The organism is Alteromonas sp. McT4-15, from assembly GCF_020515205.1.
In the GTDB taxonomy this organism is placed as follows: Bacteria; Pseudomonadota; Gammaproteobacteria; order Enterobacterales; family Alteromonadaceae; genus Alteromonas.
In genome coordinates, this window is record NZ_JAJALG010000031.1 from 1 (window position 1) to 48,025 (window position 48,025).

Genomic DNA, 48,025 nt, shown 5'->3' on the forward strand with positions numbered 1-48,025 from the left:
CTCCACGGCGAGAACGCAGCTTCCCCCGAACAGTTAAGAAGAGACCACAGCGATACAGCAGAAAGAAAAATGCCGCTCACCTTAAGTGAACGGCATTACGCTTAAAGCGGGCTTTTTACAACTTGCTTGCTAACGCTTATTACCAACCGGTAGTTTCGCGTAGTGCTTTACCGATGTCAGCTAATGAACGTACAGTCTTAACGCCTGCGTCTTCTAGTGCTTTAAATTTCTCATCAGCAGTACCTTTACCGCCTGCGATGATTGCACCAGCGTGACCCATACGCTTACCTGGAGGAGCCGTTACACCCGCGATGTAAGAAACAACAGGCTTAGTTACATTCGCTTTGATGAATGCAGCCGCTTCTTCTTCTGCAGTACCGCCGATCTCACCGATCATTACGATAGCTTCTGTTTGTGGGTCGTCTTGGAACATCTGAAGGATGTCGATGAAGTTTGAACCTGGAATTGGGTCGCCACCGATACCAACACAGGTAGACTGGCCGAAACCTTCGTCAGTAGTTTGCTTAACCGCTTCGTACGTAAGCGTACCAGAGCGAGAAACAATACCTACTTTACCAGGCTTGTGAATGTGACCAGGCATGATACCAATTTTACACTCTCCAGGAGTGATAACACCTGGGCAGTTTGGACCAATCATGCGAACGCCTTTTGCATCTACGTATTCTTTAACGTAAAGCATATCAAGCGTTGGGATACCTTCAGTGATACATACGATTAGCTCGATACCCGCATCTGCAGCTTCAACAATTGAATCTTTACAGAAAGGTGCTGGTACGTAGATAACTGTTGCAGTTGCGCCAGTTGCTTCTACCGCTTCACGTACAGTATTGAATACTGGAAGACCTAAGTGCTCAGTACCGCCTTTGCCTGGTGTAACACCACCAACCATTTGCGTACCGTAAGCAATTGCTTGTTCAGAGTGGAATGTACCCTGACCGCCAGTGAAACCCTGACAAATTACTTTAGTATCTTTATTAATTAATACAGACATTATTTGCCCTCCGCTGCAGCAACAACTTTCTGTGCTGCATCAGTTAGCGATTCAGCAGCGATGATATCAAGACCAGAGTTCGCTAGAACGTCACGGCCAAGCTCTGCATTGGTACCTTCTAGACGAACAACTACTGGTACTTCTACGCCTACTTCTTTAACCGCGCCGATAATACCTTCTGCAATCATGTCACAGCGTACGATACCACCGAAGATGTTAACCAATACCGCTTTAACATTGTCATCAGAAAGGATGATCTTGAATGCTTCAGCTACACGCTCTTTAGTCGCGCCGCCACCAACATCTAGGAAGTTAGCTGGCTTACCGCCGTGTAGGTTTACGATGTCCATTGTACCCATTGCTAGGCCTGCACCGTTAACCATACAACCAACGTTACCGTCTAGAGCAACATAGTTAAGCTCCCACTGAGCCGCGTGTGCTTCACGCGCGTCTTCTTGTGAAGGATCTTGCATATCTTTCAGCTTAGGCTGACGATATAGTGCATTACCGTCGATACCTACTTTTGCGTCAAGGCAGTGTAGGTTACCGTCAGTTTTGATTACTAGCGGGTTAATTTCGATAAGCGCAACGTCAAGCTCTTCAAACATCTTAGCTAGGCCAAGGAAGATTTGAGTAAATTGCTTAATTTGAACGCCAGAAAGACCAAGAGCAAACGCCATTTCGCGTGCTTGGTAAGGCTGAGGACCTACAATTGGGTCGATTTCAGCTTTAAGAATTTTCTCTGGAGTCTCTTCTGCAACAGTTTCAATCTCAACGCCACCTTCAGTAGATGCCATAAATACAACGCGACGGGTTGTACGGTCAACTACTGCACCAAGGTAAAGCTCGTTAGCGATATCTGTGCAAGATTCAACAAGGATTTTGCTCACAGGCTGACCATTTTCGTCAGTCTGGAAAGTCACCAAATTTTTGCCAAGCCAGTTTTCAGCGAAAGCGCGAATGTCGTCTTTGTTTTTAACTAGCTTTACACCGCCAGCTTTACCGCGACCGCCCGCGTGTACCTGACACTTAACTACCCACTCTTCTCCGCCAATTCGGTCAGCGGCTTCTACAGCACCTTGAGCAGTGTCTGCTGCGTATCCTTCAGAAACAGGCAAACCGTATTCTTTGAATAGCTGCTTACCTTGGTATTCATGCAAATTCATGGTGTTTCTATCCGATTTTTAGTAAGACAAAAGCCGCATATGCGACTTGATTATTTAGACTGATATTATAGGGTAAATATCAGCGTTGCGTTAGGCGCTTAGCAAGATAACACAAGCCAAGCGCCCAACCACAATTAAGTGAGACGAAAGTCTTATACGTCTAGTAGTAGACGTGTTGGATCTTCAAGCATCTCTTTAACTGTCACCAAGAACCCAACTGACTCTTTACCATCGATAATGCGGTGGTCATAAGAAAGTGCTAGGTACATCATTGGTAGAATTTCTACTTTGCCATTAACAGCCATTGGGCGATCTTGGATTTTGTGCATGCCCAAGATAGCGCTTTGTGGCGGGTTAATGATTGGTGTAGACATTAGTGAACCAAACACACCACCGTTGGTGATTGTGAAGTTACCACCTTGTAGTTCAGCCAATGACAGTTTTCCGTCACGACCTTTAAGTGCTAGTTCCTTAATTCCTTTTTCAACACCTGCCATGCCTAGTGTGTCAGTATCTTTAAGTACTGGCGTTACAAGGCCACGTGGTGTAGAAACGGCAATCGATACATCGAAGTAGTTGTGATAAACAATGTCATCACCGTCGATTGACGCGTTAACTTCTGGGAAGCGCTTAAGTGCTTCTGTAACCGCTTTAACGTAGAACGACATAAAGCCTAAACGAATGCCGTGACGTTTTTCGAAGCTCTCTTGATACTGTTTACGAAGGTCCATGATAGGCTTCATGTTTACTTCGTTAAACGTAGTTAGCATTGCCGTAGAGTTTTTCGCTTCAAGAAGTCGGTTTGCAATGGTCTTACGAAGACGTGTCATAGGAACACGCTTCTCAGTACGGTTACCCGTTGGCAAGTCTGCCACTGGTGCTTCAGTTGCTGCAGGCGCTGCCTTAGCTGAGCTGTCGCCACCTTTAAGATACTTTTCTACGTCTTCTTTAGTGATACGGCCATTTTTACCTGTACCTTTCACTTTCGCCGCATCAACACCTTTTTCAGCAAGTAGACGGCGAACTGAAGGACTTAGTGCATCACTGCTGTCGTCGCTGTCGTCAGACTCGGCAGATGCCGCAGGTGCAGATGCACCGCTTGCTGCGCCTTCAACGAACTTTGCAATCACTTCTTCAGCAGTAACCGTTGCACCTTCTTCTGCAATGATTTCGCTTAGTGAACCATCAGCAGGCGCTACAACTTCAAGAACAACTTTGTCTGTCTCGATATCTACTAAGTTTTGGTCGCGCGATACTGCTTCGCCTACCGCAACGTGCCATGTAGCGATGGTGGCATCAGCAACCGACTCTGGAAGTACAGGCACTTTTACGTCAGACGCTTTGCCTGATGCAGCCGGTGCAGAAGCTTTTGATTCTTCTTTTGACTCGTCAGATTTAGACGCAGCAGGAGCAGCAGCGCTACCCTCTTCTAACTTAGCAATGACTTGCTCGCCTAAAACAGTCGCACCCTCTTCGTTTAGGATTTCACCCATTGTACCGTCCGCTGGCGCCACAACTTCTAAAACCACTTTATCAGTTTCAATATCAACCAGGTTCTGGTCTCGTTTAACTGCGTCACCGGCTTTAACGTGCCAGGTTGCAATGGTGGCATCGGCAACTGACTCAGGTAGAACCGGAACTTTTATCTCAATTGTCATTACTGTTCCTTATTTAATTGTGAGTGCGTCTTCAACCAGGGCTTTCTGTTGCTGGTTGTGAACGGAAACATAACCTACTGCAGGCGACGAGGATGCATCACGGCCCGCATATGTTAATTTTGCACCATCTGGAATTGCTTGCCAGAAGTGATGTTGGCTACAGTACCAAGCACCTTGGTTTTGAGGCTCTTCTTGGCACCAAACCCAATCTTTAACATGGCTGTATTGTGCCACAACTTTAGCGCATTCTTCCTGTGGGAATGGATAAAGTTGCTCTAAACGTATGATTGCAACGTCTGTTTGCTCATTTTTACGGCGCTGATCTAACAAATCGTAGTAAACCTTACCTGAGCACATCACCACGCGCTTAACGTTCTTCGGTTCGATATCGTCAATTTCACCGATAACATTGTGGAATTTACCTTCCGCCAATTCTTCCATTGACGATACGGCAAGCGGGTGACGTAACAATGACTTAGGCGACATCACAATAAGAGGTTTACGCATTGGACGCACAACCTGGCGACGAAGCATGTTGTAAACCTGTGCAGGTGTTGATGGTACACACACTTGCCAGTTGTGGTCAGCACACATTTGAAGGAAACGCTCAAGACGTGCAGAACTATGCTCTGGACCTTGACCTTCGTAACCGTGTGGAAGTAAAACAGTAAGACCACACAAACGGCCCCACTTTGCTTCACCTGAGCTTAGGAATTGGTCGAATACTACTTGCGCACCGTTAGCGAAGTCACCAAATTGTGCTTCCCAAATAGTTAAGCACGTTGGTTCTGCTGTCGCAAAACCGTATTCAAATGCCATAACCGCTTCTTCTGAAAGTACAGAGTCATATATTTCAATTTCACCCTGCCCTTCACGAATGTGTTGAAGTGGCATATAAGTAGAGGCATCTTTTTGGTTATGCAGTACAGCGTGACGGTGGAAGAAAGTACCACGGCCAGAGTCTTGTCCGGTAATACGAATGTCTGCGCCAGCATCAACAATAGTGGCATAGGCTAAGTTTTCGGCCATACCCCAATCGAGTAGCTTCTCGCCAGCAACCATCGCTTTACGGTCTTGGTAAAGCTTGTTAACGCGCGATTGAAGCTTGTGCTCTTCTGGAATGGTCGTAATAGACTCGCCTAGCGCTTTAAGTTTTTCAACGCTAACAGCACCATCATATGGTGTATCCCAATCGTGACCAAGGTACGGAGACCAGTCTACACTGTGCTCAGTCATTGGACGCCATTCTTCTACCACACATGCACCGTGATCAAGCGCTGCGCGATATTCTTCAATATAGCGGTCAGCATCACGCTGCTCTATTACGCCTTCCGCAATAAGCTGGTCAGCATAGATAGCGCGAGGTACTGGGTGTTTTTTAATTTTTTGGTACATCAACGGCTGAGTTGCATTTGGCTCATCAGCTTCGTTGTGACCGTGTCGGCGGTAACACACTAAATCGATTACCACATCTTTTTTGAACTTGTTGCGATATTCAAGCGCCAGCTGAGTAACGAATGCAACTGCTTCTGGGTCGTCAGAGTTAACGTGGAAAATAGGTGCCTGCACCATTTTCGCAATGTCAGTACAGTATTGCGTTGAGCGCGTATCTTCTGTCTTCGACGTAGTAAAACCAACTTGGTTGTTTACCACAATACGCACTGTACCGCCCACAGCAAAGCCGCGAGTTTGTGACATATTAAAGGTTTCTTGTACCACGCCTTGACCAGCGATTGCCGAGTCACCGTGAATAGTAATTGGAAGTACTGTATTGGTGTCATTATTACGTCGAGCTAGACGGGCACGTACTGACCCCATCACCACTGGATTTACAATTTCAAGGTGAGACGGGTTAAATGCTAGCGCTAGGTGAACATTACCACCTGGCGTCGCGAAATCTGACGAGAAGCCTGCGTGGTATTTCACGTCACCTGCACCTAGCGAGTCGTCGTGCTTACCAGAGAACTCATCAAATAGCACTGACGGGTTTTTACCCAGAACGTTAACTAACACATTCAAACGACCACGGTGGGCCATACCGATAACCACTTCTTTCGTACCTGCGGTTCCGGCTTTGGTGATCAAACCTTTAAGCATTGGAATTAACGCATCACCACCTTCTAGTGAGAAACGCTTTGCACCTGGGAACTTAGAACCCAAGTATTTTTCCATGCCATCAGCAGCAGTCAAACCTTTCAAAATGCTTAGCTTCTCATCACGTGAGATTTCAGGTTTTGCCTGCACTGATTCAATTTTTTGTTGTAACCAACGCTTTTGGTCAGTATCGGTGATGTGCATATACTCAGCACCGATTGACCCACAATATGTTCTATTAAGCGACTTAAACAACTCACCTAGAGACATAGAGTCTTTGCCGATGGCATAAGAACCTACGTTAAATACTGAATCGAAATCTTGCTCAGAAAGGTTGTGGTGAGATAGTTCAATGTCACGAACACGCTCTTGCTTCCAAAGACCTAATGGATCAAGGTTAGCATTTTGATGACCGCGGAAACGGAAAGCATTGATTAACTGAAGAACTTTAACTTGCCTGTCATCAGAAACATTTGCTGAAGGCACTGATGGACTAGACATACGGGCAGTAGGCCCTAACGCAGCAAGTTGCCTAAACTGATTTTTAATTGCTGTATGATTGGTTTCTAACTCTACGCCATCGACTTTGGGGAGGTTATCGAAGATTTGTCGCCAAGTTTCAGAGACACTTTGAGGGTCTTCTAAATATGCTTCATACAACTCTTCAACATAGGCAGCGTTGGCACCTGCCATGTGCGAGGAATCCCACCACGCTTTCATCACGCTTTCTTGCATTTAATTTGCCTTGCTACGTTTTATAAAATCTAGTTAACAATCAAGATGTATTATAAGGTTATTCTCAGCATAACCAAGTGTTATAACAACGAATATATAAAAAAATAGCCATCCTGTTGGATGGCTATTTAGAGCATCGCTATCTGTAACTAAAAGAAGTTATCAGAATATAGTACTAAACAGCCCGTTGTAAAAGCATTGACTTAATTTGGCCAATCGCTTTCGTTGGGTTCAAGCCCTTAGGACAAACACTTACACAGTTCATGATACCGTGACAGCGGAATACGCTAAACGCATCATCAAGGTCGTTAAGACGCTCTTCTGTTGCAGTGTCACGGCTATCGATAAGGAAACGATAAGCGTGAAGTAGACCTGCAGGACCGATAAACTTGTCCGGATTCCACCAGAACGACGGACATGATGTAGAACAACACGCACACAGAATACATTCGTACAAACCGTCTAATTTCGCACGCTCTTCAGGTGACTGAAGGTGCTCGCGTGCTGGCGGCTGTTTGCTGTCGTTGATTAAGAATGGCTTAATCTTCTCGTACTGTGTGTAGAACTGCGTCATATCAACAACAAGGTCACGTACTACCGGTAGACCTGGAAGTGGACGAACTACTATTTTACCTTTGCCCAGTGCAGAAAGCGGAGTGATACACGCTAGGCCGTTTTTGCCGTTCATGTTCACACCGTCTGAACCACACACACCTTCACGGCACGAGCGACGGAAAGATAGCGTCGGATCTTGCTCTTTAAGTGCAAGTAGCGCGTCTAGCACCATCATGTCCTGACCTTCCTCTACTTCTAGAGTGTAGTCTTGCATGCGAGGCTTCGCGTCTACTTCAGGGTTGTAACGATAAATCGAAAAAGTTAATTGCATGATCGTTGCCTCTCTTAATATGAACGCACTTTAGGTGGGAATGCTTCCCTAAGTTTAGGCGCCATATTCACTTCACGTTTAAGCATTTTATCAGTGTTCGGATCGTAGATGCTGTGGCATAACCAGTTCTCATCATCACGATCTGGGAAGTCGAAGCGGCTGTGCGCGCCACGGCTTTCCGTTCTGAAGTTAGCTGCTACTGCTGTGCTGTACGCGGTTTCCATAAGGTTATCTAGCTCTAGACACTCAATACGCTGGGTATTGAAGTCTGCGCTCTTGTCGTCAAGGCGTGCATGCTTAAGACGCTCGCGAATTTCGCTAAGCTCTTTAAGCCCTTCTGCCATTGCTTCACCTTCACGGAAAACTGAGAAGTTAAGCTGCATGCATTTCTGCAAGTCTTTCTTAATTTGTACTGGGTCTTCGCCCTTACCTTTCTCTGAATTTTCCCAACGATTGAAACGCGTCATTGAAGCTTCAAGATCAGATTCTGATGCGTCACGTGTTGGTGCCATTTCAGACAATGTCTTACCAAGGTGTAAACCAGTCGCACGACCGAATACAACAAGGTCAAGTAGTGAGTTACCGCCAAGACGGTTCGCACCGTGTACCGATACACACGCAATCTCACCACAAGCGAATAGACCGTTAACAACCTTGTCATTGCCGTTCTCATCAACGGTTAGACATTGGCCATCAACATTTGTAGGAATACCACCCATCATATAGTGACAAGTAGGAATTACTGGAATTGGCTCTTTCACTGGGTCAACGTGCGCAAATGTACGTGAAAGCTCAAGGATGCCCGGAAGACGTGATTCAAGTACGTCTTTACCAAGGTGGTCAAGCTTAAGCTTAATGTGAGTACCCCACGGGCCTTCACAACCACGACCTTCACGAATTTCTGTCATCATTGAACGCGCAACAACGTCACGACCTGCTAGGTCTTTCGCGTTAGGTGCATAGCGCTCCATGAAACGTTCACCGTCTTTATTTAGAAGGTAACCACCTTCACCACGGCAACCTTCTGTTACCAAGGTACCTGCGCCAGCAATACCCGTCGGGTGGAACTGCCACATTTCCATATCTTGAACCGCAACGCCGGCACGTAGTGCCATACCAACGCCGTCACCAGTGTTGATGTGAGCATTAGTTGTAGATGCATAGATACGGCCTGCACCACCTGTTGCAAGAACAACAGCGCGTGATTTAAAGTAAACTACTTCGCCAGTTTCGATGTCGATTGCTGTACAACCCACAACGTCACCGTCTTGGTTCTTCACTAAATCTAGTGCGTACCACTCAGAGAAAACTTTTGTTTTGTTCTTTACGTTTTGCTGATAAAGAAGGTGCAAAAGTGCATGACCAGTACGGTCAGCAGCAGCTGCCGTACGAGCGCCCTGCTCGCCACCAAAGTTCTTTGACTGGCCACCGAAAGGACGCTGGTAAATTTTACCGTTTTCGAAACGAGAGAAAGGAAGACCCATGTTTTCCATTTCAATAATCGCTTCTGGGCCTGTCTTACACATATACTCGATAGCGTCTTGGTCACCGATGTAATCAGAACCCTTAACGGTATCGTACATGTGCCATTCCCAGTTATCTTCGTGCGAATTACCAAGCGCTACGGTAATACCACCCTGTGCAGACACAGTATGAGAACGGGTTGGAAAAACTTTTGATAGTAGTGCACATGATTTACCAGATTGTGAAATCTGTAGTGCGGCGCGCATACCTGCACCACCAGCACCAATTACTACTGCATCAAACTCGTGAACGGGTAAACTCATCTTACACTCCCCACAATACGAATAGGCCGACAGCAACGTAGCCAAACGCGATGATATTTAGAACATATTGTAATACTGCACGTAGACCTGCCGCTTTAACGTAGTCTGTTAGTACCTGCCATAGGCCGATACGTACGTGGATCATCACTGCAATAAGTGCTGCCAATGTGAAAACTTTCATAGCCAGGCCAGAGAACAACCCTCGCCATTCGATAAAGGTTAGGTTATCGGTGGTAATGAAAAACCACGCCATGAAAACCGAGTACGCGAAAATAATTGCTGCGGTAGCGCGTAATGAAACGTAATCTTGAACGCCATCGCGCTTAATGCTTGCTTGGTTGGTTACCATAGTGCAACTCCCAATACTACGGTCAGAACAACCCAAAGTGCGATTACTGCTTTTGCACTTGTGTTACCTGACTCTAATTCTTCCCAGTGACCTAAATCCATAACAACGTGTCTTAGGCCGCCTAGAATGTGATATGTCAGCGCTGAAGCTGTGCCAATTGCGACAAATTTTCCAAGGAAACCGTCCATGATTGCTTGCACGTTCGCGAAACCTTCAGGCGAGTGAACAGATACTGCCCAAGCCCAAATTACAAAAAGTAGCGCGAAGAACATAGCAACACCGGTAACACGGTGGAGAATTGACGAAATAGCAGAGGGCGGAAATTTAATAGTATTGAGTTCTAAATTTACTGGTCTTTGCTTTTTCACAATGTATGCCTGTTTAATCCGTAGGGGATAATGAATTTCTTACCTTATTATGTCCTGAGTAAGTCAATTCGATTTTTAACCTGTTAATTGCCTCATCCATTGAGTTGTTAACAATTTGTGAATTATTCTTTAATGCCTCTAACAGAATAATTATTCCGTATTCAAAGCACCGCTGAGTATATCCAGCGTAGTATATAATTACAATTTTTTGTGCCGTAGTAAGACTTTAGTCTCAGTAAACACAATATTGTAATAATATTGACTAAAAAGAGATCAATATTGCCTACATCTCACGTATTCGACAGTGTAAACAGTGGGCGCAGTTTACCAGTACGCAAAACTAATAACTATGCGAATACATCAGAAATTAACGACTTTTAATCTGGATGGGTAATTATTCCACATCAAAAGGTTACTTTTTAAACTGAGGTGCTAATATAATTATCGTTCGGTGGTTTACCTTTGTCGAAAAGCCATTGATAATTGCACCGTATCGGGCAAAGTGAATTCCCAACGCGTTAAAAAATCGTTATTCGATTGCTAATTATTTTTTTCAGCAATTCGGAATATTTATTGTGCAAATATGCAATTAAATTGACTTGTTAGTGCATAATAAAGTACAAATACGCCCACTTTTCCCAACGAAGCGGATATTTTCGTCCGTTTTCGCTGCAAACAGAACCATTCTGAGGAGAGCATTTTATGGCAGATCAGAAAGCCATTCTTAAAGCCGGCGGTAAGGAAATCGAGCTTCCTATCTTGTCTGGCACCGAAGGACAAGATGTAATTGATGTTCGTACGCTTGGTCAACACGGCTATTTCACGTACGACCCAGGTTTTATGGCGACAGGATCTTGCGAGTCAGCAATTACCTATATCGATGGCGCACAAGGTGTACTTCTACACCGCGGGTTCCCAATTGAAGAACTTGCACGCGACGCTGACTACTTAGAAGTATGCCACATGCTACTTCACGGTGACGCACCAACGAAAGAGCAGTACGCAGAATTTAAAGACACTATCACACGTCACACCATGGTACATGAGCAAATTAACATGTTCTTCCATGGTTTCCGCAATGACGCCCACCCTATGGCGATGCTTTGCGGTACTGTGGGCGCAATGTCGTCTTTCTATCATAGCGATCTTGACGTATCAAACGAAGAACAACGCATTCGCAGCGCACATCGCTTAATTGCGAAAATGCCAACGCTTGTTGCTATGTGCTACAAATACAACATCGGCCAGCCGTTTGTATATCCTAGAAACGACCTAAGCTATGCAGCTAACTTCCTGAACATGATGTTCTCTGTTCCTGCAGAAGAATACCAAATCAGTCCTGCTGTTGAACGCGCTATGGACCGTATCTTTACGCTTCACGCTGACCATGAGCAGAACGCATCAACGTCTACAGTACGTCTAGCAGGCTCTTCAGGTGCTAACCCTTATGCGTGTATCGCAGCGGGTGTAGCGTCACTTTGGGGCCCAGCGCACGGTGGTGCAAACGAAGCATGCCTAAATATGCTTGAAGAAATCGGCACAGTTGACCGTATTCCTGAGTTTATTGCACGTGCTAAAGACAAGAGCGACCCATTCCGCCTTATGGGCTTCGGTCACCGCGTTTACAAGAACCACGATCCACGTGCTACAGTAATGCGTGAAAGCTGCCATGAAGTGCTTAGCGAACTAAACGTTAAAGATCCACTTCTTGAAGTTGCAATGGAACTAGAAAAAATCGCGCTAAGCGACCCATACTTCGCAGAGAAGAAACTGTTCCCGAACGTTGACTTCTACTCTGGTATCGTACTTAAAGCGATTGGTATTCCTACCAACATGTTCACGTGTATCTTCGCACTGTCTCGTACAGTAGGCTGGATTTCACATTGGCATGAAATGATGAGCGATCCGAAGCAAAAAATCGGTCGTCCTCGTCAGCTTTACACTGGTCATAACCAGCGTAAATATAGCCCGATTAAGTAATACTGAACTAAGTATTATTATTGGTAGTAAAAATAGCGCCTGACTGGCGCTATTTTTGTTTGAGGAGTATCAATGCCCTATTCAGTCGTTATTTTAGGAGTAGCGGGTCTTATCCCATTTGTTGGGCTGCCTATAGCGTATAAGTTAGACCTAATGTCACTTGCCCAAAGTGTCGCGTATTTCGTCCAATACTCAGCAGTCTTATTATCGTTTTTTGGTGGCATTCATTGGTGGGATGCGATAAGTAACCAACGTTATGACAAGCAAATGTACATAGCGATGTTACCAACAATTATAGGTTGGTTATGTTTAGTCTTCGCTTACGATGCAAAAGTGTTAGGTATCTTATCGTTAAGTTGTGTTGGGATTCTGCTCTACGACAAATTCACGCTCAGCATGTCAAAAGATCAGATTGTCAGCTACATTAGTCTGCGTATGGCACTTACCACTGTTGTTGTAGCTACACATGCTTGGATGATATGGCTGATTTCAAGCTAATAAACCTATGCGAAAGTTACGCATAACCATAGCAAGTGATTGATTTTAATATAACAAACATTAATAGTTGTTAATCGAATAGAAAGGGCGTGTTGTTAATTCGCCCTTCGCTAAACACAACAAAATAAGACATGAAAATCGCACAGAAATATAGTGCAAATACGCGCAAGCAAAGGCGCTAAAGAAGCGAATAAGGCGTTTTGTTCTTTTTACTCTACACATTACTCTGCTCATTACTCTACATAGAATTCATAAAGTACGCTGTTAATAGGAGTATTATTGTGAAGGTACTTTTTTAAGTAGCAAAGCGTAGGTACGAAGTTGTTTTTCAACAGGACTTTGTCTGAAGCTCGATTATTGTCCATGACCTCAGCTTTAATGCTTATGATACCGTTACGCTTAGCTTCACCAATAAGAAATTCAACGCATAAAGACGCCACCCCTTTACCAGTTGCCTCTTCAGACACGCGATAGCCAATTTCAGCACATTTGCTCACTATATTTTTAAGATTTGCGCGTGCGACAATTCGATTATTTTCAATCAAGACAAAACTTAATGCGCGATTGCACTTGGCAAGGTATTGAAGTTCGCTGATATGGTTTCCTACACCATCAAGGGAATAGAATGCGTTATCACGTGGGGCAATGTAAGTTTCGAAAAAATGCCTGTTACGATTTTCAAAATCTAAAAGCGAAAGTACGTGCTTTGGGTCAATGCGTTCAAAGTGCATAGGTGCCATGCCTTTCCTTAGGATGCGTTACTAAATGGTAGCACGACACCATTGCACTGTCTTTCATCAACTATTATCAACACTATTACGCGGTTAACGTTCCATTTTGATAATCATTAAATGCTTGAACAATTTCTGACTGTGTATTCATTACAAATGGCCCGTATTGCACAATAGGCTCGTTTATGGGCTTCCCTGTCACAACAATAAACTTTGCGTTGTCGTTAGCCGTAATATCGAGTAATTCGCCTTCACTACTTAGTACGCCAAGTTCTAAGGCACCTAATGCGTTTTTGTTTTCTCCACCATTCAGCACTATCGCCCCCTCATACACGTAAATAAAACCCACGTGACTTTGTTGTATGGGTATAGTGACACTACCTTTATGTATGGTTACATCAATAAATGTAGGTGCAACTGCTGTGGTTTTAACGGGCCCTACTGTGTCACCTAATACACCGGCTAATACTTTTATCGATGCATCACCCACATTCACTGTCGGAACCGTAAGCGGTGGAATGTCTTGATAATTTGGACTCGACATTTTTTCAGCTGCGGGTAGATTTACCCATAACTGAAAACCTTGTAACAGCCCTTCTTGTTGTTCAGGCATTTCCTCATGAATTATGCCCTTACCTGCATTCATCCATTGAATACCACCCGCTTCAATAACACCCTCGTTACCCACCGAGTCTTTATGACGCATTTTCCCTGCGAGCATATAAGTTACCGTTTGAAAGCCTCGGTGTGGGTGAGCGGGAAAACCAGCAATATATTCACCCGGCTTATCAGAGCCAAAAAAATCGAGCATAAGGAATGGATCTAAGCGCGGTAAAGCGGGTTGTCCGATAATGCGTGTCAGCGACACACCTGCCCCATCACTTGTTGCGATACCTTTTACTTTTTTGCTCAGAGTTTTGTTAACTACCTTTGCGCTCATTATCATTTCCCCTTAGTACTGTTTGTCTCTGCCGTGAGGAGACATCAAGTCCTGTTGCGGCCCAACAGGCACAACCTGCGTAGGGTTTATCATTGTGTGACTGTAATAGTAATGGCGTTTGATGTGATCAAAGTTGACCGTTTGTGCAATACCTGGGTGTTGATACAACTCTTTCATGTAACCGAATAAATTTGGATAGTCTGCAATTTGCTTTATATTGCACTTAAAATGGCCATGGTAAACAGGGTCAAATCTGATAAGTGTAGTGAATAGCCGCCAGTCAGCTTCGGTTAGTGTACTTCCTACAAGGTAACGCTGCTTACCCAATCGTTCTTCTATTGTATCTAACGCGTTAAAAAGCGCTTCTACTGCTTCTTCATACGCGTCCTGCGTGGTAGCAAAACCTGATTTGTACACCCCATTGTTGATGTTGTGGTAAACCATGTCATTAATCGCGTCAATTTCTTCACGTAATGCCTCTGGATAATAGTCATCGTCATTTCGCGTTAGTTCATTGAAGCTTGTGTTGAAAATGCGAATAATTTCAGCTGACTCGTTATTAACAATCGACTGCGTTTTTTTATCCCACAAAATTGGCACAGTAACCCGTGAGGTAATGTCAGGCTTTACTTTGGTGTACAACTGATGCGCGTAATCGAACCCATAAAGTTTATCGCCCGTCGCGCCTGGGTATTCATCAAATTCCCAGCCCTTGTCCAGCATGTCAGGAGACACCACAGACACGTCGATATGTGACTCTAACCCTTTTAATTTTCTAAAAATTAGCGCGCGATGGGCCCATGGACACGCCAATGAAACGTAGAGGTGATATCGCCCAGACTCTACAGGGAACTCAGCACCTTGCTCTGTTGAAATAGTTGAGCGAAATTGTGAAGCTTGCCGTTCAAACTTTCCGCCGTTTTTACTGGTGTCGTACCATTTATCTTGCCATTTTCCGTCTACTAGTAAGCCCATGTCCGCTATTCCTCTCACCTTTCACTAAAATTTACTCGGTTAATTAAAGCATGTAGTAACTAGAACGTATGTTGCTTTTAAACGGATTTACCATTCTATAAAATCTATAAAACTAGCAGCGCCTTAGGCTAAAGTTGTTCAACGATTGCGCGAGCTATCGGCATAGCACTGGTAGCCGCTGGCGAGGGAGCATTGCCCACGTGTAATACACGATCGGTCTGTACGAATTTAAAGTCATGCAATAACTTGCCATCGTCCGTTACTGCTTGCGCACGAATACCCGGCCGATAAAAGCTAAAGTGTTCGTGTGATACATCTGGACAATACTGCTTAACTAGTTTTGCATAACGCTTTTTACTAACAGAGGTTTGAATCTCATCAACGACACTTTTGCGATACTGCCAAAGTAGCTTATGCAAACCGCGATAAGATAGCGTGCGGTACATTTCAGAAAACGAGGGAAAGCTTGTATACGCCTCCCTTCCTAATGCTAATACAGCATTAGGACCAACCGTGGTATATCCCCCTATCATTTTCGTTAAGTGAACGCCAAGAAATGGCATTTCAGGATTTGGTACGGGGTAAATCAGGCGCTCGCTTATATTATTGAACTGTTCACTTAGGCGATAGTAAACACCTTTAAAAGGCATAATCTTGAAATCAGGCGTTAAACCCTGAGCACGAATTAGCGTATCAGCGTACGCACCCGCACAACACACCAGCTGATCACAACTGACATCGTATCGCGTAACGCGCTCAGAATTCTTGTCAGCACACTGGGCAAGGCCGATTTGCACGTTGTTGGGTGTTTCGTTGATATGAGCAACACGTGTAGAATAGTGAACATCCACATTGTTGGTTTCTAATGCTGCGTTTATAAAGCTGCGGCATATTGCCGTGTAATCGGTTATTCCTGTTAGCTTGACCCAAATGGCTTCTTTACCAACGATGTTTGGCTCAAGGCGATGTAGTGTCGCTTGATTCACCCGCTCTGGTGAAAGCCCATTTTGAGTGCAATTGTGAAACAGTGTTTCCAATCGCTCAAGCTCACTCTCTTTGGTTGCCACAATGAGTTTTCCGCATTGTTCAAAGGGTAACTTGGCTTTTTCACACCACGCTATTGTGTCATGCAAGCCTGCTACACAATATTGGGCTTTTAACGAATTCGGGGGATAGTACACTCCAGCGTGGATCACGCCTGAGTTTCTACCAGTCTGATGTTGTGCACTGTGTGCTTCTTTCTCTATCATCAACACCGTTTTTGTTGGATTGACTTGCACAAAATGCTTAAGCGTGGCGGCCCCTACTATTCCCGCGCCCACTATCACCAAATCATAATGTTTTCGCATTAATGCCCCAATTTGTTAACTTTAAACACTATCCCTTACATCTAGCGTTGTAGACTACAACAGTAAAACTTGCATTATTAGCGATTTTTGCGATCATGCGCCGCAAACTCGCAGTTGTATCCTGCATAGAACCGATTTAGCTTAAGAGTATTGAATATCACATGTCAGATGATCCGCGTTTAGGGGGCATTGTACGCTTGTATGGTGCTAAACAAACCAATAACCTCGCCAATAGCCATGTTGTAATTGCTGGTATTGGTGGTGTGGGTAGCTGGACTGCTGAAGCGCTTGCTCGTTCTGGTATTGGCACATTAACGCTTATTGATTTAGATGACGTTTGCGTCACTAACACCAACCGACAAATACACGCGTTGTCAGATACCATCGGCGAAGCCAAAGTTGATGCCATCGCCAAGCGAATTGCACTCATTAACCCCAACTGCACTGTACATTGCGTTGAAGATTTTGTTACACCGGACAACGTAACAGAACTTTTTACTTCGAAACATAGCGCTGTGGTAGACGCAACTGACAGTATTCGCGCCAAAGCTGCAATGATCGCACACTGCAAGCGCAATAAAATTCCAATTGTTACTGTCGGTGGAGCGGGTGGTCAAATTGACCCTACCCAAGTCACAAAAGGCGACCTGGCGAAAACTACACAAGACCCGCTAGCAGCTAAATTGCGCAGTGAGTTAAGACGCAATTATAACTTCAGCAAAAACCCGAAGCGACGTTTCGGTGTTGAATGTATCTATTCTACTGAGCAATTGCGTTACCCTCAGCCAGACGGCTCTGTTTGTTACAATAAATCAGCTATGGAAGGCGGAACAAGGTTAGATTGTGCCGGTGGTTTTGGTGCCGTTGTTACCGTAACTGCCACCTTTGGTATGTTTGCAGCCGCCAGTGTTATCAACCGATTAACCGGACAAAAATAGACATCAGCCAATAAGTTGAGCACAATAAGATAACAAGCTGTATTGGCATACTTTTTTCGCAGTATTTCGATACACCCAACAACGGTGAAAAAGGAGAAGAACAATGTCACCTGAAGAGCTAAACAAACTGATGTCCGATTGCGCTAAAGATGCTGTAGTCGCTTCTTCAACGGAATTTGATATTACCTTAGACAATTCTCCTGACAGTGTGCGCTTAGTCGATGACATTTTACTGAGTTTTATTGATAAATATCACGACCAAGCACTTGAAGACGAAGCTGTATTCACCATTTGTAACATCTTTGGCGCGTATATCGGTGAAGTACTTAAAACACAAATTGGGGGGGAATGGGTGTACGACCAATCTAACCCTAACGCACCAACGGTGTTTCTGAAGGTAGGTGAAAACACTTATGCCTTTGCAGGCATTTGTTACGAACGTCTAGTCAACGATAGTCAAGTAAGCGTCTTTGCCTATTATGAACAAGCGCTCAATAACCATAAATCGTTACAACACTAACGCCAATTAAGACGACACATCGTCATCTTTGGGGTGAGGATTTGCCCAATCCTCTATCATCCATTTAAGGTGACGACTGCGTGTTATTGCATACAGTGAAATGCTGTAAATCAGTAGTTTCACTCCTGTCACATATTCAAATCCCCAATGATGATGCATTGCATAGAACAACTGAACGGCCAGCAGTGAGATGATGCCAAGCTGAGAAAGTGGGATAACCGACTTTCGCCATACAATAAGTTCTCTTTTCCACAAACGTTCACGCTGGCTAACCAGTAACAAACTCGCCAGTACGGGTAGGCTTGCTGCTAAGCCCAATCCCAAACTCTCTTTTTGAGGGTAAAAAAAGTGCAACAAAGCGTCGGTTTGACTTCGTGAGGCTAGTGAAAATATAAACGCAAGCCAGTCAATACAAAGCAAGATGAGCAAGCTGTATAACCAACTTGGGGGAAGTATTCGACCCGATTCATCGTAGTATTTAAGCGGCAGCTTTAACATGGCGTTCTAATGTTTTAATCGTATTAAGGTCTGTTAGTGTGGGGGCAATTACACCGTTTTAAAGGTATTAATTGCGAAGATGCTCCACAATAAAATCTACCGCTTGAGGTGATTTAAAAGAATTGTGGCGAGAATTGACAATAATGGTCTCTAACGCATCAGGAGTAAATGCACTGTCATAGTTAACAACACCATCATTGATAAGTGAACAAAGCGTTGGTGTGTCACATTCTATTTCAGAGCTTGACCCTATAACAGCATAGGCATCTCCTTGAACGCGTTTATTGTAAAGAACATCCATAAGTGGGTGTCCTGGCGCGAGTACATCTAAACTTTTAAAGCGCGTGTTTTCAATGTAGGGGCGCATACTGGGAGTGAAAATGTCGTTGCCAAGTGCGCTGACTATACCATCAAAAAGGTGGGTCAATGAAACAGGCAAGCTAACTAACTTGTTGCCAATATAACCTATCGTAGAGGTAGCCAACGCGGAACCTTTATGTGGAGTATCAAGAAAAAATACCGTGTTTCGTTCAAATAATGGCGAGAAGAAAAACAACTCATCAATATCTGCCGTGCTGTATCGTTCATAGTCTGATTTAGATACCGCAAAGGTTGCCTGCCAAAAATCACTTCCCGATTCGGTGGTCAGAAGCTTAGAGATTAGTCCTCCCATGCTATGCCCTATGTAAACCGCTTCCCTTTTTAACAGTGGACTATTCAAATTATCGAGCAATTCGTTTAATTCACGGCGCACTTTCATTGCATTATAAAAAGGTGGTTGGCCTGTAGGGTAAAGAAAGCACATGCCATAATTGATATCGCTCGTTCAACCACTCGTCGTTTAAAATAGCTACTGACAAATAGCGCCAAACAAGAGGGTCAGAATTCAAACCATGGATCATGATAAGGGGTATTTTGGTATCTGAAAGCGGTCCAATTGCGTATACACCTCGCCTTTCCTCGGCAAGGTCAGATCCAACAAAGCCTTTCCAACTCATCGCATCAATAGTGGAGTTATTAAGTAGTGCTACATAAGCAGCTGAAGGTGAGTAACGTGCAAGGTAAGCGTTGCGCCCCACCCTTATGGTGGTCCTTTCATTAATTGGCTGTTTGCTGATTTTTATGAGTACTTCTTCGCCATCAACTTTTATACCATCGAACATCAATGTGTAACTACGGAACTCCCCTTCCTGCGGATAATAGCTCTTTAAGGTATTGTCTGTTGAGTCTACTTGTTGATGAAGATCATTTTCACGTACTACTACCGCAATACCATAGTCACCCAACACTTTTGGCTGTAGTGAAGGTTCTCGCGCTTTTATTTTGAAGGCAAAGATAATGGGGACATTTAAGTCTAATCCAGTATGAAGGTGTGCACGATCTTCTAACCCTTCAAGCTTTAAAATAAGCAATCGCATCAATGCATTGCGATGTCTTCCCAAAGCAAATTGGCGTTGAGAAAGTGAAACATCGTCGCGCGCCAACAGCGCATGTGTACACACTATACTATTTACAAGTCGCTCTGTGCTTTGTGGAACCACACCTAAGCAGTAGTTATAAAGGTCATCCGTAGATTTGTGAGAAAAATCTGTGACAAACTGAGGAGACTGGTTCACTGATAACGTCAAGCTATTTGGGAGGGCATCAAAGTAACGACTGTTATTCCCACAGCCGGATAACATTACTACAGCGCTTAGTAAGCAACACTTAACAAAGCGTATTAAAAGGACTAAAGAGAAAAATTTCATTGACCTACAGTAATAGTTAAAATGACATCAGAGAGCAACAACATAAAAGTATGATGAAATTTCATCCAATTTACTAGCGAATACAGATAGACAGTGTGCGAAATCTTGTTTAAGAAATAGGTGGTGACCCTGTGACCCTCGCATTTCTATTCGATAAATACTTAAAGTAAACTACTGCGAAACATCTCGAGTTACTGTATAATCCGCGGCCATTTTATGCACAGTCATTTACGGGTGATATTTTAGATGACAGTTGAAACCTTTGATCCGAAGAAAGTAGCCAACAAAACGACTACCTTAGAAACGCCAGTGAAAGTGCTTAGCGAAAACCAAAATGCAAGCCCCAGTAATGGAAATAGAATTGGCTTTGTTAGCTTGGGCTGTCCCAAAAACCTTGTGGATTCTGAGCGTATTTTAACTCAACTGCGCACTGAAGGTTACGATGTAGTACCCACCTATAATGACGCAGACTTAGTTATTGTTAATACCTGTGGCTTTATTGATGCCGCCGTCGAAGAATCACTAGACACTATTGGTGAAGCACTCAAGGAAAATGGCAAAGTTATCGTCACCGGTTGCCTTGGGGTTAAAGAAGACGAAATTCGTGAACTTCACCCGAATGTACTTGCTATTACTGGGCCTCATGCCTATGAAACCGTTGTTGAACAAGTTCACGACCATCTTCCTAAGCCTAGCCACAATCCCTTTGAAGATCTTATTCCTGATCATGGCGTCAAGCTTACACCTAGACACTATGCCTACCTGAAAATATCAGAGGGCTGTAATCACCGTTGCACGTTCTGCATTATTCCATCGATGCGTGGTGATTTAGTCAGCCGCCCTGTAGGCAATGTATTAGATGAGGCGAAACGATTAAAAGACGCGGGCGTGAAAGAGTTGCTCGTCATTTCTCAAGATACCAGCGCCTATGGCGTCGACCTTAAACATAGAACAGGTTTTTGGAATGGCATGCCAGTCAAAACACACATGCAACAACTGTGTGAAAAGTTGGGCGAAATGGGAATTTGGGTGCGCCTACATTATGTTTACCCTTACCCACATGTAGATGACCTCATTCCATTAATGAATGAGGGGAAAATCCTACCTTATCTGGATATTCCATTCCAACATGCCAGTAAGCGTATATTGCGATTAATGAAACGTCCAGGTTCGTCAGAGCGCGTTCTTGAGCGTGTTAAGAAATGGCGTGAGCAGTGTCCATCACTTGTGATCCGTTCTACTTTTATTGTCGGTTTCCCGGGTGAAACTGAAGAAGAATTCGAAGAACTCCTCGACTTCTTGCGTGAAGCACAACTCGATCGCGTAGGTGCATTTGCCTACTCGCCAGTTGAAGGTGCAAAAGCCAATGAACTGCCAGATCCAGTTCCAGAAGATATTAAACAAGCGCGTTTAGCACGCTTCATGGAAGTACAAGGTGAAATTAGTGCAGCACGTTTGAAAGCCCGTATAGGAAATGAGTATCAGGTAGTAATCGACTCAGTTGATGCCGAAGGCGCTGTTGGACGCAGTTATGCAGATGCGCCAGAAGTCGATGGTGTGGTGCACTTAAATGGTGTTTATGATGTAAAACCGGGAGATCGTGTTTGGGCGGAAGTCATTCATGCAAACGAGCATGACGTATGGGCCGTATTATCTGAAGATCAAGACGACGAAGAACAACAATAGTAAACTGAAAGAGGCGCTAGAAAGCGCCTCTTTTTTATTTTTATTTGGACAAACCGTCTACCACGGTAAGACATCACCGTTGGAATGAATAAAGCGCCCAGCGTTTTCAATATTCAACTCGTCTATACGAGCCACTAAACGTTCAGCGCATGTATCGGCGTCAATGTCGCCCGCGCCATTGACCATTTCAGTTTGAACAAAGCCTGGGTGAAAAACACCTACCGAGATACCTTTGGGTCTTAAATCGTTCGCCATTGATACCCCTGCTGCGTTTAGTGCTGCTTTTGACATTCTATATCCGTAATAGCCCCCCGACCCATTATCTTCCATCGAGCCCATACGGCTTGAAATCAGTGCAACTTTACTCTGCTCGGCCAGTCTATGTAATAGAGTTTGTGTCACCAATAGCGGTCCAAGTGCATTCACACGGAACTGATAGTCTATAGTGTTGGGATCCCAGTCTTCGATATTCTCTCTGCCCAGCACGCCTGCATTATTGATGAGTAAATCAATATTAATGTCCATTAATGGCGCTAACTTTTCAGCGAGCGTATCAGGCTGTGATACATCAACCCCCTTCACAACAGTGACGCCGGCACTGTTGAGCTCATCACAGCTATTTCGACACGTAGCAAACACTTTTGCCCCACGCGCTTTGTACTGCTTGGTTAGTGCTAAACCAATTCCGCGATTGCCGCCAGTAATAACAACATTCATAACGATTCCCTTGTTACTCGTTTAAGCCGGTCTTTGCCCTTTTAAAAAATGGCCAAAAACCAACATTACGCTTTGTTAATTTATAGTGCTGAGAAGACGCTCTAGATCTTCAGGTGTATCAATTCCAATTGGAGGTGGCGCTATCGCAGTTTCACAATGAATTTTATCGCCATACCAAATAGCGCGTAGCTGCTCCAATGACTCTATTTGTTCCAATGCACTGGGTGCGTAGTCAACATATTGCTGCACATACTGAGCGCGATACGCATAAATGCCAATATGTCGTTGATATAACGCTGTATTTGCCGACGTTGGTTCAGCCATCATTCTGTCTCGCTCAAAAGGTATTGGCGAACGTGAAAAATAAATAGACTCACCAAGGCTGTTTACAATAACCTTAACAATATTAGGATTAAACACGTCTTGTGCGTCATTTATCGGCGTCGATAGCGTTGCCATTTGGCACTGAGATGCTCTCGCCAAATTATCAGCCACTTGTTTGATGTTTTGTGCGGGAATAAAAGGTTCATCTCCTTGCACATTAACGACGATACTCGCCGGTGCCACCTTTTCTTTTTGCAACACTTCGGCAATGCGCTCTGTACCTGATTGATGATCAGGTGATGTCATACACACACTTGCAAACTCGCTCACCGCATTCTGAATACGCGAATCATCAGTGGCGACAATAATCTTATCGGCACCCGCTTGTTCAGCCCTTTCCACCACATGCTGTATCATGGGTTTGCCATTAATCACGGCTAATGGCTTACCTGGGAAACGACTTGAGCCGAATCGTGCGGGAATGACAACAGTAAAAGACATAGTTGTACCTATCGAGTAGCGTCTACGTCATCTAAAGACAACGTGCTGGCTTTGCTTTCAATTAATACCGGAATACCATCTTTAATATCATAGGCTAAACGGTCAAATCGGCAGATCAATGTGTTGTTATTATCGTCTAGAACCAGCTTTCCCTTACATACAGGGCACGCAAGTACCTCTAGCAACTTTTTATCAAAAGCCATTATTATTCCTTATTGGTTATTGTCTAACGCTAAACCTGCGCGTAACAGTTTTGCGTCTACTAATTGGTAAAAGTCGGGAGACAATCGGGCTGTAACTGGCAAATACCAGCAATCATCATGAGCAAACGCCCTTGCTTTAACCGCATCTTTTTCAGTCATAAGCACTCTACCTGATGGTATGTCACTACTTGAAAAAGCAAAATGGTCGGCTAATGCACGTTCTTCGTTTAACGTAATCCCCATTGCTTTTAACTGATTGAAAAATCGCTTTGGGTCGCCTATTCCCGCCATCGCCTTGCAGGTTTGTGTATTTATTTCATTTCTGGTCGCTGTTTTATCACTATCTGCGACGTTCACAAAATCACTTGGTTCGAGTGACATTAAAAATTGTGGCGATACCGACTGGTCAAATGAAGGCAGAGAGCGGGCATTGTGCACAATGGCATCAACGTTAGCGAGACGCCACTGCCCTTCTCGTAGCGGGCCCATAGGCAGCAAATAACCACTACCTACAAGCCGTTCATCCATTACTACTAGCTCTACATCACGATGTAATGCGTAATGTTGCAGCCCGTCATCGCATATTATCAGGTCGCAGCCACATTCATTTTGTAACACTGCTGCACCGCGCGAACGAACGGGATCGATAACAACAATACAACCACTGCGGCCTGCTAGTAAACGAGGCTCGTCACCCACTTCATTAGCAGGGTCGTTATGTGTTACCACGCGAGGGTACTGCGGCGATTTAGCACCATAACCTCGACTTAAAATCCCTACTTTCAAACCGCGACTTTTGTAGTACTCAGCCAGTGCAAGTACTACCGGCGTTTTTCCGTTACCACCAACTGAAATGTTGCCTACCACAATGACAGGTACCGATGCCTTGAAGCGCTTTTTAATACCGCTTTTAAAAAGTAGTCGACGCACGCCAGACAAAAAGATAAACAGCAACGCCAATGGCGCTAGCAACCACACTAGCGCATGACCGTTGTACCATTTATCGTGAACGGTTTGTTCGCGCTTGTCTGTCACTTAGCCTCACCAAATTGTAACGCGTGTAACTGTGCGTAATGGCCACCTTTTTCAAGTAACTCGCCATGTTTGCCTTGTTCAATAATTCGCCCCTGTTCAACCACCATAATGCAATCAGCATTTTCAATAGTCGATAAGCGGTGCGCAACGACAATACTGGTACAACGCTTTTGTAGTGTCTCTAGGGCATCTTGAATAAGTCGCTCCGACTCCGTATCAAGGGCAGATGTGGCCTCATCCAGAATGAGTATTGGCGCCTGTGCCAAAATAGCGCGTGCAATGGCTATACGTTGGCGCTGACCACCCGATAACATAAGGCCGTTCTCGCCAATTACCGTATCTAGGCCGTCGGGAAGATTGGCTAAGAACTCTTCCACGTGTGCCATTTTAGCCGCCTCTTCGATTTGTTCTCTTGAAACATGTTGTTTGGCACCGTAGGCGATATTATTTGCGATGCTATCGTTAAACAAAGTGACATTTTGAGACACTACGGCAAACTGTGCTCTTAACGATTTAAGATCTATGCTGTTCAGCGCAGCGCCATCAAGTCGAATTTCCCCCTGCTGCGGCACATAAAAGCGCGTTAACAACGACGAAATTGTCGACTTGCCGCTACCAGAGCGCCCTACTAATGCGATCGATTGGCCCGGTTTGGCATTAAAGGTAACGTTGCTTAACGCTGGACTCTGTTTACCCGGGTATGAAAAGGTAACATCATCAAACTCAATATGACCTTTGGCACGCGTAAAGGTCTGTTGACCTTTATCCTCTTCATCGTGCTCATCAAGTATCTCAAAAATACTCGCGCATGCTGCCATACCTTTTTGGAACTGATTGTTGATAGTCGTCAATTGTTTTAGCGGTTTAAGTAGCATAACCATACAAAACACAACGTTTATGAACACACCCGCGGTCAGTTCTTCAAGCATACCTGGCGTACTTGCGATATAAAGCACTACAGCTAGCGCAATAGAGGCAATAACTTGGATAGAAGAAACACTTAAGATAGAGGTGACATTCAGCTTCATAGTCTGCTGGCGATTGTGATTATTCTTTTGTTTAAATCGCTCACGTTCAATCTCTTGGCCACCAAACATAATGACAACTTTATGTCCTCTCACCGCTTGCTCGACGGACGAAGTCAGGTTGCCCATAGATTGCTGAATGTTTTTGCTGACAACGCGAAATCGTTTGCTAACAAAGGAAACAATAATTGCGACAAGAGGTCCGATTAAAAGAAAGATCAATGACAGTTGCCACGAGTAATAAAACATAACACACAAAAGTCCGATCACTAATGCGCCTTCTCGCACTAAGGTCAATAGCGCCTTTCCAGAGGCGTTTGCCACTTGTTCGGTATCGTAAGTCACTTTACTAATTAATCCACCTACTGCGTGGTTGTCGTGAAACGCAACGGGCAAGTGAATGTATTTATCAAATAATTGCTGACGCATACGCATCACTACCTGCGCACCAATCCAGCTAAGGGTGTAACTTCCCATAAAATTGAAAAAGCCGCGCAGTAGAAATAACGGCACAATGGCATAGGCCGCAAGACGTAGGTATTCGTGGTCATTCTTACCTAACGATTCATCAATCATCGGTTGCAACTGTGCAAACACAAAAGTATCAACTGCTGAATAGCCGATCATGCCGATAATGGCACATAAGAAAGGCATCTTGTACGCTTTTAGATATTCTAAAAAGCGTTTAATTTGTAAGTCCGAATTGTCGGCTTGCTGCATGAATTTTTAACCTGTTTAATCTTGTGCACGACCACGTGGTGCGTGTGGCCCGCTGTCATTGTTAGTAACCATCTGTAATACAAAATGACAACAAGCAGTACACGGCTATTGTACTCGTAAAAACGCTAATTCACTAATATAGCAACAAAATTGCTTATAGTTTCACCATGGCATCGATATCTTTCGTCAATGAATACTAACGCGGTAATATTCCCTTGCTAATTACTATGTAAGCGCGTCTGGGTTATGTAGCTAGTTGAAAGAATAAATTGCCGATGTGAGTAAGTGGGGTCACTTAATCTGATTTTAAAGATAACAAAGAAAGGTGACTTGGATGATAAGCCGGTAAATACCATCGCTTTTGTCTGTGCGTTCTTTGGGTTTCTATGGCCCATCTACTGACACAATGGACGTTATCGCTCTTGCTTTGACAAAGCGCACTATCGTGGCTATCAAATTCAACGTTTATATACCCATGCGTACTGGTTAAGTACTGTGATACATCATTATCGCGGTAGCGCGTCACCACGTTTTCATCTGGGAATGCCCATCTATTTTCATAGCCTTGAGTAAAAATAACCACATTTGGTGAAACAGCTTTTATAAATACATCGGTAGAAGATGTGTTGCTACCGTGATGAGGAGCAACGAGTACATTGGCCTTAAGTAATGGCAAAGTCTGTGATGCTTTTTGCAAGGTCAAAAGCGCGTATTCTGATGCGCGCTCTATATCACCTGCTATTAACACATGGTTACGGTTATCACTGATACGCACCACACAGGACTGAGCATTAGAGTCTTCTTGATTCCCGGGTAGCGGCCATAAAAACCTTATTGTTAGCGATTGCCAATAAATAACTTTTCCGCGCTCACAACCCGTACGCGGTGAATAGTATATGGCATTTCTTGCGACAAGCGCTCGCTTAATAACTTGATGCCCTCCAGCATGGTCGTTGTCGCTGTGGGTATGCACTACATGATCGATTGCATTAATGTTGTATTGATCAAGTAATGGTAAAAGTACATTTTCAGCCGTTCTTGCGTTGCCATTGAAAGATGCACCTGAGTCTATCACTACCGCCCTTTTGCCCTTTGTTATTACTATTGCCGAGGCCTGTCCAGCATCAAGTACATGTAGCTGCCACATGGATGGGTGTGTGGGAAAAAAACGAGACAACAGCGAAAAAGCAAGTACAACAACGTAGACAGTTTTAAAACGAAAGTGTGGCGCTAAGACTATCGCTGTCAACAACACACAACACCATGCTTGTGGCGTCGAAAAGGTGACGTTAACAAATGCAAAATGTTGTGCTGATAGCCAACGTAATAGTTCAAGCAAGTAAGATAGACACTGGTCAGCATACAATAAAATCTGTTGGGCTGGATGAATAATACTGGGGTGAGTATATTGGGTAACCGCCACTGCAATAAGCGCTAAAAGACAAAGTGGTAGCAAGCATGTAATAACAGGCACAGCGACCAAGTTTGCCACTATGCTGATAATACTCGCACTTTCAAACCACAATACCGTAAACGGCACCATCACTATGGATAAAATAAATTGCAGTTGAAAAGCGGCAACATATCGCGGCTTTGCGGAAAGGTTAAACCGTACGACCACATACCAAATAACCAATACAGCAAAGATGCTTAAGTAAAAACTTGCGCTTAATATGCTCAAAGGGAAAAGTACAATCGACATTGCCACCATGACAAGTCCGACATGAACGGGCCGCACAGACCATTTGAACGTGGAAAATGCCGCAACAATACAGACCAATACGAACGCCCTGACAACAGGTAGTGACATCCCACTTAAGCACGTATACCCAAACGCGCACAATAGAACGATAAAAATAACAACGACTCGAATAGGCGCAACTACGTGGCTTACTTTGTTGGTCTTTTCTGTTGCAATGAGATGTGAAGTCAGATTTAACTCGCCAACATCAATGCTTCGACGCAGCAGGTTAGTAATGGTCGTGTGAAGCCATTTAAGCAAAAATACGGCAACATGACAGAGTAAAAATGTACTCGCGGCAATAACGCCTAAATGCATACCCGAAATACTAAATAAGTGCCCTGTTCCTGTGTGTTGAAGCATAGTCCAATCTTCAGGCAGTAACTCGTTTCTTATTCCTAGTAATAGTGCTAACCACCATTTGGTGTTCACAAGCTCTAGCGACACTAACGCGCTTGCAAGCGTTCGCCTAATTGAAGGAGATGAGATCACAACCTCAACACTACCCTTTTTTATATAGCCAGTGAAATGAATGTTCTGACTCGCGAGCATTTGTTGCTGGTTAAATCCCACTGGGTTTAACACCCCGTAGGCGGGTTTTAGTTTAACCCGAGCAGAAAATACATCGTTGTCTTGTAGGCACTTAACAGTGTCTATAGTATGCGCGTCGCCATCGTAAGTAATGAAAGATTGGGTTAAGCGAGCCCTTGGTGTTGTAAATTTCTTAACTGTATATGGAGCCTTACCACCAAAAATAAATTGAATTGGTGACTGACGCTCTATGCGTATTAATTCGACTGTGTAAGCGTGAGTTTTATGTTCAGCTGATAATGCATTCGCTTTGCCATTGGTATTTAGTATGCACCCACCGCTCAATACCCGCGCAAAAATTGTGACATCTTGTTGAATTTTACTTGTTGGCAGTTGCCAAGCGTAGTGTAAATGCCCTACACTCGCCAGCCATAGCACTCCTGCCAACACCCCGTGCGCTATTAAGTATGGCAACGCAAGCCGGTGTAGATATCCAGACAGGTAGTTGCAGCGTGTTTTACATATTAATATTGCACTAAGGATCACGATTATCGCCAGCAAAACGGCCATACTCGCTTGACTGGGCAATGACGGCCAAAACACTGCACTGATTGCGCTAGCGCAAAAACAAGTAAGCCAAATTGTGATACGATTACTCATGTTGTTACGTAGCAATAGGTAATTATGTGGGCAGAAACACAGGAATTGTGTTGAATGCCTTTTTGTTTTTATCGTCGATATGCATTGAGATTTATGCCTAAAAAATTTATTCGCCGCTTTTTGCCAGATCACCAAAGCATTAAGCAAAACAAAGCCTTAAAGATTTTCGGAAGCGTACTCCACGAACCCAATTTATGGCATCTCAATCGTCGTTCGGCAGCTGGCGCCTTTGGTATTGGACTATTTTTTGCCTTTTGGCCGGTACCTTTTCAAATGTGGCTGTCAGCAGGTATGGCAATTCCATTTCGCGTTAATTTACCCTTATCTGTTGCAACCGTGTGGGTAACAAACCCCTTTACTATTCCTCCAATATTCTATGGGGCCTACAAGGTCGGCACTACTGTACTTGGGACCAAACCTGAACATTTTGAATTCCAATTCAGTTGGCAGTGGGTGGTAGAAAGCATTAACACCATCGGCCCAGCATTTCTTGTCGGGTGTGGAATTTGCTCAGTATTTTTTGGTCTATTAGGCTATTTTTCACTTAACTGGGTGTGGCGATTCCAAGTAAGAAAGGCGTGGGAACGCAGAAGACAACTGCGTATGAAAACAGCCCAATAAATAAAAATATAAAAACGAAAATAAAAAAAGCGTACCATTAAAAATGATACGCTTTTTTTGATTAAACTGACTCGCTCTAAATAGCGAACCTAATTAACGCTCATGTTCTGAAAGAAAGGCCAATAACGCCGCTTCATCCCACACTTCAACGTCTAATTCTTGTGCTTTGGTCAGCTTAGAGCCTGCTTTTTCACCTGCCACTAAAAAATCGGTATTCTTACTTACCGAGCCTGCGACTTTCGCACCCAACAATTGCAAGCGCGCTTTTGCATCAGAGCGGCCCATTTCACTGAGTGTACCTGTGATAACACAGGTTTTGCCTACTAGTGGTAAATTGTCAGCATTCGGTTTTTCAATGGCTGGCCAATTCACACCTTCTCGAAGTAGTGCGTCTATCACATCCGTATTATGGCTTTCATTGAAGAAATTGAAAATATGAGCAGCAACGACCTCACCTACATCTTGCACATCGACTAATGCCTCTAATGAAGCTTCGCGAATGGCATCGAGTGTTTCAAAATGCGCGGCAAGATTAGCAGCGGTCGCCTCTCCCACTTCCCTAATACCTAAAGCATAGAGAAACTTGGCTAACGTTGTGGTTTTGGCTCTTTCTAGTGATGCCAACAACTTACTGGCTGACTTCTCAGCCATTCTTTCAAGGCCAATGAGTTCACCTAACGATAAGGTAAAGAAATCTGCCGGACTATGCACAAGGTCTGCATCAACCAGTTGATCGACCAGTTTGTCGCCCAAGCCATCAATGTCGAATGCTTTACGAGATGCGAAGTGCTTAAGCGCCTGTTTACGCTGAGCTGCACAAATAAGCCCGCCTGTGCAGCGCGCTACAGCTTCATCTTCTAATTTCTCTACAGTTGAGTCACAAACCGGACATTGAACCGGAAATACTATCTGGGTCTCATCGCCCGTGCGTTTTGCTTCAACCACTGATACAACTTGTGGGATCACATCACCCGCACGACGAATGACAACAGTATCGCCCACTTTCACACCTAGTCGGTTTATCTCATCTTGGTTGTGAAGGGTTGCGTTTGAGACAGTAACACCACCGACAAACACCGGTTCCAATCGAGCAACAGGGGTAATAGCACCAGTACGACCTACTTGAAACTCAACATCTAGTAACCGAGTAACCTCTTCCTGAGCAGGAAATTTTTGAGCTATCGCCCAGCGTGGTGCACGTGCGACAAAACCAAGTCGACGTTGTAGGTCAATGCGATTAACTTTAAATACAACGCCATCGATGTCATAAGGTAAGTTATCGCGAACGTCTAAAATGCGGTTGTAGTAAGACAGACATCCTTCACCGCCTTGCGCAATATCCATTTCTGGACACAGTGGCAATCCCCATCCACCGAGTTGTGCAAGACGTTCACTGTGGGTTTCAGGTAATTCGAAAGACTCTGGTTGTACTACACCAAGAGAATAGGCATAGAACATTAACGGTCTTTTGGCAGTAATTTTAGAGTCGAGTTGACGAAGACTTCCTGCAGCGGCATTCCTCGGGTTCGCAAATACTTTGCCGCCACTTTCTCGCTGATACGCATTAAGCTTTTCAAACCCTTCACGAGGCATGAAGACTTCACCACGCACCTCAACGCGTTGAGGGTAGCTATCGCCGCGAAGCGTAAGCGGTACGTTCATTATTGTTCTAACATTAGCCGTAATGTTCTCGCCAACCTGACCGTCACCACGCGTGGCTGCACGCACTAATTCTCCATCTTCATATAGAATACTTACCGCGAGACCGTCTAGTTTGGGTTCACAACCAAACGTGAGCGTAGATGTGTCTTTTAATCTATCTTTTACCCTTTTTTCAAACGCTAATAACGATGCTTCATCAAACGCATTGTCTAACGATAGCATCGGCACTTCATGCGACACTTGCTCGAATGCCGAAAGTGCCTCGCCGCCAACCTTCTGACTAGGTGAATTGGGGCTTTGAAGTTCTGGATACTGTTTTTCAAGCGCAATTAACGTTTGCATATCGCGGTCATAAACCGCATCAGGCACTGTTGGGTCATCCAGCACATAGTACTGATAGTTGTAGTCATTAATGGTTTTGCGCAGCGCAGCTACTTGCTGCTTAGCTTGTTCTAAATTATCAGACATGGAGTCTCTTTCACGCTAATTGGTTTTTAAAGATAAAATAAATAGTGAATACGTTGGTCACACAAGCGCTTCACTTTCTTTAGTTTACTGTGGTCGTTAGTAAACTAAAAAGGACCTGGCTAAGCCAAGTCCTCCGTTCGGTATCGTGCTACGTCCCTTTGATGATAAAAGGATAACGCGCGGCTAACAGCAAGGTTCGTTACTGTTTGAGCGTGTTTACCTATAGGTTTAACTACGCGCAATCATCCGCTTGCGTTCAAATTCACGTATTTTTTCAACGTACTGTTGAAGCCCTTGCTTGGTAAGTACACTGCGGCGCCCATCAAGTACTTGTGCATTAAACTCGTCTGCTAGTTTACGGGCAGCGTTATGCATCATGTTGAACACTTGGTGTGGATCACCCTCAATAGGCAAAATCATAAATAACGACACACCTTGAGTTTCAAAATTCTCCAAGTTGTCGATATCAAATACACCCGGCTTAAACATATTAGCTAAGCTAAACAAAACGGGGCCTTTACCATTTGAGTTTACATGTCGATGGAAGATATCTTGATCGCCAAATTTAAACCCAAGTGTTAAAAGCATTGGTAACAACGCTGCTCCGGCAATTGGCGCATCTTCTGGCGCACGCACATTCAACACTAACACCTCTGGTTCGATGTTAGCCTGAGGTGGTTTATTCGAATCTGTATCATCACTTGCACTAAATGCATCCTGACCACTTTCATCGAAATCGATGCGCATTTGATCGTCACCAAAATTAGGCTCTTCACGCTTACGCGATGCAGGCTTGGTGCGCTTTGTTCGAGAAAAACGCTTTTGATGGCTATCAGGTGTTTCTAACTCAACACGTTCTGGTTGCTGTGGTGCATCTAAGCTAAAGTCGGCAACTTCGCGTACTTGTGCATCGCTCTGTTCGTCAACGCTTGCCTGCGATGTTGGATCTACATAAAGTTTGGGCTCTTGACGCGAATCACCCTCTTCTGGGGCACCAGCACTACGAGATTCTTGTGTCTCTTCGTCAATACCTTCTTTTAGCAGGAACCCTGGCGGCTCTGGAAATTCTGCAACATTACTAGAAGAAGACCCCACATCGTTTACGTTTCGTGCGTTACCCGCCATATGTGGCTTAGGGTTAGATACGACAGAACCGTACAATTTAGGTTCAGGGCTTGGTTCAGGAGTGGGTTTCGCCTGCACATCGCTTTCATCCTCACTGTGCAATTGACTATCATCGCCGCCGCTGTTTTTTGAAACGGCTTGCCCTTCTGCCCCTTCTTTTATCGTTGCATTATCGCTGTCTTTCTCAACATTTTCGATATCACTTTCTACAAGCTCGTCGTTGTCATACGACACTTCACTTGCAGGTGTGCGATTTACAACACGTACCTCACCAAGGCCTAACTCATCAAATCCTTCGCTATTACCTTGTTCAGAAGACACGTCATCCTCTTGCCATTGCCTAGGCTCTAAACGCGTTTTTTCTTCTGGTTTGCTGTTTTTGCGAATTTTCCAAATACCGTGGGCGAGAACACCAATGATAAAAACGGTACCGCCAAGGAGTAAAAATAGACGTAATTCATCTTCCATTTAATTTCTTTCGCCCTTTGTTATGCTTCTGCGAAGGCTACAGCCTCGTCGACATCTACCGCGACCATGCGCGAAACGCCTGGTTCCGCCATTGTGACACCGGTAAGATGGCTTGCCATCTCCATCGCTATTTTATTGTGGGTGATATAAATAAACTGCACTGTTTGTGACATTTCTGACACCAAGTTACAAAAGCGCCCTACATTTGCATCATCCAATGGTGCATCTACTTCATCCAACAGACAAAATGGCGCTGGATTTAATCTAAAAATAGCAAATACCAATGATAAAGCGGTTAATGCTTTTTCTCCACCGCTTAAAAGGTGAATAGTGCTATTTTTCTTACCAGGTGGTCTTGCCATGATGGTAACACCTGTTTCTAACAAGTCATCATCGGTTAACGCTAAATACGCAGAGCCACCACCAAATACTTTTGGAAACAATGCTTTTAGGTCTTCATTCACCTGTTCAAATGTACTTGAAAACCGCGTGCGCGTTTCTTTATCTATTTTGCGTATAGCCGATTGAAGCGTTTCAAGTGCCACAGTTAAATCGTTGTGTTGCGTATCAAGATGAGACTTGCGCTCTGATTGCGTTTCAAACTCTTCCACTGCAGCTAGGTTTACTGCACCTAAACGTTGCAAACTTGACTGTGTCTTTTCTAAATCTTCTTGCCACTGTTTCTCTTCTGCATGTTCGGGCAGTGTTTCTAAAATTGACTTAAGCGACTGTTGCGTTTCATCTAGCTGCTCTAAAATGGTATTCGCTCTAACGCGGTAACCTTCAATATCAATATTGAGTTTGTCGATATTGGTTTGTCTTGCTTGTATATCTTTACCTAATGATTGATGGCCTTTCTCTGCCTCTCTAAGCCATTGCTCAATATCTTCAAGCACAATTTGCTGCTCGCTTTTACGTTGTTCAAGCTCAGCTTTAGCTTCTAGCATTGCTTGCAACTCAGCATCCTGCATTTCTTGCGGTGAAGTTATTTGTGCAAGTTCTTGTGTAAGACGAATCTTGGCATTGGCGTATTCTTCCCGCTGCTGCTTGTTACGCGTAACCTGTTGACCATAAAGATTCTGATGGTTTTCTAATTGTTGCTTTTTAAGTGCAAGCTCATGATTTTTAGTGGTTAATGATTCTACCAAAGCACGTAATTCAACGACTTGCCGCTCTTTGTATTCGCGCTTATCATTGACTTCGTCAATGTGTACTTCGTGCTCTAATATTTGCGCTTCCTGAAACTCCAGCTTTTCTGAAAGTTGTGCGAGTTGCGTTTCTTCTTTGGCTAATAGTGCATTTTGCTTTTCGAGTTCCTCATCAATTTTATGCGCTCTTTGAGATTGCTGTTGTCGCTGCATCTGTAAAAGCGAAAGCTTGTTGCGAAGTTGATCGCGCCCGTTCTCAGCATTACTAAGTGTACGTAGAACAGCCCCTCTTTGCTCTTCACATTGCTTAAGCGCAGCTTTTGCACTATCAAGCTGTTGTTCAATGTCTTCTTTTTGCGTTTCTAACTCTGCTAATTCAGACTCAAGCAAGGCAATTTTATTGCTACGCTGAAGTACACCGTCATTTAGTGCACCCGGTCTTACTACCCACTGTGTGCTTGCCCAAAGCCCGGTAAGCGAAATCGCACTTTTACATGTTGGCGCGCCGGAAATACTTGTACTTTCAAGTCCTCCTTCGATGACTTGAGCAAGTGCTTCATCATTTTCACAAAGGGCAATTTCATCAAAAAATGCAGGGACAGACGCATTATGTTCTAGTAGCGCATGCGCAAGGGTTTCTGGCTGTGCTTCAGTGATAAAAGCGCTTTGCGCATAAACACGACTTCCACTTGGCAAAGCAGTTAAATGCGAAAGCAAATCACCTGCCGAATGAACCGCACTCACATAAGGTTGATGTAAATGTGTAAGAATTGCTTCAACACAAGGTGCGAGATGCGACGGTGAATTAATACTTTGCCATAGCCTTTCTACATTATCTAAGCGCACATCGTCTTGTTGTGCTGCATCAAGTTGCAGAGTTTTTAAGGCCTTAATGGTGGATTGAGCGGTCTGATATTCACCCTGTGTGGCCAATGCGTTTTTCTCAAGCGATTTAACCAGTTCGGTCTGTAACGCAAGGGAATCTGTTTTCTTACTGACGGCCTCTTGTTGGGCCAAAACCTGCAACTCAGCTTCATTGAACTGTTCTTCGAGAAGCTCAATGTCGCCTTCGATATCTTCTTCATTTAGCTGATTGCGCTCTTCTTGTAACTCACCTATTCGCTGAGATGTACGTAGCTGCATGCTCATGGTTGATTGAATTTGGCTATGGCATTGTTGCACGTTACTTTTTAGCTGATGATACGCCTGCTCTTGGTCGCGGGCTTGGCTGTTAAACTCTCGAAGTTCTTGCTCTGCATCCTCAAACCGCTCTCTTGCATGCTCAAGTTCAGCAGTTTTTAATTCCAGTTCCGGCTCAATATTGTCTAACTCAGCACGCGATACCGCTAACGCCTCTGTCGCTTCTTTAAGAGAGTCATTAAGTAGTTGCTGCTGTTCATCAACTCTTGCTAGTTCTTGTTCAATCTGGCTTTTGCGTTGCTTTGCATGCAGTGCATTTTGCTCTAAGCGAGTGATTGCGGTACCAGTATTGAACAACTGTTGTTGCAGATCATCGATGGCTTGCTTAGTTTCAACTTGCTTGGTTTTATATTGTTCTAATCCAGCTTCATCACCCTGTAAGCGGGCTACTAACCCATCGACTTCTAACTGAAGAGCGCTTTGCTGCTTTTGTAGCGCCTCTATATGTTCGCTGTTTTTCAAAAAACGAATAGCCGCTAATTGTCCCTTAAGCTCTCTGGCCTGAGCGCGTAGCGTTTTATACCGAGTTGCTGCTGCTGCTTGACGCTGAAGTTTCTCTAATTGTTTACCAAGTTCATCGCGAACATCGTTTAAACGCTCTAAGTTGTCATGGGTATGCTTTATGCGATTCTCAGTCTCGCGACGCCGTTCTTTATACTTTGAAATACCCGCCGCTTCTTCAATGAACACGCGTAATTCTTGCGGTTTAGACTCTATAAGTCGCGATATCATGCCTTGTTCTATGATGGCATAAGAACGAGGGCCAAGGCCCGTACCTAAAAACAAATCTGTCACATCACGACGACGACATTTTGTGCCATTTAGGAAATAAGTAGATTGCGCGTCGCGTGTAACAAGACGCTTCACCGACAACTCACTATAGTTGGCAAACTCACCAGCTATTCGCCCCGCGCTATTATCAAATACCAACTCCACACTGCACTGTCCAACCGGTTTGCGAGAAGATGAGCCATTAAAAATAACGTCTGTCATAGCATCGCCGCGCAAATTCTTTGCAGAACTCTCACCAAGTACCCAACGCACAGCGTCGATCACATTGGACTTGCCACAGCCATTTGGGCCGACAATAGCGGTCATTTCACCAGGAAAAGGAATTGAAGTTGGCTCGACGAAGGATTTGAAGCCAGCCAATTTGATCTTTTTAAGTCGCACAAACCCGCCTTAACAAATAAGCGTTTGCTTCTCTGCGTGTTCGGTAACGAATTGAAAATGATACAATCACGGGGGTTAATCTTTTGTTATTATGCGTTTGACTGTACCAAATCTAACAGCTTGTAACAATTACCATTTCAGTGTCTGACGCAGTCAACGTAAAATGGGATAAAAAGCACCCAATAACTAACCAATTCTTTGTAGGGAGAGCACATGAGTCAAGGTGGTGTACATTATTTTTTCGAAGGCTTTTCATTGATTAAGACAAAAGGCCTGAAGCGTTTTGTTTTTGTGCCGCTTGCCATCAATCTGATCCTGTTTTCGTTAGCGTTTTATTTTCTGTTTGGTCAAATTGAATTAGCTATCGCCTACGTGATAGATCTTGTGCCTGAATGGTTGGGTTGGGTAAAAACCGCCATCAGTTTCTTTCTCTGGCCCCTTGCTGTCATCAGTGTGTTACTCATTTTCGCGCTGATATTCGGCACGCTAGCCAATTGGATAGCAGCCCCATTCAATGGTGTGCTTTCAGAAAAAGTCGAGCGGCACCTTACAGGCCAAGATTTAGGTGACGAGGGAGTGATGGCGCTGGTGAAAGATATTCCCAGAACCATTGGCAGAGAGCTCACCAAACTCGTTTGGTATTTGCCTCGGGCAATTGGCTTTTTACTGTTATTTTTCTTTTTGCCTGTTATCGGCCAGATACTGTGGTTTCTTTTTAACGCATGGATGATGGCAATACAATACTGCGATTACCCCTATGACAATCATAAGGTTGATTTCACTAAAATGCGCTTACACCTTGGCCAGCACAAAGGTAAGGCGATGACATTTGGGATGATGGTAAATGTTTTTTCACTTATCCCGGTGGTGAATTTCATTGTGATGCCGGTCGCCATATGCGGCGCAACGGCGATATGGGTAAACGAATTAAAACCAACATTACATCAGCAGCGCTAACTTTTGGTGCTTTCTGTAAAAGCATTTAGTACTGCACACTTAATGTAGAAGACCTTGTTCAACAGCCTCAAGCGGACTCAATCAGCATCTGCCGTCTCATCGCCCGCTTGGCTACCATTTACGTATGCTTCATACTCTGAAAGCCAATGCGCCGCTTCCACTTGATTGCCACTTTTGTGGAAAGCTTGAAAGAAGTTCATCGAGATGGGACGCTGCACATTTTGCTTATTGAGTTGTTGCTCCCAAAGCACAATGTATAGCGGTGGTATTACTCCACTGTCGTGGTGCTCCATAAACGTAATACGTCGGCTAGGCTTGTAAGCTTGTTTACCACTTGCTAGACATGTTTTGGCTGGTGCTATGATAGTAGCAGGATCGATCTCAAGCCAATTAGCCACGGTGTTGTGCGGTGCATACCAATACTCGCTATCAACAACGACATTTGGCGGCGCAAAATCCTCAATCTGACGTGCGTCACACAAACGACTAGCCATGCGTCTACCCATTGGATATTCATCAGCAAAGCCAGCAAAATGCGCTAACTCATGAACAAAAACCGAGTAAGCATCACTAATATCAAGATACATAACACCATTTTGCACATTGGCTTTACCTTGCTCTGCAAAAACCACAGCGTGACTGAATTCTCGCGTTTTCGCCATGGTTGCCAAAGGCGTAATATCACAACCTAATACACCACTGCTTTTATAGTTTTTGTCGCAATCGAGTACGTTTTGCGCTAACCAGATAGGCGGTGCCACGCACAACGATAAGTTATCTAGCCTGTTGTCTTTCGTGAAATCTGCATATATCGAGTCTGCGCGAATAATAGTGGCTAAACTCGTCGCAAACGGCTGAATTCGCTGTAAGCAAGCCTTAGAACTGGCGCTTGCTCGCTGCCAAGAATATCGGGTTGCTTCATCTGTAGATATGGGTTTGTAGTTTTCTATTACATGCACGGCTCGTTTAGCTTGTGCATGACCAAGTGTTGCGGCTCGCGTTATATGCACTTTAGCTTCGGCGTATGCGCCTTCACCCCACAACAAGCGACCGTATTTAAACGCGCTTTGCATATCGAGTGTTGCGGTAGCTTCAAGTAACGGTTTAGCTAGCTCTTGCTGACCGTGCAGTAAATACCAGTCGGCCAGTGCCGCCTGTGCAGGGACATAGCCTTGCGACGCTGCACGCACCAACCATTTTTCACGCTTTACGGGTGATTCGCTCGACATTGCGAACGCGAGCTGCGCTTCCGCTACGTCACCAATCGCCGCCAGGCGCATAAAACGCTCCGACGCACCTTCTTCACCTAAAATCTGATACAACAACCACGCCGCATCGGCATTTTCAATTTTTACTAGCTTTTCAAGCCAATATGTCGCGGTATCTTTTTCTACCGTGCCGTTTGAGAAATCGCTTTCGAATGCGTTGTTGAATAAATTAAGGAAGGCTTGTTGGGCGTTTTCATTTCCCTGATTAGATGCATCCCACAATAGTGATAAGGCGGCATTGACATGACCAGCGCTATGTTTGAGTGTGCTGCTTTCAATAGCATCATGGGGCTCAAAAACACTTAAGCCATTAGAAACTAATTGCGGGGCATAGCGACCGCTATCCCCCGCAACAATGAGCAGTGCTAAAACTGCCAATACTAAACCACGCATAAGACTTAAAGCTTACTCGTCGTCGCTAGACACGTCTTTTGCTTGCTCACGAAGACGATTAAGCTCTAATCTAGCATAGCGATGTTCAACATAGTCATACACGTTAGTGCTAAGGGCCAATTTGAAGTAGTTAGACGCGATCCCTCTGTTACCCATTTGAGAATGATATTTGCCCAAATAGAAATAGGCTTCGCACAACCTGTCTGTTAGCCCTTTTTGACTTCTGACCCCATCAAGCAGCGAGTTTAGTACCGTATTTTCATCAACAGTACCTAAGAACAAATCCACAATACTGGTTGCCCAATGTTCGTTATCAAGAGAAGGACGAACCGTAGCAAGGTATGTCATTCCCATTTCATCTGACATGTCGTGATGCGCAAAGTAAGCCCATAGTGCTCTAAACGGGTCGGTTTCATCTTTGGAAAAAAACGTGTCTAGATCAGAAGTTGCCAGTTCAGAGCGACCGCCGTAATACAACGCAATACCGCGATTTAAAAAGGCGAAGTCGTAATCTGGATTAATCTCTAAAGTAGAGTCAAACGCTTCATACGCCTGAATGAAGTCGTTTTGCTGAATGTAATGTATGCCTATCGAATTATACGCTTCTGCTAAATCGGGCTTAAGATTGATTGCTTGGGTGTAATCGAACTGAGCCAATCCAGAGAGCCCTACACTGTCATACAGCATGCCTCGTTGAAAATGCAGTTCAGCCTTGTCTGTATCTGAAAGCGCCGGGCTCATCAATACCTGATTGTAGCGCGCAATTGCCATTTCTGAACGGGGATTTATGGGTGCTGGTTCAGCTAAAAGCAAGTTCCCCATTTGGGGACGCTCGGCAATTGACGGTGTTTGCGCACAACCGGTCAAAATAGCTACAAATAAGGAAAAAAAGATGAGACTAACGTTTCTGCACATGGTAAAAAATGTATTCTATAGAAAAAGAAAAACCGCCTGACTACAAAGTATACGCGTGTCGCGGCTCGAATGCCGCCAACCTTCTCGCATTTAATGATAAAAGTAAAGCGTAATAGGTGGTTCACAAGGTAGCTATGACAAAAAATAATATTAACACACTTTCTCAACTCGCATTTGAAGCCCAAAAAAATTCCCACTCGCCCTACTCTAACTTTAAAGTTGGCGCAGCGCTTATTACCCCAACGGGCGACGTTTTTTCCGGCTGTAATGTAGAAAGCGCAGCGTTCCCATTAGGTCAGTGTGCCGAAGCAACAGCTATTGGAAATATGGTTAGCAATGGTCACAAACGCATTAGTCACATTGTAATTGCAAGCCCAAATGAAGATTTTTGCTTTCCTTGCGGTGGTTGCCGACAAAAAATAGCAGAATTTGCCCCCGATGAAACGCAAGTAACCATGGTTACTCAAAGTGGTGAAGTTCACGAAACCACCATTGGGGAACTACTGCCCAATGCATTTAGAGCCCATGATTTAGAAAAGTAGTACATCGGCAAAAGCAGCGCAGAACACTTTTCCATGAACGATAACTTTGAGTATTACAATAATAAAAACGGAACTCATATGAGTGAAGCCAATTCACAACCGCTTATTTTTCTTATCAATTTGGATAAATGCACAGAACGTTTAAACAACTGCACAAGTCGATTAAACGAACAAAATCTAACACTTACGCGTCTCTCAGCAGTGTATGGTAATGATCTATCTGAAGCGGAAAAGCAAAAACATTACAGTACATCGTTAAACCATGAGCAGTACCATCACGCACTGTCTGACTGCGAGATAGGCTGCTATTTAAGTCACCGTAAAGCGTGGGAGAAAATTGCGTCGGGCGATGCACCTTATGGCATTGTGTTAGAAGATGACATTAAACTGGTTGGTGACTTAAACCTTGCTATAAACACACTTAGTAATTTACCCATTGACTGGGACGTCATAAAATTATCAGCTTATTAAGATCGTCAACGAAAAGAAGCCTTTAGTTTCAAGGTTAGTCATGAATTTAACCTAGCGGTTCACACTAAGCCAATGACAGGTTGCGCTGCATCTGCTATTACAAAAGAGGCAGCCAAAAAATTGCTGCAGTCATCTGAGTCTTTCGGTAGACCGGTTGACGTTGATATACAGCATTTTTGGGAGACCGGAGTCAATGTATTGTCGCTACTTCCCTATCCGGTAGCACAAGACTTGTCGTATCAAAGCACTATAGCTGATAGAAAGGTAGAAAAATCTGGCCGCTTTTGGCATCGAAAGCGCCAGCAGTTAACAAGTTACTTCTTAAACAAAAAGGCTGTAGCCCAACAAGTCGCGAATTTAAAAAAAGCGCTTAACCAAATACGGTCTTAGCCTAAGAGCAACAAGGTGATATTTGCTATCACCTTGTTATTCCTTTTCTTATCTTTAACACATCAATGACTTAGTTGCCGGGCGAATACCCAGTATTTTGCCTTGAGCGTCAAACGCTAAAGCGACTTGCGTTCCAATTTTTATATCCCCTTCAATACGTTTTAGCGTATTTAATGACGCCAAGAGACCTTCGGAAACAATCACCTGCTCGTCTTTACAATTTATCAGTAACCAATTGCCATCATCAGCATAAAGTGTTGCACCTTGCACGCTTACCTCTTGCGCCAAACTGCGACTGGCATAGTAGTTCTGAGTGTAGGTATTAAACTTAGCGCGATGCTTATCAGTGCGGTATTGCGCTCCCTCTCCCTCAAAGCCATGGTAATTGACAATACTTACCACCAAGTCTCCTGTTCCTTGCGTATCCATGCGCTGTGTTTGCCATTTGCCCACGTTGTAAACGCCAAACATAACGATCAGTGCAAAAGCAACGGCACTAAACTTAAACGCAGACGAGTCAAACAACGCTATAAATTTCTCGATGTTTATGCCCCAATCGCTTTGGGTTTTGTGTAAAGCGTTGTGCTGTAAAATACGCTGTTTCATATCGCTATTTATCGCATGACGCTGCTGACTTTGCTTGTAGGCGTCTTGCAGTTCTTTATCTGACATAGACATATTATGCACGCTCCACTAATGATTTAAGGTTATCACGGGCATAGCGCAGTCGCGTTTTTACCGTTTCCTGTGGCACTCGACAAATTTCACTAATTTGCATTAACGAGAACCCTTCAAGCTGAAGTGAAAGTGCTTCTTTTTGCTTGTACGGTAACTGGCACAACAAACGCCCCAAATCCTCTTCATCATAGTCTCGTTGCTGACTGGAATTATCACAGGTAGCGGTATTGTCTATCGCTTCACTGTCATAAGTCATTTTTGAAGTACGTCTAAACTCGTCAATAAGCGCTCTGCGTCCTATAGTAAACAACCACGCCTGGAAATTATTTGCATGAGTAAAACTGGCTCTTTTCTCGATAACCAATATCCAGGTTCGCTGCGCGATATCTTCAGCAGTTTGTTTATCTGACATTACCATTAAAAAGTAATACAGCTTTGTGCTGTGCAAATCAAACAGTGAGGAGAGCGCCTGATCACTCGCCGTATCGCGATACTGAAGCATAAGACGCTCGCTTAAACCAATTTGATTTTGTTCACTACTACAATCGACATTAACTACGTTATTCGATGCGCTTTTTTCTTTGTTATTAACGCTTCTTATCGAACGTCGAAAAATACCCTGTAAGCTTGCGCCTATACTCATAGGCTATTCCTTATTGTTCTAGCTTGAAATCTAATACTACAACCATGTTAGTTTGAGCAACAGGCTTGCCATCCACTATTTGCGGCTTGTACTTCCACTTTTTCAATGCTCTGCGAGCTGCTCGGTTGAACACATTCGAAGGCTTTGAATCAATAATGCTAATGTCAGTCACTGACCCACTAGCAGTAACACTGAACCCTAGTTTAACCCACCCTTCTATGCCGTCTCTGCTTGCTTCCACTGGATATGTTGGGTCTACTCTAAATTGTGGCGTTGCTTGCATATCGCCTTGGGTTGAGTTCAGATTAATCTCTACATTTAATTCGTTTGAAGGTACGGTTGTATTAAACGTGTATTCATTTCCCGTACTATTATTGTTCGGCTCTAGCGGCTCAATCTTTGTCGGCGGCGTTTTAATCACCTTTTCAATTGGCTTTATCTTGGGCCTTACAATGGTTTTCTCTTCTTCACCTTGGTAAATAATTGGGTCTATTGTAACTACTGGCGTGCTAGTAACCTGAACTTGGTCCTGCTTTATCAGTTCTGCCATCATAACAAACAAACTTGAAGTTACTATGGCACCAGCCCCCAGCAACAAGGTGGCCTTCCCTGCTTTTTTTTACTGGTGTTAACCACTGCGATGACGATTGGCTGTGAAGTAGCGGGTTTGTAATTGATATGGTTTGCATGTTTTTTCTCCCGTTTTTCTACTAAACGAGGGAAAAATACAAAAGGGGTGAAATAAAATGAAAATTTTATTTTTTGTCGCGCGCGCTGTCTTGTCGCTTATTCATTTTGGCTGCGGCCATGAAACCCACGATAAAAATAACGAAAATCACCACGCCGACCCACATCAAAACATTAAATAAGAAATTCATATCAAGTCCTTTACGTTGCGTTGCACATATATACATCCATAGCACTATGATTTATACCATCGAGATACTTAAAACCGATCACTTAGGTACAACTTACCGCAACTTCTTGTTCTACTTCATTTATGTGCTTAACCATCTACAATGAACTTATCTCTGCCAAATGATGGTTAATAAGCCTTTTTAACCAATCGTAGCCTTGCTGATTGAAATTTACTGATAGCTTGTTCATAAAACCGTGAAGATAGGCGGTGTGAATAAGCGTTATATTTGGCTTGCCTTTAAGTTCATTCATTACCGTGTTACCGTTGAAGTGTTTCTCCTGTTTGGGAAACACTAAATACGTTGGCACCACTGGCGTTACCCACAAATGATGCCTTATTTGCGAACTATACACACCGTAAACACAAACAACATGTTGCCCGAAACTAGCAGACGCCAACCACGCAGCTGATGCTCCAGCGCTAAAACCAATTACGACGACGGGGTCTGAGAGATTGTTCACGAAAGAACTAACTAGTACCTGATAGCTATCAAGAGACACGTGTTGAGTAAAATGGTCGTACGCCTCTGATTCACTCACAAACTGCATGTTAATGCCGTCATAAGGGTCGATAATAAACACATTGCCATCAAGTGATGCCGCCAGTACTTCAAGCGCAGGCGTTTTCCCAAAAATATCACTAACAATTACAATATCCATCTATATCATCAATTCTTTGCGTAAGTGATATTCAAATTCGTCCTCGCCTATTACTTCAAAACCGATGGCAGTATAGAGTCTAAAAGCGGGGTTTTGTTTAAGCACTTTAAGTTCGACCTTGGCTTGCGCGGTTTTTTGTATTAATTGGCTAATTATTTGTCTTCCATAGCCTTTGCCTTGCTGCGTTGGCATAACTTGTATCTGATGTATGTAAAGGCACGAGTCTGTATCTTAAAACTTCACAGCACCAATGACACTCTTGTTATCAAGCACTAAATGGAAACACTCATATTGATAAAGCACGCGCTCTTTGTGCTCATCGACAGATAGCACTAAACCGGCATTAATCATGTGTTCATCCATAGTAGACAGCCGAAGTTCAACCAGGAACGACACATCGTCTTCTTTCGCCTTACGCAGTGTTAACATTTACCGCCCCACATTTTGATGTATATAAAGAAAACACAATCATTCGAACACTATTGTTTGGCATCCAGCAATTCACGTAACGCTGTTGGCATAATTGACCTCGCTTTTCGCGTAATAACAGACTCATGCTTTTGCCACAGAATGCCAAGGTATACGACTAATAGCCCTATCGCGGTAAGTGCAATTGGAAACAACCAGCTGTCCTTAAATACATTTGACGCTAAGTGCCCCAAATAAATACAGCATCCAATACCGCCGAAGATAACAAATACTCGTCGCACTAATAACGCGCCAACACCTATCATTACCATGTTGATAGTGAAATACATGAACTTTGACCATTCACTGTCTGAGTCTTGGCTAGAGAGCCCGCCCCAAAACGCTATAACCCCAAATAGATAAAGCCAGAATGCATAATCAGCTGATGTTCTAGAACGTATATCAGTCCAAAATGCAAGTAGCGTCATTAGCAAGCCCAAATACATAGAGACAAGTGAGCGAAGCTCCCACGTGTAGCCGTTCGGTTCTAACACTGACGTTAAGTCCATTGTGAGATACCACAACGTCACTGCAATTGGCATTACCATGAAGGGGTAACGATAAAACCACGCCAGCACTATACCAACCGCCAATGTTGCAAGTTCTATGTACAACCAATGCCACTTCACATATAAATGATATTGCTTATACACCACCTCCTCTTCAGGCCACACACCCAGCCATTGCTGAATGCCGTAGGTTGCAATGGGTGTAATGCATATGACAAACGTGGCACAAATTCCTGCGGGGATCGGCAAGTTTTTGTTAGCCATTCTATTGGCTAGCATGATACCCACAATTGCATAAATACAAGCAATTAATACGATACCCGCACCGCCAAACTCTTCCCATCCTAATGTCATAAACAACGTCATGGCCCCTATCGCAATGAGCCCACCGAGGTAGTAAAGAATATGAGTGAAACTAAATTTAGGTGTTTGAGAAATGTCGGCTTGAAGAAAGTGGTAAAGAGACTCTGCTTGATGTTGAGAAATTATGCCGCTTGATACCGCTCGTTGCAGACTTGCCTTGGTGACTTCCATGTGTGTTTCCCAGTATTTATATTTTAATTTAGCTTGCCACTTAATGGGTTTCAGGCAACCGTAACCTTTTTATTTATTTTCTTGCCTAAGAAAACACCGTACACAAAGCCCAATACAAGTTCTGGTAGCAAACCCATAAAAAGCAGAATGCCGAAGCCTAGATCGTCAGCAAGTAAGTGTCGTTCATTTGAATTCCAGCCATTGGTATACAACGTTATCTGCGTTATTAACTCAATGCCAATTTCCAAAGACACAACACAGCAGATCACAATAGCTATTAAATAAATTGAAAATTTTTTCATGCGGCCTCACTACTGCGTTAATAGTAAAAAGTGCACTGTAGCTAGGGGTAATTAGCAAGTTGCCTATACTTGTACAAGGCACCGAGTCTACAGCTAATTACCCCGGTGAGTTTGCGAACGAACTAAAACATCTTGTTAGCTGCGCTTTTCGTCTAATTTGGAAACAGCTTCTTTCAAGTGAGCAATTTCAATATCTTCACCGTTATATGCGCTTAAAGCTTTTTCGAAGTACGCTTGTGCTTTAGCTTGGCTACCGGCCTGTTCGTGTAGCAAACCTATTCTTAGGTAAGTAAATGACAAGTTATTTGGGCCTAGACTGGCACTAGAACCATCTGACTCTAGCATTCTTGCTAAGGCTTGAAGTGCGTAAAGCCCACTTTCAGGAGAGCCGTTTAGGTATTGAGTGTGGGCTAATTCAATTTCCTTTTTTAGAAAATCAGAAGATAGCTGGTTGGCCAAAGACACTGTTGAAACAAGACAGCCTATTGTAAGTAGGCTTAACCCGATCATTTTATTCATTTTAATATCCTTATAGTTTGAAATGTGTCGGAACATACTGTCGAGTTAACGCACAAATAAGAGGCTATAACACAAAGGCTTAAATGGGAGCGAAGCGACTGAGCCTACGTGTTATTGTCCCGTTGAGCGCTGCGAACGACTATAGTTTTTTGTTAGATTCTACGGTTTAAAAACAACAAATGCAGCCCGAAGTAAACCAATAAAAACACCATAGCCGAAGAGTATTAGCGAGCGTCTACGACGTTTTGGAAGTAACTCTTTTAAAACCACTGAATTGTCTTTTTTTAAAGATGATCCCCATATTAAAAACGAGTACAAGCAGAGGCTATATGAACTAGATCCGATTTGGACGGTTGCTTTATGCTTAGGCCAGAATAACAAGTACTTTGAATAAGTAATAGAGTCTCCCACCTTGACTTCAAATTTAGTATTAAAACGGTCGTAGGAAAAGCAAACTGAATTTCCACCTACGATATGTCGATGTTGATGAAATCTTTCGAAGCTCATATTCCTTTAACACCTAGACACAATGACTCCCTGTGAAATGCTAGCCTCCGCATTTTCGTGGGTTAGCTGAAAGCCAGTGCCATAATTAGTTTGCTTAAGACTAAATCATTT

The 48,025-nt window shown here is 43.9% G+C and carries 46 protein-coding genes; 10 read left to right on the forward strand and 36 right to left on the reverse strand.

Translation table 11 applies throughout. The features are described 5' to 3' along the window. Positions 1 to 139: 139 nt before the first annotated feature. The 8 genes from sucD to sdhC all read right to left on the reverse strand — a co-directional run bounded on the left by sucD (position 140) and on the right by sdhC (position 10,055). Complete coding sequence (gene sucD / locus LHL20_RS16765) at positions 140 to 1,012, reverse strand: succinate--CoA ligase subunit alpha (RefSeq protein WP_159624335.1); 873 nt, start codon at positions 1,010 to 1,012, stop codon at positions 140 to 142. Next, the gene (gene sucC / locus LHL20_RS16770; RefSeq protein ID WP_025255208.1) at positions 1,012 to 2,178 is read right to left on the reverse strand and encodes an ADP-forming succinate--CoA ligase subunit beta; all 1,167 of its coding nucleotides are present in this window, start codon (positions 2,176 to 2,178) and stop codon (positions 1,012 to 1,014) included. The genes sucD and sucC overlap by 1 nt, the downstream gene beginning before the upstream one ends. Positions 2,179 to 2,330: 152 nt before the next feature. Next, positions 2,331 to 3,836: a 2-oxoglutarate dehydrogenase complex dihydrolipoyllysine-residue succinyltransferase gene (odhB, locus tag LHL20_RS16775; protein WP_226434119.1), complete on the reverse strand. Its 1,506-nt coding sequence runs from the start codon at positions 3,834 to 3,836 to the stop codon at positions 2,331 to 2,333. 9 nt (positions 3,837 to 3,845) lie between these two features. After that, a complete protein-coding gene (gene sucA, locus LHL20_RS16780; RefSeq protein WP_226434120.1) occupies positions 3,846 to 6,665 on the reverse strand; it encodes a 2-oxoglutarate dehydrogenase E1 component in 2,820 nt (939 codons plus the stop codon). Positions 6,666 to 6,840: 175 nt separating this feature from the next. Beyond that, the gene (locus LHL20_RS16785) at positions 6,841 to 7,551 is read right to left on the reverse strand and encodes a succinate dehydrogenase iron-sulfur subunit (protein WP_012518362.1); all 711 of its coding nucleotides are present in this window, start codon (positions 7,549 to 7,551) and stop codon (positions 6,841 to 6,843) included. A gap of 14 nt (positions 7,552 to 7,565) precedes the next feature. Further along, complete coding sequence (sdhA, locus tag LHL20_RS16790) at positions 7,566 to 9,338, reverse strand: succinate dehydrogenase flavoprotein subunit (RefSeq protein ID WP_159624327.1); 1,773 nt, start codon at positions 9,336 to 9,338, stop codon at positions 7,566 to 7,568. 1 nt (position 9,339) lies between these two features. After that, positions 9,340 to 9,687 (reverse strand): succinate dehydrogenase, hydrophobic membrane anchor protein, encoded by a 348-nt coding sequence (sdhD, locus tag LHL20_RS16795; protein ID WP_159624325.1) that lies wholly within the window; start codon positions 9,685 to 9,687, stop codon positions 9,340 to 9,342. Then, positions 9,681 to 10,055, reverse strand: a complete 375-nt coding sequence (gene sdhC, locus LHL20_RS16800; RefSeq protein WP_071814724.1) for a succinate dehydrogenase, cytochrome b556 subunit — start codon at positions 10,053 to 10,055, stop codon at positions 9,681 to 9,683. Before sdhC ends, sdhD begins: the two co-directional genes overlap by 7 nt. 702 nt (positions 10,056 to 10,757) lie before the next feature. Between sdhC and LHL20_RS16805 the strand changes: the two genes are divergently transcribed. Together LHL20_RS16805 and LHL20_RS16810 are read left to right on the forward strand one after the other, a co-directional pair. Further along, positions 10,758 to 12,035, forward strand: coding sequence for a citrate synthase (locus LHL20_RS16805; RefSeq protein WP_159624323.1), 1,278 nt, complete (start codon positions 10,758 to 10,760; stop codon positions 12,033 to 12,035). Between the two features lie 72 nt (positions 12,036 to 12,107). Next, positions 12,108 to 12,533 (forward strand): DUF3429 domain-containing protein, encoded by a 426-nt coding sequence (locus LHL20_RS16810; RefSeq protein ID WP_226434121.1) that lies wholly within the window; start codon positions 12,108 to 12,110, stop codon positions 12,531 to 12,533. A gap of 233 nt (positions 12,534 to 12,766) precedes the next feature. Here the strand turns inward: LHL20_RS16810 and LHL20_RS16815 are convergent, their stop codons facing one another. The 4 genes from LHL20_RS16815 to lhgO all read right to left on the reverse strand — a co-directional run bounded on the left by LHL20_RS16815 (position 12,767) and on the right by lhgO (position 16,528). Further along, positions 12,767 to 13,273 carry a GNAT family N-acetyltransferase gene (locus LHL20_RS16815; protein ID WP_226434122.1) on the reverse strand — a complete coding sequence of 169 codons (507 nt, stop codon included), beginning with the start codon at positions 13,271 to 13,273 and terminating at the stop codon, positions 12,767 to 12,769. A gap of 76 nt (positions 13,274 to 13,349) precedes the next feature. After that, entirely contained in the window at positions 13,350 to 14,204 is an 855-nt protein-coding gene (locus LHL20_RS16820) for a pirin family protein (RefSeq protein ID WP_226434123.1), read from the reverse strand. 12 nt (positions 14,205 to 14,216) lie between these two features. Next, positions 14,217 to 15,179, reverse strand: a complete 963-nt coding sequence (locus LHL20_RS16825) for a glutathione S-transferase family protein (RefSeq protein WP_226434124.1) — start codon at positions 15,177 to 15,179, stop codon at positions 14,217 to 14,219. A gap of 128 nt (positions 15,180 to 15,307) precedes the next feature. Further along, positions 15,308 to 16,528: an L-2-hydroxyglutarate oxidase gene (gene lhgO, locus LHL20_RS16830; RefSeq protein ID WP_226434125.1), complete on the reverse strand. Its 1,221-nt coding sequence runs from the start codon at positions 16,526 to 16,528 to the stop codon at positions 15,308 to 15,310. A gap of 161 nt (positions 16,529 to 16,689) precedes the next feature. On the opposite strand from lhgO, the gene tcdA reads away from it, so the two are divergent. Then, positions 16,690 to 17,466 carry a tRNA cyclic N6-threonylcarbamoyladenosine(37) synthase TcdA gene (tcdA, locus tag LHL20_RS16835; protein ID WP_226434126.1) on the forward strand — a complete coding sequence of 259 codons (777 nt, stop codon included), beginning with the start codon at positions 16,690 to 16,692 and terminating at the stop codon, positions 17,464 to 17,466. A 103-nt stretch (positions 17,467 to 17,569) separates the two neighbouring features. After that, entirely contained in the window at positions 17,570 to 17,986 is a 417-nt protein-coding gene (locus LHL20_RS16840) for a hypothetical protein (protein WP_159624312.1), read from the forward strand. Positions 17,987 to 17,992: 6 nt separating this feature from the next. Here the strand turns inward: LHL20_RS16840 and LHL20_RS16845 are convergent, their stop codons facing one another. The 3 genes from LHL20_RS16845 to LHL20_RS16855 form a co-directional block, all read right to left on the reverse strand. Further along, positions 17,993 to 18,484, reverse strand: coding sequence for a DUF2919 family protein (locus tag LHL20_RS16845; RefSeq protein WP_159624310.1), 492 nt, complete (start codon positions 18,482 to 18,484; stop codon positions 17,993 to 17,995). 67 nt (positions 18,485 to 18,551) lie between these two features. Next, a complete protein-coding gene (locus tag LHL20_RS16850; RefSeq protein ID WP_226434127.1) occupies positions 18,552 to 19,238 on the reverse strand; it encodes a hypothetical protein in 687 nt (228 codons plus the stop codon). A gap of 10 nt (positions 19,239 to 19,248) precedes the next feature. Beyond that, on the reverse strand, positions 19,249 to 20,166 hold the full coding sequence (locus LHL20_RS16855; RefSeq protein ID WP_226434128.1) for a hypothetical protein: 918 nt from the start codon (positions 20,164 to 20,166) through the stop codon (positions 19,249 to 19,251). A gap of 312 nt (positions 20,167 to 20,478) precedes the next feature. Between LHL20_RS16855 and rimO the strand changes: the two genes are divergently transcribed. Then, a complete protein-coding gene (gene rimO, locus LHL20_RS16860; RefSeq protein WP_226434129.1) occupies positions 20,479 to 21,918 on the forward strand; it encodes a 30S ribosomal protein S12 methylthiotransferase RimO in 1,440 nt (479 codons plus the stop codon). Between the two features lie 57 nt (positions 21,919 to 21,975). Here the strand turns inward: rimO and LHL20_RS16865 are convergent, their stop codons facing one another. From LHL20_RS16865 to LHL20_RS16890, 6 genes are all read right to left on the reverse strand, one after another. Beyond that, positions 21,976 to 22,635: an SDR family oxidoreductase gene (locus LHL20_RS16865; protein WP_226434130.1), complete on the reverse strand. Its 660-nt coding sequence runs from the start codon at positions 22,633 to 22,635 to the stop codon at positions 21,976 to 21,978. A gap of 75 nt (positions 22,636 to 22,710) precedes the next feature. Continuing rightward, positions 22,711 to 23,460: a 3-deoxy-manno-octulosonate cytidylyltransferase gene (gene kdsB / locus LHL20_RS16870; protein ID WP_226434131.1), complete on the reverse strand. Its 750-nt coding sequence runs from the start codon at positions 23,458 to 23,460 to the stop codon at positions 22,711 to 22,713. Positions 23,461 to 23,468: 8 nt separating this feature from the next. After that, positions 23,469 to 23,663: a Trm112 family protein gene (locus LHL20_RS16875; protein WP_159624300.1), complete on the reverse strand. Its 195-nt coding sequence runs from the start codon at positions 23,661 to 23,663 to the stop codon at positions 23,469 to 23,471. Positions 23,664 to 23,672: 9 nt separating this feature from the next. After that, positions 23,673 to 24,698 carry a tetraacyldisaccharide 4'-kinase gene (lpxK, locus tag LHL20_RS16880; protein ID WP_226434132.1) on the reverse strand — a complete coding sequence of 342 codons (1,026 nt, stop codon included), beginning with the start codon at positions 24,696 to 24,698 and terminating at the stop codon, positions 23,673 to 23,675. Further along, positions 24,695 to 26,443, reverse strand: a complete 1,749-nt coding sequence (gene msbA, locus LHL20_RS16885; RefSeq protein WP_226434133.1) for a lipid A export permease/ATP-binding protein MsbA — start codon at positions 26,441 to 26,443, stop codon at positions 24,695 to 24,697. The genes lpxK and msbA overlap by 4 nt, the downstream gene beginning before the upstream one ends. Before the next feature lie 295 nt (positions 26,444 to 26,738). After that, on the reverse strand, positions 26,739 to 29,375 hold the full coding sequence (locus tag LHL20_RS16890; RefSeq protein ID WP_226434134.1) for a DNA internalization-related competence protein ComEC/Rec2: 2,637 nt from the start codon (positions 29,373 to 29,375) through the stop codon (positions 26,739 to 26,741). A 93-nt stretch (positions 29,376 to 29,468) separates the two neighbouring features. Here LHL20_RS16890 and LHL20_RS16895 point away from each other — a divergent pair, with 93 nt between their 5' ends. Then, entirely contained in the window at positions 29,469 to 29,996 is a 528-nt protein-coding gene (locus LHL20_RS16895) for a DUF2062 domain-containing protein (RefSeq protein ID WP_159624292.1), read from the forward strand. A gap of 93 nt (positions 29,997 to 30,089) precedes the next feature. Here LHL20_RS16895 and ligA read toward each other — a convergent pair whose 3' ends face one another. The 3 genes from ligA to smc form a co-directional block, all read right to left on the reverse strand. Further along, positions 30,090 to 32,126 (reverse strand): NAD-dependent DNA ligase LigA, encoded by a 2,037-nt coding sequence (gene ligA / locus LHL20_RS16900; RefSeq protein WP_226434135.1) that lies wholly within the window; start codon positions 32,124 to 32,126, stop codon positions 30,090 to 30,092. Between the two features lie 228 nt (positions 32,127 to 32,354). Then, a complete protein-coding gene (gene zipA / locus LHL20_RS16905) occupies positions 32,355 to 33,719 on the reverse strand; it encodes a cell division protein ZipA (protein ID WP_226434136.1) in 1,365 nt (454 codons plus the stop codon). A 20-nt stretch (positions 33,720 to 33,739) separates the two neighbouring features. Further along, positions 33,740 to 37,240: a chromosome segregation protein SMC gene (smc, locus tag LHL20_RS16910; protein ID WP_226434137.1), complete on the reverse strand. Its 3,501-nt coding sequence runs from the start codon at positions 37,238 to 37,240 to the stop codon at positions 33,740 to 33,742. A 213-nt stretch (positions 37,241 to 37,453) separates the two neighbouring features. Here smc and cysZ point away from each other — a divergent pair, with 213 nt between their 5' ends. Beyond that, on the forward strand, positions 37,454 to 38,197 hold the full coding sequence (gene cysZ, locus LHL20_RS16915; RefSeq protein WP_226434138.1) for a sulfate transporter CysZ: 744 nt from the start codon (positions 37,454 to 37,456) through the stop codon (positions 38,195 to 38,197). A 77-nt stretch (positions 38,198 to 38,274) separates the two neighbouring features. On the opposite strand, the gene LHL20_RS16920 is transcribed toward cysZ, so the two are convergent. Further along, positions 38,275 to 39,858: a sel1 repeat family protein gene (locus LHL20_RS16920; RefSeq protein ID WP_226434139.1), complete on the reverse strand. Its 1,584-nt coding sequence runs from the start codon at positions 39,856 to 39,858 to the stop codon at positions 38,275 to 38,277. A 12-nt stretch (positions 39,859 to 39,870) separates the two neighbouring features. Next, complete coding sequence (gene nlpI, locus LHL20_RS16925) at positions 39,871 to 40,773, reverse strand: lipoprotein NlpI (protein ID WP_226434140.1); 903 nt, start codon at positions 40,771 to 40,773, stop codon at positions 39,871 to 39,873. A gap of 134 nt (positions 40,774 to 40,907) precedes the next feature. Between nlpI and cdd the strand changes: the two genes are divergently transcribed. The 3 genes from cdd (at position 40,908) to LHL20_RS16940 (ending at position 42,176) form a co-directional block, all read left to right on the forward strand. Next, positions 40,908 to 41,315 carry a cytidine deaminase gene (gene cdd / locus LHL20_RS16930; protein WP_159624278.1) on the forward strand — a complete coding sequence of 136 codons (408 nt, stop codon included), beginning with the start codon at positions 40,908 to 40,910 and terminating at the stop codon, positions 41,313 to 41,315. Between the two features lie 78 nt (positions 41,316 to 41,393). Next, positions 41,394 to 41,786 (forward strand): glycosyltransferase family 25 protein, encoded by a 393-nt coding sequence (locus LHL20_RS16935; protein ID WP_226434141.1) that lies wholly within the window; start codon positions 41,394 to 41,396, stop codon positions 41,784 to 41,786. A gap of 72 nt (positions 41,787 to 41,858) precedes the next feature. Then, positions 41,859 to 42,176 (forward strand): hypothetical protein, encoded by a 318-nt coding sequence (locus tag LHL20_RS16940; protein ID WP_226434142.1) that lies wholly within the window; start codon positions 41,859 to 41,861, stop codon positions 42,174 to 42,176. A 54-nt stretch (positions 42,177 to 42,230) separates the two neighbouring features. Here the strand turns inward: LHL20_RS16940 and LHL20_RS16945 are convergent, their stop codons facing one another. The 10 genes from LHL20_RS16945 to LHL20_RS16985 all read right to left on the reverse strand — a co-directional run bounded on the left by LHL20_RS16945 (position 42,231) and on the right by LHL20_RS16985 (position 47,407). Next, positions 42,231 to 42,854: a hypothetical protein gene (locus LHL20_RS16945; protein WP_226434143.1), complete on the reverse strand. Its 624-nt coding sequence runs from the start codon at positions 42,852 to 42,854 to the stop codon at positions 42,231 to 42,233. A gap of 1 nt (position 42,855) precedes the next feature. Next, entirely contained in the window at positions 42,856 to 43,497 is a 642-nt protein-coding gene (locus LHL20_RS16950; protein ID WP_226434144.1) for an RNA polymerase sigma factor, read from the reverse strand. Between the two features lie 10 nt (positions 43,498 to 43,507). Beyond that, on the reverse strand, positions 43,508 to 44,050 hold the full coding sequence (locus LHL20_RS16955; RefSeq protein ID WP_226434145.1) for an energy transducer TonB: 543 nt from the start codon (positions 44,048 to 44,050) through the stop codon (positions 43,508 to 43,510). A gap of 202 nt (positions 44,051 to 44,252) precedes the next feature. Next, complete coding sequence (locus LHL20_RS21105; RefSeq protein ID WP_264180978.1) at positions 44,253 to 44,375, reverse strand: hypothetical protein; 123 nt, start codon at positions 44,373 to 44,375, stop codon at positions 44,253 to 44,255. A 136-nt stretch (positions 44,376 to 44,511) separates the two neighbouring features. Next, positions 44,512 to 45,075 (reverse strand): hypothetical protein, encoded by a 564-nt coding sequence (locus LHL20_RS16960; protein ID WP_226434146.1) that lies wholly within the window; start codon positions 45,073 to 45,075, stop codon positions 44,512 to 44,514. After that, positions 45,076 to 45,285 carry a GNAT family N-acetyltransferase gene (locus LHL20_RS16965; RefSeq protein WP_226434151.1) on the reverse strand — a complete coding sequence of 70 codons (210 nt, stop codon included), beginning with the start codon at positions 45,283 to 45,285 and terminating at the stop codon, positions 45,076 to 45,078. It lies immediately after the preceding gene. A gap of 21 nt (positions 45,286 to 45,306) precedes the next feature. Beyond that, positions 45,307 to 45,504, reverse strand: coding sequence for a hypothetical protein (locus LHL20_RS16970; RefSeq protein WP_226434147.1), 198 nt, complete (start codon positions 45,502 to 45,504; stop codon positions 45,307 to 45,309). Positions 45,505 to 45,554: 50 nt separating this feature from the next. After that, positions 45,555 to 46,586: a DUF2157 domain-containing protein gene (locus tag LHL20_RS16975; RefSeq protein WP_226434148.1), complete on the reverse strand. Its 1,032-nt coding sequence runs from the start codon at positions 46,584 to 46,586 to the stop codon at positions 45,555 to 45,557. A 50-nt stretch (positions 46,587 to 46,636) separates the two neighbouring features. Continuing rightward, entirely contained in the window at positions 46,637 to 46,888 is a 252-nt protein-coding gene (locus LHL20_RS16980) for a hypothetical protein (RefSeq protein WP_226434149.1), read from the reverse strand. 135 nt (positions 46,889 to 47,023) lie between these two features. Beyond that, positions 47,024 to 47,407 carry a hypothetical protein gene (locus LHL20_RS16985; RefSeq protein WP_226434150.1) on the reverse strand — a complete coding sequence of 128 codons (384 nt, stop codon included), beginning with the start codon at positions 47,405 to 47,407 and terminating at the stop codon, positions 47,024 to 47,026. Positions 47,408 to 48,025 lie beyond the last annotated feature (618 nt).

Coding starts and splice junctions, on each gene's coding strand:
- sucD (WP_159624335.1), bottom strand. CDS start 1,012: ATGTCTGTATTAATTAATAAAGATACTAAAGTAATTTGTCAGGGTTTC.
- sucC (WP_025255208.1), bottom strand. CDS start 2,178: ATGAATTTGCATGAATACCAAGGTAAGCAGCTATTCAAAGAATACGGT.
- odhB (WP_226434119.1), bottom strand. CDS start 3,836: ATGACAATTGAGATAAAAGTTCCGGTTCTACCTGAGTCAGTTGCCGAT.
- sucA (WP_226434120.1), bottom strand. CDS start 6,665: ATGCAAGAAAGCGTGATGAAAGCGTGGTGGGATTCCTCGCACATGGCA.
- LHL20_RS16785 (WP_012518362.1), bottom strand. CDS start 7,551: ATGCAATTAACTTTTTCGATTTATCGTTACAACCCTGAAGTAGACGCG.
- sdhA (WP_159624327.1), bottom strand. CDS start 9,338: ATGAGTTTACCCGTTCACGAGTTTGATGCAGTAGTAATTGGTGCTGGT.
- sdhD (WP_159624325.1), bottom strand. CDS start 9,687: ATGGTAACCAACCAAGCAAGCATTAAGCGCGATGGCGTTCAAGATTAC.
- LHL20_RS16805 (WP_159624323.1), top strand. CDS start 10,758: ATGGCAGATCAGAAAGCCATTCTTAAAGCCGGCGGTAAGGAAATCGAG.
- LHL20_RS16810 (WP_226434121.1), top strand. CDS start 12,108: ATGCCCTATTCAGTCGTTATTTTAGGAGTAGCGGGTCTTATCCCATTT.
- LHL20_RS16815 (WP_226434122.1), bottom strand. CDS start 13,273: ATGGCACCTATGCACTTTGAACGCATTGACCCAAAGCACGTACTTTCG.
- LHL20_RS16820 (WP_226434123.1), bottom strand. CDS start 14,204: ATGAGCGCAAAGGTAGTTAACAAAACTCTGAGCAAAAAAGTAAAAGGT.
- LHL20_RS16825 (WP_226434124.1), bottom strand. CDS start 15,179: ATGGGCTTACTAGTAGACGGAAAATGGCAAGATAAATGGTACGACACC.
- lhgO (WP_226434125.1), bottom strand. CDS start 16,528: ATGCGAAAACATTATGATTTGGTGATAGTGGGCGCGGGAATAGTAGGG.
- tcdA (WP_226434126.1), top strand. CDS start 16,690: ATGTCAGATGATCCGCGTTTAGGGGGCATTGTACGCTTGTATGGTGCT.
- LHL20_RS16840 (WP_159624312.1), top strand. CDS start 17,570: ATGTCACCTGAAGAGCTAAACAAACTGATGTCCGATTGCGCTAAAGAT.
- LHL20_RS16845 (WP_159624310.1), bottom strand. CDS start 18,484: ATGTTAAAGCTGCCGCTTAAATACTACGATGAATCGGGTCGAATACTT.
- LHL20_RS16855 (WP_226434128.1), bottom strand. CDS start 20,166: ATGTTATCCGGCTGTGGGAATAACAGTCGTTACTTTGATGCCCTCCCA.
- rimO (WP_226434129.1), top strand. CDS start 20,479: ATGACAGTTGAAACCTTTGATCCGAAGAAAGTAGCCAACAAAACGACT.
- LHL20_RS16865 (WP_226434130.1), bottom strand. CDS start 22,635: ATGAATGTTGTTATTACTGGCGGCAATCGCGGAATTGGTTTAGCACTA.
- kdsB (WP_226434131.1), bottom strand. CDS start 23,460: ATGTCTTTTACTGTTGTCATTCCCGCACGATTCGGCTCAAGTCGTTTC.
- LHL20_RS16875 (WP_159624300.1), bottom strand. CDS start 23,663: ATGGCTTTTGATAAAAAGTTGCTAGAGGTACTTGCGTGCCCTGTATGT.
- msbA (WP_226434133.1), bottom strand. CDS start 26,443: ATGCAGCAAGCCGACAATTCGGACTTACAAATTAAACGCTTTTTAGAA.
- LHL20_RS16890 (WP_226434134.1), bottom strand. CDS start 29,375: ATGAGTAATCGTATCACAATTTGGCTTACTTGTTTTTGCGCTAGCGCA.
- LHL20_RS16895 (WP_159624292.1), top strand. CDS start 29,469: ATGCCTAAAAAATTTATTCGCCGCTTTTTGCCAGATCACCAAAGCATT.
- ligA (WP_226434135.1), bottom strand. CDS start 32,126: ATGTCTGATAATTTAGAACAAGCTAAGCAGCAAGTAGCTGCGCTGCGC.
- zipA (WP_226434136.1), bottom strand. CDS start 33,719: ATGGAAGATGAATTACGTCTATTTTTACTCCTTGGCGGTACCGTTTTT.
- cysZ (WP_226434138.1), top strand. CDS start 37,454: ATGAGTCAAGGTGGTGTACATTATTTTTTCGAAGGCTTTTCATTGATT.
- LHL20_RS16920 (WP_226434139.1), bottom strand. CDS start 39,858: ATGCGTGGTTTAGTATTGGCAGTTTTAGCACTGCTCATTGTTGCGGGG.
- nlpI (WP_226434140.1), bottom strand. CDS start 40,773: ATGTGCAGAAACGTTAGTCTCATCTTTTTTTCCTTATTTGTAGCTATT.
- cdd (WP_159624278.1), top strand. CDS start 40,908: ATGACAAAAAATAATATTAACACACTTTCTCAACTCGCATTTGAAGCC.
- LHL20_RS16935 (WP_226434141.1), top strand. CDS start 41,394: ATGAGTGAAGCCAATTCACAACCGCTTATTTTTCTTATCAATTTGGAT.
- LHL20_RS16940 (WP_226434142.1), top strand. CDS start 41,859: ATGACAGGTTGCGCTGCATCTGCTATTACAAAAGAGGCAGCCAAAAAA.
- LHL20_RS16945 (WP_226434143.1), bottom strand. CDS start 42,854: ATGTCTATGTCAGATAAAGAACTGCAAGACGCCTACAAGCAAAGTCAG.
- LHL20_RS16950 (WP_226434144.1), bottom strand. CDS start 43,497: ATGAGTATAGGCGCAAGCTTACAGGGTATTTTTCGACGTTCGATAAGA.
- LHL20_RS16955 (WP_226434145.1), bottom strand. CDS start 44,050: ATGATGGCAGAACTGATAAAGCAGGACCAAGTTCAGGTTACTAGCACG.
- LHL20_RS21105 (WP_264180978.1), bottom strand. CDS start 44,375: ATGAATTTCTTATTTAATGTTTTGATGTGGGTCGGCGTGGTGATTTTC.
- LHL20_RS16960 (WP_226434146.1), bottom strand. CDS start 45,075: ATGGATATTGTAATTGTTAGTGATATTTTTGGGAAAACGCCTGCGCTT.
- LHL20_RS16970 (WP_226434147.1), bottom strand. CDS start 45,504: ATGTTAACACTGCGTAAGGCGAAAGAAGACGATGTGTCGTTCCTGGTT.
- LHL20_RS16975 (WP_226434148.1), bottom strand. CDS start 46,586: ATGGAAGTCACCAAGGCAAGTCTGCAACGAGCGGTATCAAGCGGCATA.
- LHL20_RS16980 (WP_226434149.1), bottom strand. CDS start 46,888: ATGAAAAAATTTTCAATTTATTTAATAGCTATTGTGATCTGCTGTGTT.
- LHL20_RS16985 (WP_226434150.1), bottom strand. CDS start 47,407: ATGAATAAAATGATCGGGTTAAGCCTACTTACAATAGGCTGTCTTGTT.